Below are 46,984 nucleotides of genomic sequence, written 5' to 3'. Positions count from 1 at the left end.
TATATAGCGTCCTTTTTTGTTATTCGCTTAACTGATTACTTAACGGGTCAGCTCACCACGCAGGTTATCTTGCATTAAATGGCGAATTGTTTCGATTTCTAGGTTTTGACTAAACAAGTAATGCAGTTTAGTTAAGCATGCTTCTAAGGTCATATCGTAACCGCTGATCACGCCTATGTTTAACAGTGCATTACCCGTGGCATAACCGCCCATGTTCACTTGGCCTTTTAAACATTGGGTTAAATTAGTAATAATAACACCCCGCTTACTTGCTTCATCCAGAATATCTAAAAACTCAGGGTCTTGTGGCGCATTGCCTACGCCAAAGCTTAGCAGTACGAGGGCTTTAATATTGCCATTAACTAAGCTTTTTACTACTTCTTTGCTGATCCCTGGGTATAAATACAGCACGCCAATAGCTTGCGGTGTAATAGGGGTAACTTGGAGTTCATTTTCTACATACGGGCTTAATTGCCCTTTGATCAGCTGAATATTAATACCTGAAAGCGCAAGCGGCTCTAAGTTAGGTGAGGCGAATGCATCAAACCCATCTGCATGGGCTTTAGTTGCACGATTGCCTCTGAACAACTGATTATTAAAAAATAAGCTGACTTCTGCAATGGGGTAGTTAGCCGCTAAATACATGGCATTAAGGAGGTTAACTTGACCATCTGAGCGTAATTGAGACAGCGGAATTTGTGAGCCGGTTACAATAATAGGTTTAGTTAAGTTTTCAAACATAAAAGATAGAGCTGATGCAGTATAGGCCATAGTATCGGTGCCATGTAGTACCACAAAGCCATCGTAATCTTGGTATTTACTTTTTATGTCATCGGCGATGAGTTGCCAATGAGTCGGTGACATATCTGAAGAATCTATAAGTGGGCAGTATTCATGAATATCAAATAATGGCATTTCTTCACGATTAAACTCTGCGTTATTAACCACGGTTTCGGTTAAAAACCCTTCAGCAGGAATATAGCCACGAATTGATTTTTTCATTCCTATGGTACCGCCAGTGTAAGCGATATAAATGCGTTTACGTTTCATAAAAAAGCCCAGTAAAAAAACTGGGCTTAGTATAACGCTAACTGCTAATCAATACAGCCTGTTAAGGCACTATTGTGCAACTGTACACTCTAAACAGCGGGCATAAACACCTTGTGGATCGTTATAATCTTTTAGGTTTTCTAGTTCACTGCTTAATTGTTTAATAACACTTTGCAGATTAGCTTGGCTGGCTAATACTGCTGTTTTTTGTGTTTCAAGCCCAAGTACTGATTTAACGGCGGCACTGCTGAAGATATCTTGAAGCATTTTTTCTTGTGGGCTAAGCGATTGCTTAATTGTTTTAACGTCATAATAGTTAAGCTTAGCAAGCTCAGCCGCTGCTTTAATCGCATCTTGTTTATTACCAAGTTTATCAACTAAACCAAGCTCTCGAGCTTGAGAGGCAATCCATACCCGACCTTGGGCAATTTTATCAACTTGCTCTGGGGTCATGTTACGTGCCTCAGCAACCACATCTAAAAAGCGTCCATACGCTTCTTCAACACTCATTTGAATAACTTTAGCCATTTTCTCGTTAAGTGGGCGAGTGATTGAAAAACCTGCTAATTCGGTGGTCGCTACGCCATCTGAATACACGCCTATTTTAGCTAGAGTATCTTCAAATGTCATAAAGGTACCAAATACACCAATTGAACCGGTAATTGTACTCGGTGCTGCCCAAATTTCATTGGCCGCCGATGCAATCCAATAACCGCCTGATGCAGCCACTGAGCTCATTGATGCAATAACGGGTTTACCAGCAGCTTTAAGTGCAAGTACTTCAGCACGAATTACTTCTGAGGCAAACATGCTGCCACCGCCTGAATCTATACGTAAAACCACCGCTTTAACCTTGTCATCAAGTCGGGCTTTGCGAAGGAGGGCTGCAGTTGAATCACCACCAATTTCACCAGCACGGCGTTCACCATCAACAATAGTGCCTTTAGCAACCACAACAGCGACTTTTTCAGTCATAGGGTTATCAAACTCAATAGGCGGTTTTACTAAACTTAAGTATTCACCAAAAGAGACTTGTTTAAATGTTTTTCCATCTTCATTTTCTCCAACCAATTCAATTAATTGTTGGCGAATTTGCTGATTGGTTTTTAATGAATCAACCCATTGGTTATCCAGTGCATATTTACCGGCATCACCATTAGCGGCTTGCATTTTAGCTAAATAAACATCCATTGTTTCATCAAAGTTTGACTCATCAAAAGGACGTACAGCACTAACGTCTTGCTTATATTCATTCCATAAAGCACCTAGCCATACGCGGTTAGCTTCTTTAGCTGCCTCTGACATATCGTTTCTGATAAACGGTTCAACGGCCGATTTAAAGGTACCTACACGAAATATATGCTGAGTGACTTCTAATTTTTCTAATGCGTCTTTGAAGTAAAGCGGGTACATACCGTAGCCTTCAATAAGCACACTACCATAAGGATGCATCGCAATTTCGTCTGCATGTGCGGCAATGTAATATTGTGCTTGGGTGTAGTAATACCCTGAGGCAATCACTTTTTTACCGGTTGCTTTAAATGTTTCAAGTGCCTGTGTAATTTGTTTGAGCTTATTTAAATGTGCTTTTGGCATTTCTTGTAAATCAAGCAAAATAGCGCTTATACGCGAGTCTTGTGCTGCTTGATTAATTACTTCAACTACATCGTCGAGCAATATTTCACTGGGTGAGTCAGCACTGGCCGTTGCATCATTAATAGCGGCTTCAACAGGGTCTATATAGGTTTTTTCTTCGACAATAGGGCCATTAAGGTTAAGTCTAAGAACAGAGCCCTCTTCGACAATAATTTTATCACCGTCACTTGATACCGATACGATAAAAATAACGACCAAAAATAAAAACAATACGTTGAGTATTAAACGACGTGAGAAGTTGATCCCCGTCCATATACCTTTAAATACCTTTGCTATCAAAATAGCTCCTTAAATTGGTACAGCTAAAACGTTATTGCCATCTTAGCGTAGAATATAAATAAATTTAACTGCTAAATCGTAACGAAACATTTATAAATTCAATTACACTTGAAATTAAACACGTGTTTATTTAATAAATAATTACTGAAATTATGGCTCTAGTCACTACTTTTAACTCACGCTATTGGTCAAGATAAACGCAGTCAACAGGTTTTAAGTTAAAAAATTATTAAGTTTAATCTGCTCATATATTGCTTATTGTTGGTCATTAAAGCAGAATTGACTAAATGCACACAGGTTAGACCAGTTATTGGGGCACAGGATGTTAGAACAAAAATTAGAACTAAAACACACACAACTACGCAACCGTTTAGTAATGGGATCAATGCATACCGGCCTCGAAGAGGGGTGGCATAATCGTAAACGCCTACGTGCTTTTTATGAAGCACGTGCTAAAGGTGGCACAGCAATGCTCATTACGGGGGGATATAGCCCTAATCTTCGCGGCAAGTTAACGCCTATTTCATCATCATTTAATAGTTATTATGATGTTTTTAAACACCGTGCTTATACACAAGCTGTTCATCAACATGGTGGTAAAATTTGCCTGCAGTTATTGCATGCTGGGCGCTATGCCTATCATCCATTCAATCAAGCCCCAAGTGCTATAAAAGCACCGATCAATCCCTATAAACCTAAGGCTATGTCTTTAAGTTCAATCAAAAAAACCATTAAAGATTTTGCTCACTCTGCATATTTAGCAGAAAAAGCAGGTTACGATGGCGTTGAGGTGATGGGCTCTGAAGGTTACTTAATTAATGAATTTATGGCACCGCATACAAACAAACGAGACGATGAGTTTGGTGGTAGTCTTGAAAATAGAATGCGTTTAGCTGTTGAGATTGTAAAAGCAGTAAGAGCTAAAGTTTCAGATAAATTTTTAATTATTTTTAGACTGTCTGTAATCGATTTAATTCCTAATGGCTCAACTCCTGAGGAAGTAACACAACAAGCTATTGCACTTGAAAAAGCAGGTGTTGATATTTTTAATACTGGCATTGGTTGGCATGAAGCACGGGTACCGACAATTGCAAGCATGGTACCCCCAGGCGCATTTAAAGAAGCGTCAAAGCGTTTGAAAGATGTTATTAGCGTGCCTGTTATTGCCGTAAACCGCATTAATACACCAGAGATTGCTAATGATATTTTAACGGCGGGTGAGGCTGATTTAATCTCTATGGCGCGCCCTTTACTTGCAGATCCCGAGTTTTTTAATAAATATCAAGCCAAGCGCTCTGAACATATTAATATTTGTATAGGGTGTAATCAGGGCTGTTTAGACCATGTATTTAAAGGTAAACGTGCTACGTGCTTAGTGAACCCACAAGCGGGTTTTGAACTTGATTACTCTCTAGAAAAAGCCGCAACAGCTAAAAATGTATTAGTGGTTGGAGCGGGTCCTGCTGGGCTTTCTTCAAGTTGCTACTTAGCGCAAAAAGGTCACAATGTAACGCTTATTGACCAAAAGCAGCATATGGGTGGGCAGTTTAATTTAGCAATGCAGATACCAGGTAAAGAAGACTTTAACCATACATTGGCTTATTTTACCAATGAACTTAAGCGTTTAAACGTCACCGTTGAATTAGGCAAAGCATTTGATGACGGTATGCTAAGCCAGTTTGATGATGTGGTTTTTGCCACGGGTGTAAGGCCACGTGAAGCCTCTATAGAATGTAGTGATGACAAACGTGTTTTTGCCTACGATGAAGTCATTCGCGGTGAGGTTGAACTTGGTAATTCGATTGCGATTTTAGGCGCAGGCGGTATAGGTTTTGATATGGTGGCATTTTTAAGTGAACATAAATCACAAAGTATCAGCGACTTTAAAACCCAGTGGGGAATAGAGTGCGATGCTCAGCCTCATAAAGATGAGCGTCAACTTTATATGCTTAAACGCAGTGAAGGGCGCTTTGGTGGTGATTTAGGCAAAACAACCGGTTGGATACATCGTCAAGTTGCTAAACAACATGGCGTTAAGCAAATTGCCAATTGCCAGTACCATCGTTTTGATAAAAACGGCCTAACTATCAGTGTTGCTGGCGAAACGCAAGTATTGCCAGTTGATACTGTGATTGCTTGTATTGGGCAAGTGTCTAATAACGAACTATTTAAGGCGCAAGCAGAGAATGCCAAGGTTCATGTTATTGGTGGCGCTAAACTAGCAGCGGCTATTGATGCCAAGCGCGCTATATTCGAAGCCTTACAAGTTGCACGCAGTATCTAATATGCAATTTAAGTAAGTACACGGGTCTGATTATTTTTTAAAGGTAGTTAACTTATAATCAGACCCTTATATTGTTGTTTTTTACCTTACCCCATTCCTTGTATAGCTAATAAATACGCTATTACGATTTTCAATGGTGTCTCGGCTACAACGCTTAACTGGCAAAATTAAATCTATAAAGCCTCTCATTAGTTCGACCTAATTATTTATACCAATTCGCTTAATTAAGTGATCTATTTTGAGGCTGGAAAAACGTGTTGATAGCTAGGCAAAAAATTTGCTATTTAGTTGTTCTAAATGAGATTTTTTTAACACAGATAGCGACACGTTTAGCCCCGTAAAATGATTAAGTATTATTGCGGATTGGTATTACACGCAAAAGGCGAGCGCCACTTTGTAATGGCACAAATACACGGCTATTTGGGTTGCGATATTATTTGTGTGCTTTTTAACCTAGGTACTTTCTTGATAAGCAAATAATAACAGCGGGGTGCCCATTATATTTTAACCTAAGGGTTTCAATGGTATGCTGTTGTTTTGTCTTTTGAGTAATTATAATGGATGCTATTGAGCTTTTATTAACCCGCCAGTCAGATGCAAAACTGACAGAGCCAGGCCCTAATGAAGAACAACTAAACATTATTCAGCAGGCTGGGCTCAGAGTTCCCGATCATGGCTGTATTGCGCCTTGGCAATATATTATTGTTCAAGGGGATGCACGTCATAAGTTGGGTGAAATTTATTATCAAAGCGCTTTGGCCGAGCAGCAAGCTGAAAAAGTAATTAATCGTGCTAAAGAGTTACCCCTTAGAGCACCCATGATCATTATTGCCATTGCAAAATATCAACAACATCCAAAAGTACCAAGAATAGAACAAGTTCAAAGTGCAGGCTGTGGCGTGCTGGCTATGCAACAAGCCGCATTTGCACAAGGGCTTGGCGGTATTTGGCGCACAGGATACTTTGCACAAAGCCCCAGTGTTAAACAAGCGCTTAACTTAAACAATGATGATGAAATAGTGGGTTATTTGTATTTAGGGACGCCAGCAGTTGAGTGTAAAAAGTCACCGCGCCATAAACCAGAAAACTATTTTAGTTTTTTGTAGCAATAGGATGAACTTTTTATATTCAACATAGTCATAATTTATTAAGTTAATCGTGTTACACTACCGCGGTTAATATTGTAGCTGCGAGAAGCGCACGGAAGCACCATACGCAATAAATCTTCTTCAGTTTGTTTTTTAATCGGTTGTTTTTTGGTAATGTATGGAAAGTCTTACCAATAATAACGATAAAGAAGACGAAAATGATGGGAAATTTATTTTTACGTGAAAAAGAAAACTGGTTTGCTTGGTCAATCTGGGGTGTTGTTGGCGCGCTTGCGACATTTTATGTTGCAATGAATACACAAGCAGCTCATTTTATTGCTGCAACTGCGATGGGTGTCCTAGTACTGCTAACATGGTGGATGCAACAGTCTCGACGATTTGATTTTGGCAGAGCCTTTAAAATATGCTGCTATGTTCTATTATTCACCGTCCTACCTTCGTTTGTGTTAGTTGTGATCCCAAGTGATGATTTAAACCGCTTCGATTTAATATTTCAAAGTATTGCATTTTTAACTGCCAGCTTACTGGTGTGTTTAGTATGTTCTTGGATTGCCCGCAGACCTAAACAATATTACTAGGGTTTATGACTATCCTGATTAATATTTAACTATTTAACCGGTTTTAGTAAAATAGGGCTTTACAAGCTAAGCGTATGATCTTATTATGCGCGCCGTACGGAGAGATGGCAGAGTGGTCGAATGCACCGGTCTTGAAAACCGGCAGGGGTTTATAGCCCCTCTAGGGTTCAAATCCCTATCTCTCCACCATTATTTAAAAAACCGCCTTATTGGCGGTTTTTTGCTATCTGGAGCTTTATTATGTCACAGTCCCCGGAGTTATCCTTTTCTAAACGTTTACTTAAGCACATCCTGCTATGGACTGTGTTTGGTTATTGTTACCAAAGTGCCATATCGTTATTACAAAAAATGGCCATTGATGCATACCCAGATAATGCGCTGATGATGACTTTCTTATATGGCATCGGGTTTAATCTTTTATCCGGGCATTTAATCACAAAATACGATCATTTTTGGCCAGTGTGGGGCGCGTTTTACATTGGCATTATCGGTTTGGTGGCTGTGCCTCTTTTGTTGATCGGCGTGGCTGGATTGTTGCCGATGAGCTTACTTGTTGGAATTTTGCTCAGTTTACCTGTATGTACCTTTGCTATTGGTTTAATTAAAGAAAAACTCAATAAAAACTAGCCCCAAACGGCTTTTGTTTTGTGATAGCATATACGGGTCTTTTAACTAACAAAACGTGAATAACACATTATGTCAGATAATTTTACTACAGATGCTGAAAAAGCAAGTTACGGTATTGGCTTACAAATGGGTGAGCAACTTAAGGCTAACCCTTTTGAAGGTTTAAACTTAAATTCAGTATTTGAAGGCATGAAAGATGCGTATGCAGGCAGTGCTTTTCAAGTAGAGATCCCTGAGATCCAAGCTGCATTTGAGAAAATCAACGAAGAGATCCAAGCTCGTCGTGAAGAAGAAGCTAAAGTATTGGCTGCTGAAGGTATTGCATTTTTAGAAGAAAACGCAAAACGTCCTGAAATCACAGTCACTGAGTCAGGTCTTCAGTACGAAGTACTTGCTACAGGTGAAGGCGAAAAGCCAACTGCAGAGTCTACAGTACGTGTTGATTACCACGGTACTTTAGTAAACGGTACTGTTTTTGATAGCTCATACGAGCGCGGTCAACCTGCTGAATTCCCAGTAGGTGGCGTGATCAAAGGTTGGACTGAAGCATTACAAATGATGCCAGTAGGTACTAAATGGCGTTTATACGTTCCTCATGAGCTTGCTTATGGTGAACGTGGTGCCGGTGCTGCAATCGCACCTTACTCAACACTTGTATTTGACGTTGAGTTACACGCTATTCTTTAATTAGAATTTAGTTATAAAAAAACCGCATTCATTATTTTGAATGCGGTTTTTTATTGTCTGATTAAAAATGAACGCGCTTTAAAAGTAGCCTCTAACGCCAAATTGGAAGTTACGCCCAGGAAGAGGTGCCGTATCTTTAATAAATGAACTATGCACGAAACCAAGCTCATCCGTAATATTATCAACACTTAAGTAGAGCTGTGTATCCACTGCACCTAAATCAAGCTGATAATTGGCTTGTAAATCAATTAATGTATAGCCATCCGTTGCCGTTTCGTAAGCACTAATATCATTTTGCTCAAAGTAATGGGTTCCTGTTAAGGTAAATTGCGCATTACCTAGGGTATATTGTAGTTCTGAGCCCAATTTATTGGCAGGGATACGTGGTAAATTACCTTCATTATCTTTTAGTTTGGCACGAGTAGAGTCACCAAATACTTTTACCATGGCGCTGGGGTTTATTTGATAATGTGCATCAAATTCAAAACCATAAAGCTGCGCATCTTTACTGGTAAATTGATAAACATCAATTGCATCGCTGTGTCCATTGGCAGCAGACTCAAAGCCATCCATCTCATCAAACACTAATCCGGTGTTTTGTTGATAATAAAAGTTTTTAATATCGTTATAGAAAAAGTTGACGGTGTAGCCAAAGTCACCGCTAAAACGACGTAAACTAATATCAAAATTGGTAGAGGTTTCTTGTTTAATTTCTTCAGGTTCAAAATGCGCTTCGGCCCCTTCAATATGATAGCCCAAACCAAGCTCGTAAGTACCTGTGGCAACATGCAAACCATTAGAGAGTAATTCAGCTGAAAGTGGCGCACGCTCTGAATGTGATAAGCTAACGGCTAGGTTGTGACTTGGCATATACTCCCAAATCGCACCGGCTGAGGCACTTACATTAGTAAAGCTTTGGGTGTAGTTAATAGTCTCATCTGCCGATACAGGTTGTTCATCATGGCTGTGCTGATGTATATCTACATCACTTTTGATATCATAATCTTCTAGGCGGGCGCCAAGCTCTACGGTGACATCGCCAAATGTGCGTTCTTCAAGTAAATATAACGCATGAGTGGTAGTGACACTTGCAGGCGTAAACGCTTCTTCGCCAATTGCATCGTAATCAGATTCACTATAGTGATAGCCAATCATGCCATGCCATTGGCCTAACTGATGCTCTACATTTAAACGTGCTTCAGTGGTTTCGTTACTAAATGTGGTGCCAATCGCGCCATCTTCAATTTCACTGTGCGTATAGTCGGTGTAGCCAAGACGAAGGTTAATAGATTCAATCCAGTTATCATGAAATGCATAACTTACCAGTCCTTGCCAACGATCTTGCTCTAAATGAGCATAAACGGGAGTTTCTATATGTTCTTCATCCGCATGATCTTCATGATCGCCTTCTTCTTGATGGGCATGACCGTGATCATGTGAATGCCCAGGAATGCCATAATCTGTTTCAATATTGCCGTATGAAAAGCCAACAGTAAAATGCTCACCGACATAGCTGGTACCAAAGTTTACTGTTTCACTGTCGATAAAGGTATTTTCAACTGAAGTGGCTGTTTCTTCATCGCCCTCAATGTGTACTTCACCTGCTTCATGTTCATCCGGTAGGTTAAAGCGAGGCGTTTGATAATCATCACCACTGCGTTTGGTGCCATCAAAATGAAAATTAAAGTTATTGCTGCCTGTTTCTAATTTTGCAGCATAGGTGTTCGCATTTGAAACGGTATCGTGTGTGTATTGCGCCGCTCCCGAGAGTGTGTCAGTATTATTGGTTGGAATACGGTTATCAACCACATTTACCACACCACCAATCGCACCAGAGCCATAAAGTAGGGTGCTTGGGCCTCGTAGTACTTCAATTTGTTCAGCGGCTAAGCTATCACTTGATGTTGCGTGATCTGGACCAATACGTGATGCATCACTGCTATCTAAACCGTTTTGAGTAATTTTAACACGAGGACCACCTAGGCCACGAATAATCGGACTTGAAGAGACAGGGCCGAAATAACTCGCGTTTACTCCTGGTATTCCTTTAAGTGTTTCACCGAGGGTCGGTTTCGCTTTATTTTTTAGTTCATCCCCTGATAGTACGCTTACAGGTGAAATCATTTCTAAGCTATTTTTATGCAGTGCCGAGGCATACACAACTACAGTTTCAACCGAAGACGGCTTTAATGTAACAGTAATTGTATCGTCTACATTCTCAAGTGATATACGTGAATCGATGTAGTTATCTTTACTAATATGTAATTGGCTTTTAGCATCTATGTCGATGCTAAACTGACCTTGTTCATTGCTTTTCACGCTTTGTGACTTTCCATGAACATGAATTGTGGCATTGGCAATGGGTTGCATTTTTGTATCTGTTACTGTGCCGTTAATCGTTGCTGCTAGGGCAGAGTGAGAACATAAAACAGACAGTAGCGCTGAGGATATGAGTGTTAGCTTAGTCATAATTACTTCGAATCGTGGTTGTTATGTTGTGATATAATATAACACTACAAAATTAAGCTATCAACAATGTTATACTATAACTTTAAAATTTGCGTTTAATAACACAATAGAGCGATAAATTTAATCTAGCACGGTATTATTACAGTCAAATTTAAGAGCGACTGTCTATCATTAGTATGTCTAACTTTTTTTGTGCTTTAAAATGATTTTGTTTATCGACAGGTTCAAGCATTGCACAGTCATCGTTTATCATTTCTGAAATTAAACTTGGGTAGTGTCGGCAATCTTGAGGACGGTCATGATAAATACTGCAAGTATATTTATCTTTTTCTTCAGGAGATGCTCTATAGGCAAGCTCTAAAAATGGGCATTGCGTTAATTGCTCACCCGTTGTTGGGTCAAACCATAATTTATCGTTTTTAACGTATTGAAATATTTTAGGGTTGAATAACGCCCACATTTCAATTTCATCCTGATTTGTATCTAAATCTGCCGCACCATATTCAGTGCAGCATTTACCGCATTGATTGCAATTTTGCATAGGATAGGTATTTACTATTGCGACTTAAATTAAGTGTTAAGTGTAGCACTGTAATATCCAGGTTTTTAAATTAAACCTCTGTTTTTATCGCTTATAATACTTTTGTAACAACGCAGCGCTTAATAATAATGTACTATTAGGGAATAAATTTCGAATACGATGTCTTTAATAAGTCAAAAAAGGCGCGTCAATAAGGTAGCGAGTAATTATGAATACTAAAGTATACAAAGCGGTTCACGATTTGGCGGAAAAGCTGATGGCAGCGGCTAATAAAAATGATACTAAACAGTTTGAATCTTTATATGCTGAGCTAAAAGCTATTTGTATAGAAAACGAAAATACAGCGAAAGATCACCCTGTTCAGTGGGAAACATTAGCAGATTTTACCGAAGAGCTAGAAGAAGCTATCGAGACTTACGAAAAAGCGTTACAGAAGTCGATAGAAATTAATAACAAAGATCATATGTCGTCTGTTGCCTTTTCTATGGCTACTTTACAGCTTGAGCTGGGTGATAAAGAAGCGGCAATTAAAAATCTGCAAGATGCTAAAATCAGTGCGAATAAAATTGAAGACAAAGAATTAAAATCAGAGATCCATGAGTTATTAGAATCATTGGTTGAAGAAGAAGGTTAGACAACTTTATAGCCATTATTAATAATCAGCGTCAGTAATAATACCATTGGCGCTTTTTTTTGATAAAAGCAAATTCTGCGTCATTAAATGTTTATGCTTAAATTAAGTCACTAAGCAATTTTTTGGAGAAAACATGCTAGCGCAAATAGAACAATGGATTGATAAAACGAATAGCGAGTAGTTGATCAAAGAATATGTTGTGATACATTTGTTACCGAGTTTGATGGCTTTACCCGCATGAATTTTTGAAAACTGCATTTTATGTGGTTGTTGAACACATTCCTAAGCCTGACTTTGCTGGTTTACGTGAAATTGGTTTAAGCGATTTTATTGACATGGATGTAGCAGGGATCACCTATAAAGACACTTATTACATATTACCCATGTTGCGCGTAATTTAAGAGTGCATTTTCATGAGCTGGCTCATGTCGTTCAATGGCGCGAGCTCGGTGCTCACGCTTTTATTATGTGCTACATCAATGAAATCCAAACCTGTGGTTATGATGATACTCCGCTTGAAAAAATGGCCTATAAACTTGATGCGCACTTTACCAGCAATGGAAATAAATTTAATATTCCTGACTATATTACTCAACAGCTTTAGTTAATAAATATTATAAAAGGAATTTATATGTCGCGCTTTATTCTCTATCCGCTTGTTTTACTTGCCTTTGATGTAAAGGCAGCCGATTTTAATCATGATATTGTCAACGCATTGATCCATAGAACAACGCAACAAGTAACTTACGATGGCGCCTATCATAGGCTTGAATACCCTGGTGGCGATGTGCCCGCTAATATTGGTGTGTGTACTGATGTTATAATTAGATCGTATCGACAGCTTGGTATAGATTTACAAAAGTTAGTTCATGAAGACATGCAGAATAATTTTCGTGCATATCCTTCTAAGCGTATTTGGGGATTAACCAAGCCAGATAAAAACATTGATCATCGACGTGTACCTAACTTACAGGTTTATTTTGAGCGGCATGCACAAGTGTTAACTAAATCGCTTAATGCAGCAGAATATAAAACCGGTGACATAGTCACTTGGATGCTGCCAGGCAATTTACCGCACATAGGTATGGTTGTTAATCAAATATCGCAGGACAGTGGTCACCCGCTTATTGTGCACAATATTGGTCGCGGACCTGAAATGAGCGATATGCTTTTTGCTCATACAATTACGGGTCATTACCGATTTGTACCTACTGCCTATTCAGAGTAAATAACACGGCTATAATCGTGATTACTTGAGTAATAATTGCAGCAAACAGGTAAGTGAATAAAGTGAACTGTTAGGCATTACACTGTGTGGTTTGTTAACCTCAATGCTAGTTACTTTAAATTAATACTGATATCACCATTGGGCTTGCAGCAACACAACAGTATTTCACCATCACGCACAAAGGCTAATGGTTCTTCATTGTAATTTACTTCACCAGAGACAAGCGTAGCACGACACGCACCACAATATCCCTCACGGCACTGGTAAGCAGCATCAATTTTATTCGATTCTAAGCAGTGTAAAAGAGAAGGGCAGCCAGCGGTAAAATCTAAGCACTGGCTGTTATCTGCAAGCGTGACACTTGCAGTGGTTCTATCAGTCATTATAAATCAAAGTCACCAAATTCAGCTGCATCAACCTGTGAATCAATTTGACCTACAAGGTATGAGCTAATTTCCGCTTCTTGTGGAGCAACTTGCACGTTATCAGAAACAAGCCATGAGTTGATCCATGGAATAGGGTTACTGTTATTATCAAACTGTGCTGGTAAACCAATAGCAGTCATGCGTGCATTGGTAATGTATTCAACATACTGACATAAAATATGTTTATTTAAGCCAATCATTGAACCATCTTTAAACAGGTACTCTGCCCATTCTTTTTCTTGCTCTGCAGCGTCAACAAACATTTTGATTGCTTCTTCACGGCACTGTGCAGCAACAATTGCCATTTCAGGGTCGTCTTTGCCATCTTGCATAATATTTAAAATATGCTGAGTGCCTGAAAGGTGAAGCGCTTCATCACGGGCAATAAGCTTAATAATTTTAGCATTACCTTCCATTAGCTCACGCTCTGCAAACGCAAATGAACACGCAAAACTCACGTAAAAGCGAATGGCTTCTAATATGTTCACTGACATCATCGCCAGGTATAATTTCTTTTTCAGCTCGAATAGGTTAACTACAACGGTTTCACCATTAATGTCATGTTTGCCTTCACCGTAAAGGTTGTAAAGCGACACTGAGTTAATTAAATCGTCGTAATAAGTGGTTACGGCATCGGCACGTTCACTAATTTTGTCATTGCTAACAATGTCGTCAAAGATGAGTTCAGGCGCTTGGGTTACGTTACGAATAATATGTGTGTATGAGCGGCTGTGAATGGTTTCACTAAACGCCCATGTTTCAATCCATGTTTCAAGCTCAGGAATTGACACAATTGGCAATAGTGCAACGTTAGGCGAACGGCCTTGAACACTATCAAGCAACGTTTGGTATTTTAAGTTACTTAAAAAGATATGCTTTTCGTGATCAGGAAGCGCTTGAAAGTCTAAACGGTCTTTACTTACGTCAACTTCTTCAGGACGCCAAAAGAAAGACAATTGTTTTTCAATCAGCTTTTCAAAAATAGGGTATTTTTGTTGATCGTAACGTGACACGTTAACGGTTTGACCAAAAAACATTGGCTCTTGCATTTGGTTATTATGATTTCTGCTAAAAGTAGTATAAGACATGTTTATCACTCAAAAAACTATCACTAAAACTGTCAGGACAAAGCGGGCAAGGCGCCCGCTTTAAGTTTAACTATTAAATTTTACACGCGCCGCCTGCACAATCATCATCTTCCACTTCTGGAGCGTCTTCTTGTGCATCTGATGCGCCATCACGGGTGTTATGGTAGTACAGTGTTTTAACACCTAGCTTGTAGGCACCAAGTAAGTCTTTTAATAAGACTTTCATCGGTACTCTACCGCCTTCGTATTTATTTGGATCATAATTAGTATTCGCTGAAATCGTTTGGTCGATAAATTTCTGCATTATGCCTACTAATTGTAAGTAACCATCGTTAGATGGGATATCCCACAGTAACTCATAGCTATCTTTAAGGCGTTCGTACTCAGGAACAACTTGCTTTAAAATACCGTCTTTACTTGCTTTAACACTAATATGGCCACGTGGTGGCTCAATGCCATTGGTTGCATTAGATATTTGCGATGATGTTTCTGATGGCATTAATGCGCTCAGTGTTGAGTTACGCATACCGTGCTCTTTAATGCTGGCACGTAACGTATCCCAATCAAGGTGCAGTGGCTCATCACAAATTTTATCTAAATCACGCTTGTACGTATCCGTTGGCATAATACCTTGTGAGTACGTTGTTTCGTTAAATTTAGGACACGCTCCACGCTCTTTTGCCAGCTCATTAGAGGCTTTCATTAGGTAGTACTGAATCGCTTCAAATGTTTTGTGCGTAAGCGCATTTGCGCTGCCATCTGAATAACGCTTACCGTTTTTAGCTAGGTAGTATGCGTAGTTAATAACGCCTATGCCAAGCGTACGACGTCCCATAGTGGCATTTTTGGCTGCAGGTACTGGGTAGTCTTGAAAATCAAGTAGGTTATCAAGTGCGCGTACTGCAAGCTCAGCTAACTCTTCTAGTTCATCTAAAGACTCAATGGCACCTAAGTTAAACGCAGATAATGTACAAAGTGCAATTTCACCTTCTTCATCATTCACGTTGTTAAGAGGCTTAGTTGGTAACGCAATTTCTAAACATAAGTTAGATTGACGGATCGGAGCCACTTTTGAGATAAACGGACTGTGTGTATTACAGTGGTCAACGTTTTGTAAGTAAATACGACCCGTGCTAGCACGTTCTTGAGCAAACATAGAGAACAGCTCAATCGCTTTAATTCGTTTTTTACGAATTGACTCGTCTTGCTCATATTTTACATATAGCGCGTCAAACTCGTCTTGGTCTTCAAAAAATGCATCGTAAAGGCCAGGCACGTCAGAGGGGCTGAATAACGTAATGTAATCGTCTTTAATTAAACGTGAGTACATGAGTTTATTAAACTGTACGCCGTAATCTAAGTGACGTACGCGGTTATCATCAACACCACGGTTGTTTTTAAGCACTAATAAGTTTTCAACTTCTAAATGCCAAAGCGGGTAGAAAAGGGTTGCTGCGCCACCACGTACACCGCCTTGCGAACAGCTTTTAACCGCTGTTTGAAAGTGCTTATAAAACGGAATACAGCCAGTGTGATACGCTTCACCGTTACGAATAGGGCTACCTAGTGCACGAATACGACCTGCATTAATACCAATACCAGCACGTTGAGAAACGTATTTAACAATTGCTGATGATGTAGCATTAATTGAGTCTAAGCTATCGCCACATTCAATAAGTACACATGAGCTAAACTGACGCGTTGGCGTACGTACACCCGACATAATTGGCGTAGGTAAAGAAATTTTAAATAATGAAACCGCATCATAAAAACGTTTGATGTAATCAATACGTGTCTCACGAGGGTAATCAGCGAATAAGCTTGCAGCCACTAAGATATATAAAAACTGCGCGCTTTCGTAAATTTCACCCGTTACACGGTTTTGAACTAGGTATTTACCTTCAAGCTGTTTTACTGCTGCGTAGCTAAAGTTAAGATCGCGAGAATGATCTAAGTACGCATCTAGCTCATCTAATTCTTGCTCTGTGTAATCAACGAGTAAATGTGCATCGTAGCGTTTTTGTTCAACCATGTTAGTAACATGGTCAAAAAGACGCGGTGGCTCAAACTGGCCATAGGCTTTTTTACGTAAATGGAATACAGCTAAACGAGCAGCAAGATACTGATAATCAGGCGATTCTTTAGAAATCTGATCCGCAGCGGCTTTGATAATCGTTTCGTGGATGTCTTTAGTACGAATACCGTCATAAAATTGAATATGCGATTTAAGTTCAACTTGTGAAACCGAAACGTTATTTAAACCTTCGGCGGCCCATTCAATAACGCGATGGATCTTGTCTAGATCAAGCGGCTCTTTACGGCCGTCACGTTTGCTTACAGATAACTGTTGGTTCATAGTTTTGCCTGTATTCCTTGGGAATTAAATATTTTTGACCAATGAGTGCACTTAAAATGCCTAGTGCCTATTCTTTTATTGTTATTTATACCGCTTAGGTAAATTTAATTGAATAACATTTAGCCACAATATCTGGTGTTGTTCAAATTAGAGATCACAAGATAGTGTGGTCTGTGATCTTTTGCAAGGGACAGAAACCGCTCTCATTGTGGATAACGTTGGGATAACGTAATTGTGTTAGTAGGCATTAACCTTTGATCATTCGGTTAAGTTGAAATTTGTAAAAATCAACTAAGGAAAGATTAAATTTACGCTTTTTAAAAATAAATTTTGTCTGCTTTTTTTATCATCAAGCTTTGCGTAAAAACTAACACAATCACAATATGTAGTGTTTATTAATTAACATGGCACTATATGTGGTTAAAAGCATCTATAGGGCTATGCCAATTAAAATCTGCATTCCAAGCCAGTGCTTCGTCTACACTCGGTACATATCCCCACAGTGCGGTAGCGGTGTGCATATTCGCAGCTTTTCCTGCTTGTATGTCCCGCTGTGCATCACCTATATATAGGCAACGCGAAGGATCAACACTCATTTGCTCAGCACAATGTAATAAAGGAAGGGGTGAAGGCTTAGATTCTGCTAAGGTATCACCGCTTATCACAATTTGCGCACTCTTTAACGCAGGAATGGCCCTGACTAAAGGATCGGTTAAAAAACCAGGCTTATTTGTCATAATGCCCCAAGGTATTCCTTTATTATCAAGTGCAATGAGTAGTTGCTCTATACCAACAAAACATTGGGTATGGGTGGCAATATTGGCAGCGTAGTGTGCAACTAGCTCTGCTAAAAGTTGCTCTTGCGGTTGTTGCGCCCAGCCTTCTTTAAAACCAGCAGCAAGTAAGGCTGCTGCGCCATTTGAAGCTGCGGGGCGATATATATCACTGCCTACTTGGTGTTGTTTATGATTATGCAGCACACTATTAAGTGCAGCGCCTAAATCATCAGCGGTATCAAGTAAAGTGCCATCTAAGTCAAACAGCAGTGCTTGATATTCAATTGGGCTAGCAGGTGTTTGCGAGCTTGCCATTACACTAACTTCTCAAAATGCAGCATATAATTTACGCTTACATCATCATTCATTGTGTATTGCTTAGAAAGCGGGTTATAACTTAAACCAGCACTGGCACGTACTTTTAAGCCAGCTTGCTCTGCCCATGCAATTAATTGTGCAGGTTTAATAAACTTTTTATGGTCATGGGTACCTTCAGGGACCATTTTTAACAGTTTTTCAGCACCGACAATAGCGTATAAGTAAGCTTTTGGGGTTTTATTAAGAGTAGAGAAAAAAACATCGGCCCCAGGTTTTGCTAATTTAGCGACCGCATGAATAATAGAAGCGGGGTCGGGGACGTGCTCTAACATTTCCATGCAAGTGATCACATCAAAGCGCTCAGGGTGCTCATCAGCAAATTGTTCTGCAGGTACTTTTATATATTCAACGGGGACACTTGTTTCTAAGCTGTGTAACTTGGCGACAGTTAAAGGCTCCTGCCCCATATCGATACCTGTTACGTTTGCGCCCATTCGTGCCATGCTGTGACTTAAAATACCGCCACCACACCCAACATCGAGGGTTTCTTTATCAAATAATCCTTTGGTTTTGTCTGCGATAAAATCTAATCGCAATGGATTAATTTCGTGTAAGGGTTTAAATTCGCCTTCTAAATCCCACCAACGCTCTGCGATGGCTTCAAACTTTGCTATTTCTGCGTTATCTACATTTTGATGTTCGGTCATAAAATACTTCCTCGTCAATCTGAGGCCATTATATAGGCCTAAATTGATAAATCGCAAAGTTTTGCGCCTGTAAATTAAAATTAATTGTGATAGCATGGCTGCTTAGAAATAATAACAAACACTCTTAATACCTAATACTGGGTTGTTAAGAGCTGATACTGAAGGAATGTGATATCAAATGACTGATCTCGCCAATGAAATTCTGCCAGTCAATATTGAAGACGAGTTAAAAAACTCCTACTTAGATTACGCCATGAGTGTAATTGTAGGACGTGCATTACCAGACGTACGTGACGGTTTAAAACCTGTTCACCGCCGCGTCTTGTTTGCAATGAACGAGCTTAGTAATGACTGGAACAAGCCTTACAAAAAATCGGCCCGTGTGGTCGGTGACGTAATCGGTAAATACCACCCACACGGCGACAGTGCAGTTTATGACACCATCGTACGTATGGCTCAGCCATTCTCTCTTCGTTATATGTTAGTTGATGGTCAGGGTAACTTTGGTTCGGTTGATGGTGATTCAGCAGCGGCAATGCGTTATACAGAAGTACGTATGGCAAAAATGTCGCACGAATTATTAGCCGATCTTGAAAAAGAAACGGTTGATTTTGTGCCTAACTACGATGGCACAGAGCAAATTCCTGATGTATTACCGACTAAAATACCTAACCTGTTAGTTAATGGTTCGTCAGGTATTGCTGTTGGTATGGCGACAAATATTCCGCCACATAACTTAACAGAAGTAGTGAATGGCTGTTTAGCGCTTATTCAAAACCCTGAGTTAACCATTACCGAGTTAATGGATTATATTCCTGGGCCTGATTTCCCAACTGCGGCAATTATCAACGGTAAAAAAGGCATTGAACAAGCTTATCAAACCGGTCGCGGTAAAGTGTACATGCGTGCGCGTGCTGAGATTGAAACCGATGAGAAAACCGGCCGTGAAACAATTATTGTTCATGAAATCCCTTACCAAGTTAACAAAGCTCGTTTGATTGAAAAAATCGCAGAGCTAGTTAAAGATAAAAAAATTGAAGGGATCAGCGCATTACGTGATGAATCAGATAAAGACGGTATGCGTATCGTTATTGAGATCAAACGTGGTGACGTAGGTGAAGTTATTCTAAACAACCTTTATTCGCAAACTCAGTTACAAACTGTGTTTGGTATGAATATGGTTGCGTTAATTAATAACCAGCCCAAGTGTTTCAACTTAAAAGAAATGCTTGAAGAGTTTATTATTCACCGCCGTGAAGTTGTTACCCGTCGTACGGTATTTGATTTACGCAAAGCTCGCGACCGTGCACATACGCTAGAAGGTTTAGCGATTGCACTGGCAAACATTGACCCAATTATCGAACTTATTCGTAAGTCGCCTACGCCCGCTGAAGCAAAAGTTGCACTAACAGCGCGTCCTTGGGAATTAGGTAATGTTAAAGCCATGCTTGATAAAGCAGGTGAAGACAATGTTGCCCGCCCAGATTGGTTAGCAAGCGAACTGGGTATTCGTGATGGTCAGTATTATATTTCTGAGCAGCAAGCCCAAGCAATATTAGACTTACGTTTACACAAACTTACTGGTCTTGAGCACGAAAAAATTCTTACCGAATATCAATCGTTACTCGACCTAATTGCCGAACTATTATTAATTTTGGCAAGTCCGGAACGTTTAATGGAAGTTATTCGTGACGAGTTAGTTGAAATTAAAGAGCAATATGGTGATGATCGCCGCACTGAAATTAATGCCGCTGCACACGATATAAGCCTTGAAGATTTAATCAACGAAGAAAACGTAGTTGTTACGCTTTCACACGAAGGGTACGTTAAGTACCAAGCGTTAAGTGATTACGAAGCCCAGCGTCGTGGTGGTAAAGGCAAGTCAGCAACTAAGATGAAAGATGAAGATTTCATTGAACGTTTATTGGTTGCCAATACGCACGATACTATTCTTTGTTTCTCTACAGCGGGTCGTTTATATTGGCTTAAAGTATACCAGTTGCCACTTGCCAGTCGTGCAGCGCGCGGTAAGCCAATTGTTAACTTATTACCACTTGAAGCAGATGAACGTATTACTGCAATCCTGCCAGTACGCGATTATGAAGATGATAAATACATCTTTATGGCGACGGCGTTCGGTACGGTTAAGAAGACGCCATTAACGGCATACAGTCGTCAACGTGCAAGCGGAATCATTGCGGTTAACTTAAACGAAGGTGATAGCTTAATCGGTGTTGATATTACCGATGGCAGCAACGAAATTATGTTGTTCACTGATGCGGGTAAAGTTGTTCGCTTTAAAGAGGCTGAAGAAACGGCTGTCGTTGATGAAAATGGTAACCCAGTACTAGACGAAGAAGGCAAACCTGAAATCCGTTTCAAAGGTGTACGTCCTATGGGCCGAACTGCAACGGGTGTTCGTGGTATTAAGATGCCAGACGATCAGCGTGTTGTATCACTTATTGTACCAAAGAATGATGGCGCAATATTAACAGTGACAGAAAATGGTTACGGCAAGCGTACTCAACTTGAAGATTACCCATCGAAGAGTCGTGCAACACAAGGTGTTGTATCAATCAAAGTGAGTGAGCGTAACGGTGCTGTTGTTGGTGCTGTACAGGTTGATGACAACGACGAAATAATGATTATTTCGAATCGTGGTACCTTAGTACGTACTCGCGTTAATGAAGTTTCTACGGTTGGACGTAACACCCAAGGTGTTATTTTGATCAGAACTATTGACGAAGAGCAAGTAGTTGGTTTACAACGTATCGAAGAGATTGAAGTGACTGAAAGTGACTTAGTTGATATCGAAGACGTTGAAACAGTAGATACAGTTATTGATGAAGTGGCGGATGACAATCCTCCTTCAGAATAATTAGATTGAAAAAAGCGGCCTTGGCCGCTTTTTTTATATGGTTGAAAAAAACTAAAGACACTTGAATTAGTTTAATTCAAGTTAAACAGTAAATTACTGGAATGAGGAAAAGGTAATGAGTATATATAATTTTTGTGCAGGCCCTGCAATGTTACCACCGGCTGTAATGCAAAAAGCACAAAAAGAGTTTTTAGACTGGCAAGGGCTTGGCGTTTCAGTGATGGAAATGAGCCATCGCAGTAAAGAATTTTTAGCATTAACGGCTAAGTGTGAAGCTAGTCTGCGTCGTTTAATGAATATTAGTGATGAGTTTGAAGTGCTGTTTATGCACGGCGGCGGTCGAGGACAATTTAGTGCCGTGCCTTTAAACCTCCATGTTGATGGAAAAAAAGCGGTGTATTGTGAGAACGGCGTGTGGTCAAAAAGTGCAACCAGCGAAGCCGATAAGTTTACAAATACACACGCTGTTGATGTGCGCAATGATGATAACGGCCTGTTTTCTATTAAGCAGGTAGCCGATTGGGTTTTACCTGCAGATGCGTCTTACATTCACTATTGCCCGAATGAAACCGTAGACGGCCTTGAAATATTTGATGTACCCAGTCATCCAACGGCGCCGATTGTGGCCGATATGTCATCGACTATTTTATCGCGCGAAATCGACGTTAATAAATTTGATTTAATCTACGCGGGTGCACAAAAAAATATCGGTCCGTCGGGCATTGCTATTGTGATTGTTCGCAAAACGCTACTTGAGCGTGAAGGGCTCGCTAAGCCGGGTATTTTAGATTACGCCCTTGAGGCAAAACAAGGCAGCATGTTTAATACACCGCCTACTTTTGCGTGGTACCTAGCAGCCGAAGTATTTGAATGGCTAGAGCAAAATGGTGGCGTCAAAGCAATGGAAGCACAAAATATTGCTAAAGCTAAGCTGCTTTATGACTTTATTGATGAATCGCCTTTTTATACCAATAAAGTAGCGCCGCATTGTCGCTCTCGTATGAATGTACCATTTTGGTTAAATGATGAAAGCTTAAACGAAAAGTTTGTAACGCAATCTAAAGAAGCCGGTTTACTTGCCCTAGAGGGGCACAGAATAGTGGGTGGTATGCGTGCTAGCATTTATAATGCTATGCCACTTGAAGGTGTACAAGCATTGGTAGATTTTATGGCGGCCTTTGCTAAGGAGCACAGCTAATGGAACAACTACGCTTAGAGCCAATTTCTCGTGTTAATGGCAGTGTTACTCTACCTGGGTCTAAAAGCCTATCAAATCGTATTTTATTATTAGCTGCGCTGGCTCAAGGGACTACCGTTGTAGAGAACCTGCTTGATAGCGATGATATTCGCCATATGCTAGGTGCATTAAAATTATTAGGTGTTAATGTAGCCCTTAATGATGATCGTACTGTGGCAACTGTGGAAGGGGTCGGCGGTGTATTTAAAACGCCCAATGAGCCATTATTTTTAGGAAATGCAGGCACTGCGTATCGTCCTCTAACTGCGGTACTTGCTGCAGTATCTGGTGAATATGAATTAATAGGCGAGCCGCGCATGGAAGAGCGCCCTATAGGGCATTTAGTTGATGCTTTACAAGCGCTCGGGGGGGATGTTAGTTATTTAAAAAATAAAGATTACCCACCACTTAAAATTATCGGTGGGCAAATAGCCGGCGGTGAGGTCGAAATTGGCGGCAGTATTTCAAGTCAATTTTTAACGGCGCTGCTCATGGCTGCGCCGTTATTTAAAGGCGATACACACATTAAAATTAAAGGCACCTTAGTCTCTAAGCCTTATATTGATATTACTCTGGATGTGATGGCGCGCTTTGGTGTGGCTGTTGAGCATGATAATTACACCACGTTCTTCGTTAAAGGTGCTCAGCAATACCAAGCTGTTGAGCGCATAATGGTTGAAGGTGATGCTTCATCGGCTTCTTATTTTATTGCTGCTGCAGCAATTGCCGGTGGCGAAATAGAAATTAAAGGCGTCGGCGCTAAATCAGTTCAAGGTGATATTGGCTTTGCTAAAGTGATGGAGCAGGTCGGTGCCAAAATTGATTGGTATGACGAGCGTTTAGTTGTTCGTAAAGGTGAGCTTAACGGTATTGATATTGATGCTAATGCTATACCTGATGCTGCAATGACCCTGGCGACTGTTGCCTTGTTTGCAAAAGGGCCAACCGCTATTCGTAATATTTATAACTGGCGGGTAAAAGAAACTGACCGTTTACATGCGATGGCCACCGAGCTTAAAAAAGTAGGGGCTAACGTGGTTGAAGGGCACGACTTTATTGAGATCACACCGCCAAAACATTTTAATAATGTGGCTGTAGATACCTACGACGATCACCGTATAGCCATGTGCTTTGCAATGGTAGCGGTAGGGGGCAAGCCCATAACGATTAACGATCCGGCTTGTACTTATAAGACATTCCCAAAATTTTTCAAAGTGTTAGCATCTGTCAGTAAATAAGCTATTTATAAGTATTTATAAAAAGTTACATACTAAAAGCGGATAATCTTTATTAATTGGCGTATAATGTGGCGGTTTATTTTGGTGTGCATTGAAGGAGGTTTTAAATGCCGGCGTTATTAATGCCCGTAATCACCGTAGATGGCCCAAGTGGTTCTGGTAAAGGAACTGTTTGTCGCCTATTGGCTGAAAAATTAGGCTGGGATGTGTTAGATAGCGGAGCAATTTATCGCGTACTATCACTTGCAGCACTTCATCACCAAATTGCTTTAGATAACGAGGAAGCACTTGTCCCACTAGCTGCAAATCTTGATGTGCAGTTTTTGATAGACAATGACACTAATGCAGGAAAGATTATTTTAGAAGGCGAAGATGTCACAACCACTATTCGAAATGAAGAAGTAGGTGCTGCAGCGTCTAAAGTAGCCGCATTACCGCGTGTTCGAGAAGCGTTGCTTCGCCGCCAGCGTGCGTTTAGAACAGAAAACGGTTTAATTGCCGATGGCCGCGATATGGGCACTGTGGTATTTCCAGATGCGCCATTAAAGATATTTCTAACCGCAAGTGCAGAAGAACGTGCTCGCAGACGTTTTGTTGAGTTGAATGAGCGCGGGCTTGATGTTACACTAAGTGGTCTATTACAGGACATTCAAGCACGTGATGATCGCGATATGAATCGTGCCGTTGCGCCGCTTGTACCTGCAGAGGATGCGATTGAGCTTGATACTAGCGAGCTTAACGCTCAGCAAGTGTTTGATAAAGTTATAACTTTATTAGATGCGAGCATCTCAGAAGGTAAGCTTCCTAAACGAAGCTAAATACATTTTATGCACCAGCAGGATGCCAGTGCTATTTTAACAACCCCATGCAGCATGGTTGCTTATTGGTATTAATATATGAGACGTATATTCGTATGTCAGAAAATTTTGCGCAGTTATTTGAAGAAAGCTTAAAGGGTTTTGAAGCAGAGCAAGGCTCTATCGTTAAAGGTACAGTTATTTCTATCGAGAATAACATTGTACTTGTAGATGCTGGTCTTAAATCAGAAAGTGCTATCCCTGCAGAGCAGTTCAAAAATGCTGCTGGTGAACTAGAAGTTGCTGTAGGCGACGAAGTAGATGTTGCACTAGATGCAATCGAAGACGGTTTCGGTGAAACTATCCTTTCTCGCGAGAAAGCGAAGCGTCACGAAGCGTGGATCCGTCTTGAGAAAGCATGTGAAGAGCAAGAAACTGTTACTGGTGTTATCAACGGTAAAGTTAAAGGCGGTTTCACAGTTGAAGTTGATTCAATCCGTGCTTTCCTACCTGGTTCACTTGTTGATGTTCGTCCAGTACGTGACACAACTCACCTTGAAGGCAAAGAGCTTGAATTTAAAGTAATCAAGCTTGATCAAAAACGTAACAACGTTGTTGTTTCACGTCGTGCAGTTATCGAATCTGAAAACTCACAAGAGCGTGAAGAGCTTCTTGCTAACCTTGTTGAAGGTCAAGAAGTTAAAGGTATCGTTAAGAACCTTACTGACTACGGTGCATTCGTTGACCTTGGTGGTGTTGATGGTCTACTACACATCACTGACATGGCGTGGAAGCGTGTTAAGCACCCTTCAGAAATCGTTAATGTTGGCGACGAAATCGCAGTTAAAGTTCTTAAATTCGACAAAGATAAAACTCGTGTATCTCTAGGCCTTAAACAGCTTGGCGAAGATCCATGGGCAGCTATCGCTGGTCGTTACCCAGAAGGTTCTAAGCTTTCTGGTCGTGTAACTAACCTTACTGATTACGGTTGCTTCGTAGAAATCGAAGAAGGCGTTGAAGGTCTAGTACACGTTTCTGAAATGGATTGGACTAACAAGAACATCCACCCTTCAAAAGTTGTTTCACTAGGTGACACTGTTGAGGTTATGGTTCTTGAAATCGATGAAGAGCGTCGTCGTATTTCTCTTGGTCTTAAGCAATGTATTGCTAATCCTTGGCAGGAATTTGCTCGTCTACAAAACAAAGGCGACCAAGTTACTGGTAAGATCAAATCAATCACTGACTTCGGTATCTTTATCGGTCTTGACGGTGGTATTGATGGTCTTGTACACCTTTCAGACATTTCTTGGAATACACCTGGCGAAGAAGCTGTACGTGAATTCAAGAAAGGCGACGAAATCACTGCTATCGTATTGCAAGTTGACCCAGAGCGTGAACGTATCTCTCTAGGTGTTAAGCAAATCGAAGCTGACCCATTCAATAACTACCTTGATGCAAACAAAAAAGGTGCTATTGTTAAAGGTAAAGTGACTGAAGTTGATGCGAAAGGCGCAACTGTTGAACTTATCGAAGGCGTTGAAGGTTACATCCGTGTAGCTGATATCGCTCAAGAGCGCGTTGAAGATGCAACTACTGTTGTTTCTGTAGGCGACGAGATTGAAGTTAAATACGTTGGTGTTGATCGTAAGAACCGCACTTTAAGCTTATCTGTTAAAGCTCTTTTCGAAGCAGAAGAGAAAGAAGTACTAGAGAAGCTTAAGAAAGAAGAGCCAGTGTTTGAAAACGCAATGGCAGCTGCTTTCGCAAATGCACAAAAAGACTAATTAATTATAGTCTTTTAATTGGAAGGGCAGTTTATGCCCTTCCACTATTTCTTTTTAAGGAAACGCTATGACTAAGTCAGAACTGATAGAAACACTTGCTGAACAACATTCACATATTCCTGTGAAAGATGTTGAGAACGCTGTTAAAGAAATTCTTGAACAAATGGCCGGCTCATTATCTTCTTCAGATCGTATTGAGATCCGAGGTTTTGGAAGTTTCTCTTTGCATTACCGTGCGCCTCGTACAGGCCGTAACCCTAAAACAGGAGAAACTGTAGAGTTAGATGGTAAGCATGTACCTCATTTTAAGCCAGGCAAAGAACTACGTGACCGTGTAAACGAGAGCATTGCTTAGTAAAATTATTGGAGTAGTTACTTGTTCAAGGTATTAAAAATTATTCTGGCGGCACTTTTTTTAATTGGTGCGTTTGTATTGGGTTCGCAAAATCCACAATTAACACAAATTAACTACATAATAGCCAGTAATACATTACCTTTAGCCGTTATACTAAGTATCTGCTTTTTGCTAGGTGTTGTAGTGGGTTGTTTTGTGAGTTTTAAATTGTTCACGCAATTAAAGTGGCAAAATTACCGTTTAAAAAAGCAATTAACGCCTGAAAAAGATAATAATAAGCGTATTGCCAACAAAGACACCTAATTATGATTGAGCTGTTGTTTTTACTGCTTCCCGTTGCTGCCGGATATGGTTGGATCATGGGGAAAAACAGTGCAAAAAATCAGGCTCATCAGTTTAATCGTCAAATTACTTCTGAGTACAGTAAAGGCTTAAAGTTTTTACTGGATAGAGAAGAAGATCAGGGGCTTGAGCACTTAATTAATTTGCTCGAAGTAGCTGCTGACTCTGTTGAACATTATTCTACTTTAGCAACCATGTTTCGCCGTCGTGGCGAGCTTGACCGCGCAATAAAAATTCACGAACTGCTGCTAAAACACCCAAGCCTTAACGAAAAACAAGCCGCTAATAGCCGTTTAGAGCTAGCCGAAGATTATATTATGGCTGGCTTATTAGACAGCGCAGAAGAACATTTAATATGGCTGGTAAAAAATAGCCATGCAGATGCACTCGATCCTATTATTTCTTTATATTCACAAACCCGTGAATGGGAAAAAGGCATTAATATGTTTGAAGCGCATACTGAGCTTTTTTCAAAAGAACAACACTTTAAAGCCATCGCTAATTTTTACTGTGAGCATGCCATTGCCAGTAATAACCCACAACTTATGCGTAAAGCCATCAGCTTAAACTTTAAAACAATTAGGCCTTTATATGAGCTTGGACTGTCAGCTTACACCAAAGAAGATTACGTAAAAGCAATTTACTATTGGCGAGAACTCATCTGCCAATTTACTTTTTTTGCGCCATTGTTTATTGAAAAGTTAGCGCATAGTTATAAGCAACTAAAATTAACCCATCAGTTTCATGAACTCGTTGCGGAGTTATTAGAAAAAGGTGGAGTAATGATAAAAATACAGCACTGCCAAGCGTTGCTTGAGCAAGGCCATACAGAACAAGCCTTTGAGTTTTTAACTGATAGTTTAAAACGTCAGCCCACAATTCGTGGTTTTAGTTTTTTATTGCAGTTAATGAGCGCCGAAAATAAAAATACAAAAGATGTGCTTAATCAAATAGATAAACTTGTTACCTCATATATCGCTACTAAGCCCGACTTTCAATGTCAGCATTGTGGCTTTACTAGCTACACCATTTATTGGAATTGCCCTTCATGTAAACACTGGGAAACCATTGTGCCTAGCAGAGGCTTAGACGGATTTTAATCTTTATACTTTTCGCTCACTAGTAGGATAGTTATGTCTTTCGAAAAATCAAAAAAAATTCTTATCGCGCTTGATTATGATGATCAGCAAACTGCTTTAGCATTTGTAAAACAGTTATCACCAGATACCTGTCGATTAAAAGTGGGCAAAGAAATGTTTACTTATTTTGGTCCTGCATTTGTTAAAGAATTGGTCGATTTAGGTTTTGATGTATTTTTAGATTTAAAGTTTCACGATATTCCAAATACCGTTGCTAAAGCGGTGACTGCTGCGGCTAAAATGGGTGTATGGATGGTCAATGTACATGCATCGGGCGGTTATGAAATGATGCATAAAGCTAAACAAGCACTTGAGCAGTTTGGCGACAAAGCGCCATTACTTATTGCAGTAACTGTATTAACCAGCATGGACGAAGCTGAACTTGAGCGTTTAGGTATAACTAAATCTCCCCAAGAGCAAGTTATGCATTTAGCTAAATTAACAAAGCAAGCAGGGCTTGATGGTGTTGTTTGTTCCGCGCAAGAAGCGCAAAGTTTAAAGGCTGCTTTAGGGAAAGAGTTTAAATTAGTTACGCCAGGTATTCGCCCAGCGGGCAGTGATGCGGGCGATCAAAAACGTATTATGACACCTAAAGAAGCGATTGAAGCGGGTAGTGACTATTTAGTGATTGGGCGTCCGATCACCCAGGCACAAAACCCTGTAAAAGTACTAAATGATGTAAATGAATCAATAGCTTAAATTTAAAGTTAGCATAATTAAGAGCAGCTCCTTACAACTGTTTTTCTTTGTGCTACATTTAAATTACGGGTGTGCAGTGAGGGATTTGCTTTGCGTATAATAATATTTTTAGTTGTAATTATCATTAGTGGCCTTGCTGTTAATAAATATGTTTTTTCAACTAAAGTGTATGATGATGTTTCAAACGTTAATGACTTGGTATCTGGTTACCCCGTTGATTTATTCAAGTTTAAAAAAATTGCTCAAAATTATGCCCAGCATCTGTGTTACACCAATGAAGGTGTGTTAGCAGAAATAGATGTTAGCAGCAGAGACTGTGTTGCGACACATGATGAAATGCAAAATGAGTGTACAGAAAAAGTTTTTAGGCTAGCGCCATTAAATTTAGATTCTAAAAAAGAATTAATTGAATATTCAAATGAATATTCTCGCTGTACCTTACCTTATAAAAACATTAGGTTATAAATTTCAGATACTAAAAAGCCACTTAGGTTTAAAATTTAAGTGGCTTTTTATTTAATTATTTTAAACGAATAGACTTAGCTTCAATATCAATTAAGCCTTGTTTAAATAAACCGCCAATGGCTTTTTTGTAGTTTGCTTTGCTGGTCGAAAATACTTTTTTAATTAATTCAGGTTCAGACTTATCGCCTATGGCTAATATGCCACCTTCATCTTTTAGTTTTTCCATTATTTTTTCACCAAGCTCGTTTACTTTACCCATGCCAGGTTTTTCAAGTATGACGTCAATTTTTCCGTCTTCACGTACCTTTTGAATAAATCCTTTTAGCTTTTGACCAACAAACAGGTTCTTAAACACCATGTTGTAAAACACGACGCCAAAATGAGATTCTTCAATAAGCACCTTGTAACCAATATCAGTTTTGCCTGCAACAATTAAGTCAACTTCTTGTAAATGACTATACTGAGGCTCATCTTTTGATAAAAAACGATTAAAGTTAGTTGAGGCACAAATACGCTGACTGGCGTTATCAAGATATAAACGTACTAAATATGAGTAGCCTTCTTGCATACGTGGTTTTTGTTCATTAAACGGTGCGAGTACGTCTTTTTCTAAGCCCCAATCTAAAAACGCGCCTATGCTGTTTATTTCTTTTACACGCAGTAGGGCATATTCACCGACTTGAGCATGCGGCTTTTTAGTTGTGGCTGTCGGCAGGTTTGCATTATCTAAAAATGTGAATACGCTGATGCTATCGCCAGCTTCAAGCTCATGTTTTATTTCATGTTTAGGTAAAAAAACTTCACCTAAGTCATGCCCATCTAAATAGGCACCTTCGTTGCTGACTTCTTTAACAAAAAGGGTTTGGGTGGTTCCTAGGTAACTCATAATTATTCCTGCTCAGGCTTTTTTTTACGACGCATCGGGGTATCACCATCAATATTAAGAGGTGCTTTAATTGGGGTCGTTGGCTTTTTCGGTTTTGCTTTTCGTTTTGGCTGTGGCTTATCAGTAGTCACTGCTTTTTTAGTCGGTTTAATTGGCGCTACTTTTTTCTCTTTAATGCCTTTAAATTTCGCTTTTAAACCCTCAACAGCAGCAAACGACAACTCATCATTTAAAAATGATTTTATTGCCAAGTAACTTGCCCAATCTTTAGGGCCCACAAGTGATAATGCGTTACCTTTAAAACCAGCACGACCAGTACGACCAATACGATGAACGTATTCTTCTGCGTGTTTCGGTAAATCAAAGTTAATAACATGGGTAACACTGAGTAAATCTAAACCGCGCGAAGCAACATCTGTAGTAATTAATATTTTAAAGTTTTCACGGCTAAACGCATCCATAATATCAAGGCGCTTACCTTGAGTTAAATCCCCAGCTAATGCGACAGATTTAAAGCCTTTACTATTTAATGATTCACTTAAACGGCTGGTATCAGCTCGTGTGGCAGTAAATATAATGCACTGGCCAACGTTATCTTGGTTTAAAAAGTGCTCAAGCAGTGCTTCTTTATGATCAAGGTGGTCAGCTAAGTACAATGTTTGTTTAATATCACTGTGTTGTTCATTGGCTGCACTGAGCATAATTTGTTTTGGTTTTTTTAATAAATTACGCGATAACGCATCAACTTGAGCATGATCTAATGTCGCCGAAAACAATAAAGTTTGACGAAGACGATGATCGGCCAGTTCATTAATTAGTTTAAGTTGATCGGTAAAACCTAAATCTAAAATACGGTCAGCTTCATCGAATATAAGTAATTCTAGGCCACTTAATTGTAATGAACGTTGCTTTAAATGATCGGCTAAACGCCCAGGTGTGGCGACAACAAAATGAGGGTCGTTACGCAGTGCTTTAATTTGGTCGTTAAAATTTTCGCCACCGAGGATTTTAACGGCCTTTATGTTGGTACCGGCAATAAGTAATCGAAGTTGAGTAAAAACTTGGGTCGCAAGCTCACGAGTTGGAGCAACAATAAGTACACGAGGATCACGTTTACTGAGTGCTTTTTGTTTCATTACACGCTGCACAGCCGGTAATAAAAACGCTAAAGTTTTGCCTGACCCAGTTTTTGACTGAGCGAAAATGTCATGTCCCGCCAGTGCCGTTGGCACAGCATGAGCTTGAATATCGGTAGGCTGGGTGATCCCTTGGTGCGCTAATTGTGTTTCTAGGCGAGTATCAATCCCAAGATCAGTAAAGTGCAATGTATGTTTCTCCAATATGAGCAAGTCTGTATAAATTTATCCGCGCATTATAGCCCACTGAGCTACTGCGCTAACAGTAAAAAGCGCATTATCATCCATTTTTTTGCATTTAAATAAAAAAAGCGTAAAATACGCGCCCCATATGCGCCGGATTTACGATTCGGTAAACGCCACTTAAGGCTATCAAAGCAAAATAGGAAGCAAAATGACTGCTGTTCATAAAAATGATGTAACAAACGAGCACTTTGTAGTATGTGCTATGTATAAATTTGTAGCTTTACCAAACTTTGAAGCACTACGTAAACCACTCTTAGAAGTAATGGAAGCCAACGAAGTACGTGGTACTTTATTACTTGCTGCTGAAGGTATTAACGGTACTGTATCAGCTAAACGCCAAGGAATAGATAACTTACTAGCATGGTTAGATACACAAGAGAATCTAAATGACATCGTAACGAAAGAATCATACGATGACGAATGCCCGTTTTACCGTACAAAAGTTAAGCTGAAAAAAGAAATTGTGACTATGGGTGTTGAAGGCGTAGACCCATTAAAAGTAGTGGGCAGTTATGTTAAACCACATGAATGGAATGCTCTTATTTCTGATCCAGAGGTGATCCTTGTTGATACCCGTAATGATTACGAAATTGAAATTGGTACGTTTCAAAACGCAGTAGACCCAAACACTAAAACATTCCGTGAATTCCCTCAGTGGGCCGAAGAAAACCTAGACCCATCAAAACATAAAAAAGTAGCCATGTTTTGTACTGGTGGTATTCGCTGTGAAAAATCAACAGCCTATATGAAAGAGCAAGGTTTTGATGAGGTGTACCACCTTGAAGGCGGCATATTAAAATACCTAGAAGAAGTGCCAAAAGAAGAAACCATGTGGGAAGGCGAGTGTTTTGTATTTGATAACCGTGTAGCGGTAAATCATGACTTACAAAAAGGCTCATACGATCAGTGTCACGCATGTCGCATGCCTATCACAGAAGAAGAAAAGCTAAAGCCAGAATACATGGAAGGGGTGTCGTGTCACCACTGTATTGACAATGTAACCGATGAACAACGCGCTCGCTTTGCAGAGCGCCAAAAGCAAATAGAGCTTGCTCAAGCGCGCGGTGAAGGCCACATTGGTAACGAAGCACAAGCTGTTTTACAACAACGTAAAGAAGCTAAAAAGGCGCAAAAAGAAGCACAGCGAAATAAATAAGCGGTACTTTTTGTTTGTACGGTATTAATAATAAAACCTCAGTTTTAACTGAGGTTTTATTATTTTAAACTCTTTTCACAATTGCTTGTATCTGTAGTAGAGAGCGTGACCTTATTGGCAGCATTGACGAGCACACATTTTGTGTTTTTATCGAGCTTTTTCTTTTGAATAACGGTAAATTCACCTTCATTAGCAGCATATAAATTATACTGATACGCGCTATTACCCCCTTCAAATAAAGCAGTAAATAATCCACCGACTAGTCCACCAACAATCGCGCCGCCAATCATTTCTTCTTTGTTGCCATCTAAGCTATCTACAAAGCCAAACCCCGCACCAGCAGCTATTCCAGTCCCCACTTCTGAGGAGAGTGTTACTTTTTGTATTGATTCAACAGACGCATAATAACGTTTAACGACTTGATTTTGATCGGCCCGATCAACCCCTTGTGATGCACAGCCTGATAGCAAGATCACCATAATTAAACTCTTTTTCATAAATGTGCCTTTATTAAAAATATTGATGAGCTAAATCATAGTCATAAATGTAATTTAAATATGTGTGGATTTTGTATGCAGCTGTAAAAATATGTAGAGTGGCAAGCATGCTTAATTTCAGCTTATTGTTTTGCTAATTTATCGTACTTAGCTATTTATTGATCATAGAGCTGTTAAACTGCGTAACATAATGCAAATAATAATTAATTAGGGTGCTCCTTTGAAATCGCGAATTCTTTTTACCAGCGTGTTTTTTTCTTTAATGTCGTTAAGTTTATCTGTAAAGAGTGCCAATGTCGTGGTGGAGCAGGTAGCGATGGAACGTGCTAAAGAGCAAGTTCAGGCTGTCGGTAACGCCGAAGCAATTCATTCGGTTATTTTATATCCGGCTGTGGGCGATAAAGTAACGGCGGTGCATTTTAAACCGGGTGATAGCGTAAAGGCCGGTGATGTGTTACTCGAACTTGATTCACGCAGACAAAAAGCGGCACTTGAAGAGGCAAAAATAAAACTTGCTGACACCCAAAGAACCCTCGCACGTTTAAAGCAAAGCCAAGCAAAAGGGGCTGTGCCACAGAGTGATGTGGATGATGCAAAAACAGTTGTTGAATTAGCAAAAGTGACCCTTACCCAAGCAGAAACAGAATTTGAAGACCGCCAAGTTCGTGCGCCTTTTAACGGCACTATGGGACTTACCGACGTTGAAGTGGGTGACAGAATTACTCCCCAAACGGCGATTGCAAGTATTGATGATACGCGTGCTTTATATATAAACTTTAACGCCCCAGAATCGGCCGTTTATATGCTGCGCAATAAAGGCAATGTAAAAGTATTCCCTTGGCAGTCACAAAATGCTGTAAACGCAAAAATTGCTTATCTAGATTCACGAATAGACCCACAAACTCGCACCTTACGTGTAAAAGCGCAGCTTGAAAACCCGCAGCAAAAGTTTTTACCCGGCATGAGTTTTCGTGTTCATATTGAAGTAGAAGGACAACGTTTTGCTGCTGTACCTGAAGCGGCATTACTGTGGGGAGCAACAGGCCCTTACGTTTGGACAAGTGTTGGTAAAAAAGCCACTCGAATTGATGTGAAAATTGAACAGCGCCTTGCAGGTCGTTTATTAGTTTCGGGGGCTTTAAAAGAACAAGATAACTTAGTGGTAGAGGGCGTACAACGCTTACGAGCTAACCAAGAGCTAAGCTTCTCAGCGCCAATCGCTAATACGCAGGAGTAGCCATGAAACAGCAACCTATGATGCAAGACTTGCCATCAATGGCTATTCGCCGCCCAGTGCTTATTGTGGTACTGAATTTACTGATTATTATTGCCGGAATTGCCGCCATAGCAGGCGTAGAAGTTCGAGAGCTTCCAGATGTAGACAGACCCCGTATTACCGTATCAGCCTCGTTCCCTGGTGGTTCACCTGAAACCGTTGATACCGAAGTTACCAGTAAACTTGAAGGTGCCGTGGCCCGCGTGAGCGGTGTTAAATCGATTCGTGCACAAAGTGAAGAAGGTAATTCTCGCATTGTGGTTGAATTTAGACCGGGTGTTAATCTGGATGATGCCGCTAATGAAACGCGTGAGTCAGTTGCTCGAGTGCAAAGAGAGCTCCCTGAAGAGGTAGAGCGCGTTTCTATTATTAAGGCTGATAACGACGCTGAAGCAGTAGTTTCATTAACAGTATCAAGCGAAAGTTTATCGTTAGAGGCATTAACAGAGCGGGTTGATGTTGATTTAGCGCCGCAGTTTTTAACTATCCCTGGCGTTGCCGACGTACGATTAAACGGCGATAGAGAACGTGTGCTTAGGGTTCGCATTGATCCATTAAAGCTCAGCAGCTTTAACTTAACTATTCCAGATGTCGCCGATGTACTCAGGCAAGCCCCCTTTGATGTGCCTGCAGGGAGTTTAAAATCAAACGATCAGCAAATAATAGTGCGCGCTGATGCAACGTCTGTTACCCCCGCACAGGTGGGCGACATTATAATCCAGGGCGATACTCGCATTAGCGATATTGCTGCCGTGTACTTTGGTCCTGCCGATCCGCGCTCTATGGTAAGGCTCAATGGTAAACCTGTTATCGGCATGGAAATTATTCGCCAAGCACAGTCCAACACCATCGAAATTTCTGATGAAGTACTCAACCTTATAGAGGGAATGCGTGAGCGCTTTCCAGAGATGGAGTTTACGCTAACATCAGATGATGCGCAGTTTATTAGAAGCTCAGTAGATGAAGTGATTAACTCATTAGTACTGACGGTACTGCTAGTGATCATCACCTTGTGGGTGTTTATTGGTTCATGGCGTGCAACACTAGTCCCAGCATTTGCCATTCCTGTTGCGCTTATAGGTTCATTAGCACTGATATGGGCACTTGGGTTTTCAATTAATATTTTAACCTTATTAGCACTGGTATTAGCGACAGGATTAATTGTTGATGATGCAATTGTAGTGAGTGAAAATATTCAACGCCAGCGAGGGTTAGGGCTTGGAAGGCGTGCCGCAGCGGTTGTTGGTACCCGCGAAGTATTTTTTGCCGTTATTGCCACCACTGCAGTATTAGCGGCTGTGTTTGTACCCATCGCATTTTTACCCTCTACAGCAGGGCGTTTATTTAGGGAGTTTGGTGGGGTACTAGCTGGTGCGGTAATTATATCTAGCTTTGTTGCGTTATCGTTAGTGCCGGCGCTCACCTCAAAATTAAAACTCAAACAAGGTGGTTTTCACCCCTTTGCTAAATTTGGTAACGTGCTTGCCAATATTTATACCAAAACAATTCATAAAGTACTGGAGCATGCTTGGGTTACCTTTATTGTTAGTTTATTAGTTGCAGGCGGTTCGGGTGCGTTGTATATGAGTTTAGATAACGAACTGCTCCCTACTGAAGACCGCGGTAAAATTAGAATATTTGCCCGCGGACCTGATGGCGTAGGCTTAAATTTTATGGATAGACAAGCCATTAAAATGGAAGATACCTTACTGCCTTTCGTTGAAAGTGGTGAAATTGAGTCTATTTACACTGTGGTTGGGCAATGGGATCCCAATATTGTGTTTATTACTGTGCCATTAAAGCATTGGGATGAACGTAACTTTAGCCAACAAGAAATTATTAATAAAATTCGCCAGCCTTTAGGCAACATCCCTGGTGCACCTGCTTACCCAGGTGGGGCAAATAGCTTAAATTTACGTGGCCAAGGTGGCGGCATAGAAATCGCTTTACTGGGACAAGATTACCTTGAAATATTTAAGGCTGCACAGCAGTTCTCAGCTGATCTTGAAAAAGCCGTGCCAGAGGTTGCGCCGGTAAGAGTATCGTATCAGCCATCGCAGCCGCAATTGCGTGTGAATATCGACAGACGACGCGCAGAAGAACTTGGCGTGTCTTTAAGTGATATCGCAATTACTTTAAGAGCCGCTATTAATGGTGACGATATCGCTGATTTAAACATAGGCGATCAATCTATTCCTATTATGCTACAGGCACAAAATCAAACTATTAACGACCCAAGTGATTTAGCAAACTTGTTTATTAGAGCCCGTAATAATCAATTGGTGCCGCTAAGTAGTGTCGCTAACATTTCAGAGGAAGGGGTTGCCGCAGAGCTTGAGCGTCATGCTCAGCGCCGTGCCATAGAGCTCAGTATGGAGCTGCCTGAGGGCTTAACAATTGCCACCTTAGTGGAACAAATAAAGCAAGTGTCTGAGCAATCATTACCAGCAGGTATTACTCTTGCATTTAAAGGGGAAGCACTGACATTTGAAGAAACCTCCAACGAAGTATTAATGACCTACGTATTGGCATTTTTAATTGTGTTTTTAGTACTTGCGGCGCAATTTGAAAATGTTAACAGCGCAATTGTAGTAATGATCACTGTACCATTTGGGATTACATCGGCCATTCTAGCGCTATATTTAACCGGCACCTCACTAAATATTTACTCGCAAATAGGCCTAGTGATGTTAATTGGGTTAATCGCTAAAAATGCAATTTTATTGGTCGAGTTTGCTGATCAATTAAGAGATCAGGGGCTGAGTGTTCGAAAAGCGGTTGAACAAGCTGCATTGGTACGTTTAAGACCAATCACCATGACCTTAATATCGACCTTACTCGGTGCGTTACCCCTAATTATGTCAACAGGTGCAGGAGCAGAAGCACGTAACGCCATTGGCTGGGTGGTATTTGGTGGACTCGCGTTAGCGGTATTGTTTACGCTTTACTTAACACCGGTGATTTATTTAGGGTTAGCCCGCTTTACCAGTCCTCGTGGCGATGAATCAAAGCAATTAGCCCAAGAGCTGGAGCAGCTAGACTAACTAATTACGCTAATTGGCTATTTTTCTTTGAAAAAATAGCCAATTAAGCCCACAATTCAACTAGATTAAAGCCACAAGGACCACCCATGCAGGCCGAGCAAGTTGAAATAGCCCAATTTTTAGTTGAACACCCCCCCTTTGATACGCTTGAGAGCGAGGCACTAAACGAACTAGCAATGCAAATTGAAGTTGCCTATTTTCGTGCACAAACTGATATTTTACATTTAGGCCAAGATATTAGTGACTTATATATTATTCGTAGTGGCTCGGTTGAAATTTCACGTCGTAATGGCGAGCTCTATAATCGTTTAGCCACAGGCGGCATTTTTGGCCAAATGGGCCTATTGATGAACCGCAAAGTACGCTTTCCGGCTCGTGCGCTTGAAGACACCTTAACCTATTGTATTAATGTTAATACCTTCAATGAATACTGTGATAAATACGAAACCTTTGCCGATTTTTTCGAAGTTGATGGTAACGTACGTTTGCACCAAGCCATTGTAGAGCAAGCCGACAGCAATGATTTAACCACCGCGAAAGTTAAGTCATTATTGCACCGTGATGTGGTTACGGTAACTACGTTAACACCCATTAAAGACGTCGCGTTTTTAATGACCCAAGAATCAGTGTCTTCAGTGTTAGTTACTGATATAGAAAAACAAATAAGCGACGACCCAGAAGAAGACGACGGTCAAGTCGTTGGAATTATAACCGACAGAGACATTCGCACTAAGGTAGTTGCCCAAGGGTTAACATATGATACACCCGCCAAAGAAGTAATGACATCAAGCTTAGTACTACTTGATAGCAACGCCTATGTGTTTGAAGCCGTATTAGCCATGCTAAGAGATAACTTACATCATTTACCTGTGGTACATAAAAAACGGCCAATTGGGGTAATATCACTGTCTGACATTTTACGTTATGAATCACAAAGTAGCTTACTGTTAGTACGCGGTATTTTAGCGCAGCAATCAGTTGATGACTTAGTTCATTACGCACGCCAATTACCTAATGTATTTGTACGTATGGTTAATGAAGATGCAAATTCGCATATGATCGGAACCGCTATGGCGGTCATAGGGCGTACCTTTAAACAGCGTTTATTAGCATTGGCCGAAGAAAAATTTGGCGAGCCGCCTATTCCTTATTGTTTTATAGCCTTAGGCTCAATGGCCCGCGACGAGCAGCTAATTGTGACCGATCAAGATAATGCTCTCATTTTGGATAATAGTTTTGATGAAGCACTGCACGATGAGTATTTTCAAAACCTATCAGATTTTGTGTGTGATGGTTTAGCTAAATGTGGCTATACCTATTGTGACGGTGAAATTATGGCGTCGTTTAAAAAATGGCGTATGACCCGTACACAATGGAAAGAAAAATTTGCTAGCTGGATGGCCGAACCGAAACCGCAAGCACTGCTTAATAGCTCGATATTTTTTGACTTAGATGGTGTGTGGGGCAAGCTAAAATGGGCCGATGAGCTTAAAACGCTGGTGGCCAAAGAAAGCAAAGTAAATAAGCGCTTTTTAGCGAACCTTGCTGCCAATGCTCGCAACAGAACGCCACCATTAGGATTCTTTAACGGCTTTGTACTTGAGCATAATGGCCAGCATAAGCGGTCAATGAACTTAAAACGCCGTGGTACGGCGCCGCTATCTGATGTGGTGCGCGTGCACGCGTTAGCGGTTGGCTCACGTAAACAAAACTCCTTTGAGCGCTTAGAAGATATTATAGAGGCAAATTTACTGCCTAAAGGTAAAGCACAAGATTTGCGTGATGCGTTTGAGTATATTGCAACAGTGCGTATTCGTCATCAGGCATGGCAAATAGAGCAGGGTGAAGCCCCAGATAACGATTTAGACCCCCATTTACTTTCACCCTTTGAGCAAAGTAATTTAAAAGAAGCTTTTGCTATTTTAGAGAAAGCCCAGAGCTTTTTAAAATTTAGTTATTCTGCGCATTCGGGTGTGAAATAAATTATGAGTAAATCAACGTTAAGGTGGCCACAGCGCTACGAGCAGTTATTGCAAACTGCGCAAAACCCGCTGCTTAAAGACTTTTATCAACAAGCGTTTACCAATCAGGCTGCTCCACTTAAAGATGTCCCTTTTGTGGCGCTCGACTTTGAAACAACCGGCCTTGATGCGAATAGCGATGATATTGTTAGTGTGGGGCTGGTGCCTTTTAATGTAAATCGTATTTATTGTAAAGAGAGCCGCCACTGGGTTGTGCAACCTCGACGAGATTTAAGTGAAGAGTCAATAGTTATTCATGGAATTACTCATTCAGAAGTGGATGAAGCCCCTGATCTTAATCGAATTTTAGCGCCACTGCTTGATGCCCTTAAAGGCAAAGTGGTGGTGGTACATTATGCTGCAATAGAACGTCATTTTTTTTATAACGCGCTACTTATGCGTATAAAAGAGGGCATTGAGTTTGCACTAGTTGATACGATGGAAATAGAAAGGCGGGCGCTTAAAGCACGGCAGGGGCTATTAGGCAGGCTGTTTAATTCAAAGCTAGGATCACTTAGGTTAAGTGATACACGGGAGCGTTATTCATTGCCATTGTATCAAAACCATAACGCGCTTACTGATGCACTAGCCACTGCCGAGCTGCTGCAAGCGCAGCTGAGTTACCACTATAGATCAGACACGCCACTGAGTGAAATTTGGCTTTAGCTATTGAAGCATTACTGTTAAAAATAAAGCACAAAAAAAAGCCGCAATTTGCGGCTTTTTATTATGAAATGTGTGTTATTTAACTGGGCGAGGCTCAGTTCGTAAACCTAAAATTAAGCTTACACACATCAATAACAATACAATGGTAAATGGCAGACCGGTTGATATAGCCCCCGCTTGCAGTGCTTCAATCGCCTGAGTGCCACCAATCCAAAGTAATGCAGCAGCGATAGCACCCTCAACAGACGCCCAAAAAATACGCTGTGGTACCGGCGCATCAATCTTACCACCTGCTGTGATTGAATCGATTACAAGTGACCCTGAATCAGAAGAGGTAATAAAGAATACCAGTACTAAAACAATAGCAATGAAAGATAAAACGTTCGCCATTGGCATTTCATCAAGCATTTGGAACATCGCCATAGGCACACTTGTTAAACCGTCAGTTCCTAGGGCACCAATTCCATTAACTACTTGGTCAATTGCGATGCCGCCATAAATAGACATCCACAGGATAGTGACTGCTGTAGGAATAAGTAGTACAGCGGTTAAAAACTCACGAATTGTACGGCCACGTGAAACACGGGCAATAAACATACCTACAAACGGTGACCACGAAATCCACCAAGCCCAATAAAATACTGTCCATCCATGCATCCATGTTTCATCTTCACGACCATGTGGGTTACTTAACGGAATAATGTTTTCTACATAGCCCATTACCGTGTTTGGTATATTACCCATAGATACAGCAAAACCAACTAAACATACAAATACCAGTAGCACTAAAGCAATAAGCATATTGACGTTACTAAGTAATTTAACGCCACCATCAATGCCTCGAATAACAGAGACGACGGCTAGTAAAGTAACACCTGTAATAACCAGAATTTGCGAACCTACGCCACCTTCTAAACCAAATACGTGGTTAATACCGGCAGAAGCTTGTTGTGCACCTAACCCAAGCGACGTAGCTAAACCAAATAAGGTTGCTAATACAGCTAAAATATCAATTATATGACCAGGCCATCCCCACGCTTTATCACCTAAAATTGGGTAAAAAATCGAACGAATAGAAAGTGGTAAGCCTTTATTGTAAGTAAAAAACGCTAACGAAAGCGCGACAACCGCATAAATGGCCCATGGATGAAGACCCCAATGGAACATAGTAGCACCCATTGCCATTTTTGCGGCTTCTGGTGTGTTAGCTGTTACATTGAGTGGTGTTTCATACCAACCAGTGTAGTATGCAACTGGTTCAGCAACCGCCCAAAACATTAAGCCAATACCCATACCTGCTGCAAATAACATTGCCAGCCAAGAAATACGAGAGTGAGATGGTTTAGCATCGTCGCCGCCTAAACGGATATTGCCGTAAGGCGAAAAAATTAAAACTAAACAAAAAATAACAAAGAAGTTAGCAGCCCACATAAACAGGCCGTCAAAATTATTAATAATATCGGTTTTAATACCATCTAGCGTCGTTTTAGCAACTTCGGCATCAGATACTAATACGGCAATTAAAAACAGCGCTATTAACCCTGCACTTATTCCGAATACAGGGTTATGTATATCAAACCCCCATTTTTGCACGTTGTCTTGACCTACGGTGTAGTCCGTATTGTCAATACTGTACTTGTCATGATTCTCGCTCATGCAATACCTCATTGGTTAATGAAACAGGCTGGCTTAATGCCAGTTTTTTATAGTTCACTGTATTCGTGTTATTAGATTTTTTGCCAAAGCTAACAACACGAATAATTAGAAGACTAACTAATTCAATTGCCCATCATACCTTTACTGCTAGGGGAGTTAAATATTAAATACGAAAGAATTAACACTTTGCTAAAATTTTGAGCTGACTTTGTCTTTTTTTGTACATGTCTGGTCGCTGAGAAAATGAAAACTAACGCGCTAGCACTTTATTTTATAGTCGTAAATAGCAATGAATGCAAAGCTAAGTAAGTGAATATTCGGCCTAATCAGGCAAGAAAATAACTAAAAGCGCTATTGTATACGTAAAAACCCAAGCCAGGGTTTTAAATTACTATTAATTGTTAAAATGATTTTTTAGTTACATTTTAATAATATTTTTATTTTTTAGGGTTATGAGCCAGTTAAACATTTTTTAATGAGGCTAATGAAAAGTTGGATTGAAATAGTTTTTGTAAAAAGCGACTAAATTATTCTGCTATTAAAACTAATTTGGTTGAAGGCTTATCTTACCTGTGAAATTTAATTCACAAAAATGGCAAAAAGACGCTTCGCTTTTAGAGAAGGGACAAACAACAGAAACTAAAAAGAGATGGAATGGCTTTTGTATTCTTATTTACTTCTCTCAGTACTATAAAATTTTTAAGAAAATTATGTACAAAAAATAGCGAAGTAAAGCTGCAGTATTTAACCTGCAGCGTAGGTAGTGTGTGAACTATTTTATATATGCTTCATTGTGAACGCCCGCGGCGCGCCCTGATGGATCGGCATTATTTTGAAATGATGCATCCCATGCAAGTGCTTCTGGGGTTGAACACGCAACTGATTTACCATGTGGTACACACTTAGCCGAGGCATCGCCTGGGAAGTGCGACTCAAAAATACTGCGGTAAAAATACGCTTCTTTAGAGTCTGGGGTATTAATTGGGTATTTAAATTTGGCATTCGCCAATTCCTGATCCGTTACTTGCTCATTAACAAACTCTTTTAAGGTATCTATCCAGCTGTAGCCAACGCCATCAGAGAATTGCTCTTTTTGACGCCATAACACTTCATCTGGGAGGTAGCCGTCAAAGCCTGCACGTAAAATGTGTTTTTCAATTTTTCCGCCTTTACACATTTTAGCTTCAGGGTTAATGCGCATTGCCACATCAACAAACTCTTTATCTAAAAATGGTACGCGTGCTTCAACACCCCAAGCTGCCATTGATTTATTAGCACGTAAACAATCAAACATATGCAGTTTTGAAACTTTACGGTTCAGCTCTTCATGAAACTCTTGTGCATTAGGCGCTTTATGAAAATATAAATAACCGCCAAATAATTCATCTGCACCTTCACCTGAGAGCACCATTTTTATACCCATGGCTTTAATTTGACGGGCCATTAAGTACATTGGGGTTGATGCACGAATGGTGGTTACATCGTAAGTTTCAATGTGGTAAATCACTTCTTTAAGTGCATCAATACCTTGTTGAATAGTAAAGATAATGGGGTGGTGAATAGTCCCTATCATATCAGCTACCTTTTGCGCTGCGGCTAAATCGGGGGAGCCTTCTAAACCCACCGAAAAGGAATGCAGTTTAGGCCACCAAGCATCACTTTCATCGTTATCTTCAATACGTTTTGCAGCAAAGCGTTGGGTAATAGCGGAAATAACCGATGAATCTAAGCCACCCGATAGCAATACGCCATAAGGTACATCACACATAAGCTGGCGCTTAACCGCCGCTTCCAATGCATCTTTTACATCTTCTGCTTTAGCATCGTTGTTTTTAACAGCGTCAAAGCGTTGCCAATCACGTTGATAGTAAGGGGTTAATTTGCCGTCTTTGCTGTAAAGGTAATGCCCCGGCGGAAACTCTTCAATGTGCTTACAAATAGGTGAGAGTGCTTTGAGCTCTGACGCTACATAAAAGTTACCGTGCTCATCGTGACCTGTGTACAGTGGAATAATACCAATGTGATCGCGACCAATTAAGTACGCGTCTTGCTCTTCGTCATATAAACAAAAAGCAAAAATACCATTTAAGTCATCTAAAAATGCCGGCCCTTTTTGTTTATACAGGGCTAAAATCACTTCACAATCTGACTGGGTTTGAAAATCAAAGTCAACCTCTAAATTAGCGGCCAGCTCTTTGTGGTTATAAATTTCGCCATTAACCGCTAAAATATGGGTTTTTTCTGGGTTGTAAAGGGGTTGAGCACCGCTTGATACGCCAACAATGGCTAAGCGCTCATGCACTAAAATTGCTTTATCAGATGAATACACACCAGACCAATCAGGCCCACGATGACGTAACAGTTTAGACATTTCGATTGCCTGAGTGCGTAACTGGCTGGGATCCGATTTAATATCGAGTACACCAAAAATTGAACACATAATTTTTCCTCATTCCTATTAAGTGCCTACGATAGCGAGTTTGCTAAAGACTAACCTTGTTTTATCAGAAATAAATAACTAAGTCACACGGCTTTTTTAAATTAATAAGAATAATTTATGCACCAAATAAGTTGCTGGTGCACCAACATGGTGAGGTTGATAGTGTGATAGCAACTGATTGTACAATTTTTAATTTAAAACAGGCAGGGATAAGCATTTAATGCTCATGAAAATTTATATTTGCACCAAGTGGGTGCAAATATAATCGTTAAGAAAATAGCTTTAAGTTAATTAGCCCAATAGCGATTTAAACTCAGTTTAAGCTGAGATAGATGTGCATCGAGTTTGTTTTTTGCCGCGTTTGCTTGTTCAAGCGTTACAAACTCAAAAGTAATTGAATCGGCGGTTCTAAACTGAGCAAACTGATGTAAATCCGCCTCTATTACATGGCCTATCAATGGGTAGCCCCCCGTTGTTTGTGCATCATTTAATAGCACAATTGGGTTGCCATCGGGTGGGAGTTGCACGCTTCCCGGTGCTACCGCGAGTGAGTGTAGCGAAAGCGAGTGTTGCATTATTTGGCTATTATTATGATCTAGGCGTACTCCCATTCGATTGCTATTCGGGTTAATAGTAAATGAGGTGGTACAGAAAGCGTTTATACACTCAGGTGTAAGTAGTTCATGATGTGGGCCTTGATGTAGCCGAATAACTTTTCGTTTAGGCGGTGTTAATGCGCCTTTATTGCATAGCCAAGGCTGAGTATAGGGGGTTATTTTTATAATATCGTCGCTTTGTAATGCTCGGCCATTATAACCACCAATGGCTGCCCCTAAGTCAGTTGATTTAGAACCCATAACTTCAGGGCATTCAATTCCACCTTTTACGGCAATGTAAGCTCTGGAGCCACCGCGTCCTGTATCAAATTTAAGTGTTTGTTTTGCTTTTACCGGATAACTCCACCCGGGGTAAACGGCTTGAGCGTCAAGTTTAGCATTTAAGTCGGCTCCATGCAGAGCAATGACGGTATCGCACTCAAATTGTAATTCACATAACCCAACGGTGAGTTCAAGTACGGCATCGTTATCGTGATTATTTACTAAGCGATTGGCAATAATGTGCGCATAGGTGTCTAGACTACCCGAGCAGCTAACCCCTAAATGACGAAAACCCACACGGCCTAAATCTTGGATTGTAAGCTGTATACCGGGTTTGATTACTTTAATCATTGTTTACTCCTTTTAACAGGCACAAATTGAAGGGTGTCACCGGGTTTAAATAAACAAGGGTTTGAGGCGGTTGCATCAAATAAACAGGCATCAGTATGAGCAATAATATGCCAGCCACCGGGTGAGTCTTCAGGGTAAATGCCTGTTTGGTCTGCCCCAATCGCAATTGCGCCTTTAGGAACACTGACTCGTGGGTTATCACGTCTTGGGGTAAACAGTTGAGCGTTGAGCCCATGTAAATAAGGGAAACCGGGCACAAAACCTAAAAACAACACATGGTAAATTTCTTTACTGTGTAGATTAATTACCTCATCTATTGTTAGCTGGTGATAATTAGCCACATAGTTTAAATCTTCACCTTGATAATAGGTGTCTATTTTATGATGCTGACTTTCAAAGGCGTAATCATCAACTTCATCCCATAGTTTGGTTAAGGTGTTTTGCCATTGATGTAAATTACTGGCAGATTTTAAATACAAGGTTAATGAGTTCATCCCGGGGACTAAATCTATAAACTCATTGGTGTTTTTACAATACTGTGACAGCGCCCAGAGTTTTTTTTGCGTCGCAAGTATATGTTGTTCACTGTAGTGAGAAACATCAAAAAGCAGACTAGAATTTGTTAATATTTTTATACTTGGCAAAGTGCTCATACAGATAACTTATTAATATTGTTTGTATTTAAGCTATCACAGTCGTTGTGCTATTACGATATTAATAGACAAACTCGGATCGATTAAATTCCCGTCTTCGTAAAGTTTTATTGTGTGTGAAATTTATTCTTGCGTTTAAAGGTCTGCTTTAGGGTCTGTTGACCTTTGCGGATTAAAATCGCTCCTAGGCAGAACCCGAAGGGCAGCGCCTGTTTGGCATTGATGCTTCGTTATCGCCTATTTTATGGGGAATAACCACACCACATAGGCTCTGCCTTGTCTAAACACCAAACAAACTGCTGCAAATTTAACCATGCAAGGTCAACAGTCCC

The 46,984-nt window shown here is 40.4% G+C and carries 38 protein-coding genes, 1 tRNA gene and 1 pseudogene; 24 read left to right on the top strand and 16 right to left on the bottom strand.

Features of this window, described 5'->3' with window-relative positions; translation table 11 throughout:
• Nucleotides 1-39: 39 nt before the first annotated feature.
• Both ansA and sppA read right to left on the bottom strand, forming a co-directional pair.
• Nucleotides 40-1,050 carry an asparaginase gene (gene ansA, locus CWC30_RS12980; protein WP_036982799.1) on the bottom strand — a complete coding sequence of 337 codons (1,011 nt, stop codon included), beginning with the start codon at nt 1,048-1,050 and terminating at the stop codon, nt 40-42.
• A gap of 69 nt (nt 1,051-1,119) precedes the next feature.
• On the bottom strand, nt 1,120-2,985 hold the full coding sequence (sppA, locus tag CWC30_RS12975) for a signal peptide peptidase SppA (RefSeq protein WP_138627295.1): 1,866 nt from the start codon (nt 2,983-2,985) through the stop codon (nt 1,120-1,122).
• A gap of 322 nt (nt 2,986-3,307) precedes the next feature.
• Here sppA and CWC30_RS12970 point away from each other — a divergent pair, with 322 nt between their 5' ends.
• From CWC30_RS12970 to bamJ, 6 genes are all read left to right on the top strand, one after another.
• Nucleotides 3,308-5,269 (top strand): oxidoreductase, encoded by a 1,962-nt coding sequence (locus CWC30_RS12970; RefSeq protein WP_138627294.1) that lies wholly within the window; start codon nt 3,308-3,310, stop codon nt 5,267-5,269.
• A 557-nt stretch (nt 5,270-5,826) separates the two neighbouring features.
• The gene (locus tag CWC30_RS12965; protein ID WP_036982794.1) at nt 5,827-6,375 is read left to right on the top strand and encodes an NAD(P)H nitroreductase; all 549 of its coding nucleotides are present in this window, start codon (nt 5,827-5,829) and stop codon (nt 6,373-6,375) included.
• Between the two features lie 203 nt (nt 6,376-6,578).
• Nucleotides 6,579-6,956: a hypothetical protein gene (locus tag CWC30_RS12960; protein WP_024601029.1), complete on the top strand. Its 378-nt coding sequence runs from the start codon at nt 6,579-6,581 to the stop codon at nt 6,954-6,956.
• A gap of 98 nt (nt 6,957-7,054) precedes the next feature.
• Nucleotides 7,055-7,145: transfer RNA gene (locus CWC30_RS12955), tRNA-Ser, on the top strand.
• A 114-nt stretch (nt 7,146-7,259) separates the two neighbouring features.
• Nucleotides 7,260-7,583, top strand: a complete 324-nt coding sequence (locus CWC30_RS12950; protein ID WP_138627297.1) for a hypothetical protein — start codon at nt 7,260-7,262, stop codon at nt 7,581-7,583.
• 69 nt (nt 7,584-7,652) lie between these two features.
• A complete protein-coding gene (gene bamJ, locus CWC30_RS12945; RefSeq protein ID WP_008112467.1) occupies nt 7,653-8,270 on the top strand; it encodes a BamJ family beta-barrel-assembly machinery protein in 618 nt (205 codons plus the stop codon).
• A gap of 78 nt (nt 8,271-8,348) precedes the next feature.
• Here bamJ and CWC30_RS12940 read toward each other — a convergent pair whose 3' ends face one another.
• Together CWC30_RS12940 and CWC30_RS12935 are read right to left on the bottom strand one after the other, a co-directional pair.
• Nucleotides 8,349-10,739, bottom strand: coding sequence for a TonB-dependent receptor (locus CWC30_RS12940; protein WP_138627293.1), 2,391 nt, complete (start codon nt 10,737-10,739; stop codon nt 8,349-8,351).
• 151 nt (nt 10,740-10,890) lie between these two features.
• Nucleotides 10,891-11,280: a YkgJ family cysteine cluster protein gene (locus tag CWC30_RS12935; protein ID WP_138627292.1), complete on the bottom strand. Its 390-nt coding sequence runs from the start codon at nt 11,278-11,280 to the stop codon at nt 10,891-10,893.
• A 208-nt stretch (nt 11,281-11,488) separates the two neighbouring features.
• On the opposite strand from CWC30_RS12935, the gene CWC30_RS12930 reads away from it, so the two are divergent.
• The 3 genes and pseudogenes from CWC30_RS12930 to CWC30_RS12920 all read left to right on the top strand — a co-directional run bounded on the left by CWC30_RS12930 (nt 11,489) and on the right by CWC30_RS12920 (nt 13,142).
• Nucleotides 11,489-11,914, top strand: coding sequence for a tetratricopeptide repeat protein (locus tag CWC30_RS12930; RefSeq protein WP_008112472.1), 426 nt, complete (start codon nt 11,489-11,491; stop codon nt 11,912-11,914).
• A gap of 133 nt (nt 11,915-12,047) precedes the next feature.
• Nucleotides 12,048-12,518 (top strand): annotated as a pseudogene (locus CWC30_RS12925) (hypothetical protein).
• Between the two features lie 27 nt (nt 12,519-12,545).
• Complete coding sequence (locus CWC30_RS12920) at nt 12,546-13,142, top strand: DUF1287 domain-containing protein (RefSeq protein ID WP_138627291.1); 597 nt, start codon at nt 12,546-12,548, stop codon at nt 13,140-13,142.
• Between the two features lie 110 nt (nt 13,143-13,252).
• Here CWC30_RS12920 and yfaE read toward each other — a convergent pair whose 3' ends face one another.
• The 5 genes from yfaE to ubiG all read right to left on the bottom strand — a co-directional run bounded on the left by yfaE (nt 13,253) and on the right by ubiG (nt 18,812).
• Nucleotides 13,253-13,525 carry a class I ribonucleotide reductase maintenance protein YfaE gene (gene yfaE, locus CWC30_RS12915; RefSeq protein WP_013464872.1) on the bottom strand — a complete coding sequence of 91 codons (273 nt, stop codon included), beginning with the start codon at nt 13,523-13,525 and terminating at the stop codon, nt 13,253-13,255.
• On the bottom strand, nt 13,525-14,655 hold the full coding sequence (gene nrdB, locus CWC30_RS12910; protein WP_013464873.1) for a class Ia ribonucleoside-diphosphate reductase subunit beta: 1,131 nt from the start codon (nt 14,653-14,655) through the stop codon (nt 13,525-13,527). The genes yfaE and nrdB overlap by 1 nt, the downstream gene beginning before the upstream one ends.
• Nucleotides 14,656-14,728: 73 nt before the next feature.
• Nucleotides 14,729-17,011, bottom strand: a complete 2,283-nt coding sequence (gene nrdA, locus CWC30_RS12905; RefSeq protein ID WP_036982784.1) for a class 1a ribonucleoside-diphosphate reductase subunit alpha — start codon at nt 17,009-17,011, stop codon at nt 14,729-14,731.
• Between the two features lie 410 nt (nt 17,012-17,421).
• Complete coding sequence (locus CWC30_RS12900; protein ID WP_138627290.1) at nt 17,422-18,102, bottom strand: HAD family hydrolase; 681 nt, start codon at nt 18,100-18,102, stop codon at nt 17,422-17,424.
• Nucleotides 18,102-18,812 (bottom strand): bifunctional 2-polyprenyl-6-hydroxyphenol methylase/3-demethylubiquinol 3-O-methyltransferase UbiG, encoded by a 711-nt coding sequence (gene ubiG, locus CWC30_RS12895; RefSeq protein ID WP_033103487.1) that lies wholly within the window; start codon nt 18,810-18,812, stop codon nt 18,102-18,104. The genes CWC30_RS12900 and ubiG overlap by 1 nt, the downstream gene beginning before the upstream one ends.
• A gap of 178 nt (nt 18,813-18,990) precedes the next feature.
• On the opposite strand from ubiG, the gene gyrA reads away from it, so the two are divergent.
• The 10 genes from gyrA (at nt 18,991) to CWC30_RS12845 (ending at nt 29,746) form a co-directional block, all read left to right on the top strand.
• Entirely contained in the window at nt 18,991-21,690 is a 2,700-nt protein-coding gene (gene gyrA / locus CWC30_RS12890; RefSeq protein ID WP_138627289.1) for a DNA topoisomerase (ATP-hydrolyzing) subunit A, read from the top strand.
• Between the two features lie 115 nt (nt 21,691-21,805).
• Nucleotides 21,806-22,888: a 3-phosphoserine/phosphohydroxythreonine transaminase gene (gene serC, locus CWC30_RS12885; protein WP_069439426.1), complete on the top strand. Its 1,083-nt coding sequence runs from the start codon at nt 21,806-21,808 to the stop codon at nt 22,886-22,888.
• Nucleotides 22,888-24,165 (top strand): 3-phosphoshikimate 1-carboxyvinyltransferase, encoded by a 1,278-nt coding sequence (gene aroA / locus CWC30_RS12880; RefSeq protein ID WP_138627288.1) that lies wholly within the window; start codon nt 22,888-22,890, stop codon nt 24,163-24,165. The genes serC and aroA overlap by 1 nt, the downstream gene beginning before the upstream one ends.
• Before the next feature lie 107 nt (nt 24,166-24,272).
• Complete coding sequence (gene cmk, locus CWC30_RS12875) at nt 24,273-24,983, top strand: (d)CMP kinase (RefSeq protein ID WP_069439428.1); 711 nt, start codon at nt 24,273-24,275, stop codon at nt 24,981-24,983.
• 95 nt (nt 24,984-25,078) lie between these two features.
• Entirely contained in the window at nt 25,079-26,746 is a 1,668-nt protein-coding gene (gene rpsA / locus CWC30_RS12870) for a 30S ribosomal protein S1 (protein WP_002961176.1), read from the top strand.
• Between the two features lie 67 nt (nt 26,747-26,813).
• Complete coding sequence (gene ihfB, locus CWC30_RS12865) at nt 26,814-27,101, top strand: integration host factor subunit beta (RefSeq protein WP_008114744.1); 288 nt, start codon at nt 26,814-26,816, stop codon at nt 27,099-27,101.
• Between the two features lie 21 nt (nt 27,102-27,122).
• The gene (locus CWC30_RS12860) at nt 27,123-27,404 is read left to right on the top strand and encodes a lipopolysaccharide assembly protein LapA domain-containing protein (protein WP_036982773.1); all 282 of its coding nucleotides are present in this window, start codon (nt 27,123-27,125) and stop codon (nt 27,402-27,404) included.
• 2 nt (nt 27,405-27,406) lie between these two features.
• Nucleotides 27,407-28,543, top strand: coding sequence for a lipopolysaccharide assembly protein LapB (gene lapB / locus CWC30_RS12855; protein WP_069439429.1), 1,137 nt, complete (start codon nt 27,407-27,409; stop codon nt 28,541-28,543).
• 33 nt (nt 28,544-28,576) lie between these two features.
• The gene (pyrF, locus tag CWC30_RS12850) at nt 28,577-29,281 is read left to right on the top strand and encodes an orotidine-5'-phosphate decarboxylase (RefSeq protein WP_016899932.1); all 705 of its coding nucleotides are present in this window, start codon (nt 28,577-28,579) and stop codon (nt 29,279-29,281) included.
• 90 nt (nt 29,282-29,371) lie between these two features.
• Nucleotides 29,372-29,746, top strand: a complete 375-nt coding sequence (locus CWC30_RS12845; RefSeq protein ID WP_171034720.1) for a hypothetical protein — start codon at nt 29,372-29,374, stop codon at nt 29,744-29,746.
• A 55-nt stretch (nt 29,747-29,801) separates the two neighbouring features.
• On the opposite strand, the gene CWC30_RS12840 is transcribed toward CWC30_RS12845, so the two are convergent.
• Together CWC30_RS12840 and CWC30_RS12835 are read right to left on the bottom strand one after the other, a co-directional pair.
• Nucleotides 29,802-30,632, bottom strand: coding sequence for a CvfB family protein (locus tag CWC30_RS12840; RefSeq protein ID WP_138627287.1), 831 nt, complete (start codon nt 30,630-30,632; stop codon nt 29,802-29,804).
• 2 nt (nt 30,633-30,634) lie between these two features.
• On the bottom strand, nt 30,635-31,957 hold the full coding sequence (locus CWC30_RS12835) for a DEAD/DEAH box helicase (protein WP_138627286.1): 1,323 nt from the start codon (nt 31,955-31,957) through the stop codon (nt 30,635-30,637).
• Nucleotides 31,958-32,162: 205 nt separating this feature from the next.
• Between CWC30_RS12835 and trhO the strand changes: the two genes are divergently transcribed.
• The gene (gene trhO / locus CWC30_RS12830; protein ID WP_138627285.1) at nt 32,163-33,170 is read left to right on the top strand and encodes an oxygen-dependent tRNA uridine(34) hydroxylase TrhO; all 1,008 of its coding nucleotides are present in this window, start codon (nt 32,163-32,165) and stop codon (nt 33,168-33,170) included.
• A gap of 59 nt (nt 33,171-33,229) precedes the next feature.
• Here the strand turns inward: trhO and CWC30_RS12825 are convergent, their stop codons facing one another.
• Nucleotides 33,230-33,667 (bottom strand): hypothetical protein, encoded by a 438-nt coding sequence (locus CWC30_RS12825; RefSeq protein WP_138627284.1) that lies wholly within the window; start codon nt 33,665-33,667, stop codon nt 33,230-33,232.
• Nucleotides 33,668-33,887: 220 nt separating this feature from the next.
• On the opposite strand from CWC30_RS12825, the gene CWC30_RS12820 reads away from it, so the two are divergent.
• The 4 genes from CWC30_RS12820 (at nt 33,888) to CWC30_RS12805 (ending at nt 40,674) form a co-directional block, all read left to right on the top strand.
• Nucleotides 33,888-34,904, top strand: coding sequence for an efflux RND transporter periplasmic adaptor subunit (locus tag CWC30_RS12820; RefSeq protein ID WP_138627283.1), 1,017 nt, complete (start codon nt 33,888-33,890; stop codon nt 34,902-34,904).
• A 2-nt stretch (nt 34,905-34,906) separates the two neighbouring features.
• The gene (locus CWC30_RS12815) at nt 34,907-37,987 is read left to right on the top strand and encodes an efflux RND transporter permease subunit (protein ID WP_138627282.1); all 3,081 of its coding nucleotides are present in this window, start codon (nt 34,907-34,909) and stop codon (nt 37,985-37,987) included.
• An 86-nt stretch (nt 37,988-38,073) separates the two neighbouring features.
• Nucleotides 38,074-39,969 carry a putative nucleotidyltransferase substrate binding domain-containing protein gene (locus tag CWC30_RS12810; protein ID WP_138627281.1) on the top strand — a complete coding sequence of 632 codons (1,896 nt, stop codon included), beginning with the start codon at nt 38,074-38,076 and terminating at the stop codon, nt 39,967-39,969.
• A gap of 3 nt (nt 39,970-39,972) precedes the next feature.
• Nucleotides 39,973-40,674, top strand: a complete 702-nt coding sequence (locus CWC30_RS12805) for a 3'-5' exonuclease (protein ID WP_036982761.1) — start codon at nt 39,973-39,975, stop codon at nt 40,672-40,674.
• A 75-nt stretch (nt 40,675-40,749) separates the two neighbouring features.
• Here the strand turns inward: CWC30_RS12805 and CWC30_RS12800 are convergent, their stop codons facing one another.
• The 4 genes from CWC30_RS12800 to pxpB form a co-directional block, all read right to left on the bottom strand.
• Nucleotides 40,750-42,330: a BCCT family transporter gene (locus CWC30_RS12800; protein ID WP_036982759.1), complete on the bottom strand. Its 1,581-nt coding sequence runs from the start codon at nt 42,328-42,330 to the stop codon at nt 40,750-40,752.
• Nucleotides 42,331-43,102: 772 nt separating this feature from the next.
• On the bottom strand, nt 43,103-44,770 hold the full coding sequence (asnB, locus tag CWC30_RS12795) for an asparagine synthase B (RefSeq protein WP_138627280.1): 1,668 nt from the start codon (nt 44,768-44,770) through the stop codon (nt 43,103-43,105).
• Between the two features lie 287 nt (nt 44,771-45,057).
• Nucleotides 45,058-45,999, bottom strand: coding sequence for a 5-oxoprolinase subunit C family protein (locus tag CWC30_RS12790; protein ID WP_138627279.1), 942 nt, complete (start codon nt 45,997-45,999; stop codon nt 45,058-45,060).
• A complete protein-coding gene (gene pxpB / locus CWC30_RS12785) occupies nt 45,996-46,652 on the bottom strand; it encodes a 5-oxoprolinase subunit PxpB (protein WP_138627278.1) in 657 nt (218 codons plus the stop codon). The genes CWC30_RS12790 and pxpB overlap by 4 nt, the downstream gene beginning before the upstream one ends.
• Nucleotides 46,653-46,984: the final 332 nt, after the last annotated feature.

This window comes from Pseudoalteromonas sp. S4741 (genome assembly GCF_005886135.1).
Classification (GTDB): Bacteria; Pseudomonadota; Gammaproteobacteria; order Enterobacterales; family Alteromonadaceae; genus Pseudoalteromonas; species Pseudoalteromonas tetraodonis.
This window is presented reverse-complemented; position numbering and strand designations above follow the sequence as displayed.

Excerpts from the sequence above, each read along its gene's own strand:
- CWC30_RS12810 (WP_138627281.1), top strand. The coding sequence starts at position 38,074 with ATGCAGGCCGAGCAAGTTGAAATAGCCCAATTTTTAGTTGAACACCCC.
- bamJ (WP_008112467.1), top strand. The coding sequence starts at position 7,653 with ATGTCAGATAATTTTACTACAGATGCTGAAAAAGCAAGTTACGGTATT.
- CWC30_RS12840 (WP_138627287.1), bottom strand. The coding sequence starts at position 30,632 with ATGAGTTACCTAGGAACCACCCAAACCCTTTTTGTTAAAGAAGTCAGC.
- CWC30_RS12970 (WP_138627294.1), top strand. The coding sequence starts at position 3,308 with ATGTTAGAACAAAAATTAGAACTAAAACACACACAACTACGCAACCGT.
- ubiG (WP_033103487.1), bottom strand. The coding sequence starts at position 18,812 with ATGACCGAACATCAAAATGTAGATAACGCAGAAATAGCAAAGTTTGAA.
- pxpB (WP_138627278.1), bottom strand. The coding sequence starts at position 46,652 with ATGAGCACTTTGCCAAGTATAAAAATATTAACAAATTCTAGTCTGCTT.
- serC (WP_069439426.1), top strand. The coding sequence starts at position 21,806 with ATGAGTATATATAATTTTTGTGCAGGCCCTGCAATGTTACCACCGGCT.
- CWC30_RS12940 (WP_138627293.1), bottom strand. The coding sequence starts at position 10,739 with ATGACTAAGCTAACACTCATATCCTCAGCGCTACTGTCTGTTTTATGT.
- lapB (WP_069439429.1), top strand. The coding sequence starts at position 27,407 with ATGATTGAGCTGTTGTTTTTACTGCTTCCCGTTGCTGCCGGATATGGT.
- pyrF (WP_016899932.1), top strand. The coding sequence starts at position 28,577 with ATGTCTTTCGAAAAATCAAAAAAAATTCTTATCGCGCTTGATTATGAT.
- cmk (WP_069439428.1), top strand. The coding sequence starts at position 24,273 with ATGCCGGCGTTATTAATGCCCGTAATCACCGTAGATGGCCCAAGTGGT.
- CWC30_RS12930 (WP_008112472.1), top strand. The coding sequence starts at position 11,489 with ATGAATACTAAAGTATACAAAGCGGTTCACGATTTGGCGGAAAAGCTG.
- CWC30_RS12935 (WP_138627292.1), bottom strand. The coding sequence starts at position 11,280 with ATGCAAAATTGCAATCAATGCGGTAAATGCTGCACTGAATATGGTGCG.
- CWC30_RS12900 (WP_138627290.1), bottom strand. The coding sequence starts at position 18,102 with ATGGCAAGCTCGCAAACACCTGCTAGCCCAATTGAATATCAAGCACTG.
- CWC30_RS12800 (WP_036982759.1), bottom strand. The coding sequence starts at position 42,330 with ATGAGCGAGAATCATGACAAGTACAGTATTGACAATACGGACTACACC.
- gyrA (WP_138627289.1), top strand. The coding sequence starts at position 18,991 with ATGACTGATCTCGCCAATGAAATTCTGCCAGTCAATATTGAAGACGAG.
- asnB (WP_138627280.1), bottom strand. The coding sequence starts at position 44,770 with ATGTGTTCAATTTTTGGTGTACTCGATATTAAATCGGATCCCAGCCAG.
- nrdB (WP_013464873.1), bottom strand. The coding sequence starts at position 14,655 with ATGTCTTATACTACTTTTAGCAGAAATCATAATAACCAAATGCAAGAG.
- ansA (WP_036982799.1), bottom strand. The coding sequence starts at position 1,050 with ATGAAACGTAAACGCATTTATATCGCTTACACTGGCGGTACCATAGGA.
- ihfB (WP_008114744.1), top strand. The coding sequence starts at position 26,814 with ATGACTAAGTCAGAACTGATAGAAACACTTGCTGAACAACATTCACAT.
- CWC30_RS12920 (WP_138627291.1), top strand. The coding sequence starts at position 12,546 with ATGTCGCGCTTTATTCTCTATCCGCTTGTTTTACTTGCCTTTGATGTA.
- CWC30_RS12815 (WP_138627282.1), top strand. The coding sequence starts at position 34,907 with ATGAAACAGCAACCTATGATGCAAGACTTGCCATCAATGGCTATTCGC.
- CWC30_RS12825 (WP_138627284.1), bottom strand. The coding sequence starts at position 33,667 with ATGAAAAAGAGTTTAATTATGGTGATCTTGCTATCAGGCTGTGCATCA.
- trhO (WP_138627285.1), top strand. The coding sequence starts at position 32,163 with ATGACTGCTGTTCATAAAAATGATGTAACAAACGAGCACTTTGTAGTA.
- yfaE (WP_013464872.1), bottom strand. The coding sequence starts at position 13,525 with ATGACTGATAGAACCACTGCAAGTGTCACGCTTGCAGATAACAGCCAG.
- nrdA (WP_036982784.1), bottom strand. The coding sequence starts at position 17,011 with ATGAACCAACAGTTATCTGTAAGCAAACGTGACGGCCGTAAAGAGCCG.
- CWC30_RS12965 (WP_036982794.1), top strand. The coding sequence starts at position 5,827 with ATGGATGCTATTGAGCTTTTATTAACCCGCCAGTCAGATGCAAAACTG.
- rpsA (WP_002961176.1), top strand. The coding sequence starts at position 25,079 with ATGTCAGAAAATTTTGCGCAGTTATTTGAAGAAAGCTTAAAGGGTTTT.
- aroA (WP_138627288.1), top strand. The coding sequence starts at position 22,888 with ATGGAACAACTACGCTTAGAGCCAATTTCTCGTGTTAATGGCAGTGTT.
- CWC30_RS12805 (WP_036982761.1), top strand. The coding sequence starts at position 39,973 with ATGAGTAAATCAACGTTAAGGTGGCCACAGCGCTACGAGCAGTTATTG.
- CWC30_RS12960 (WP_024601029.1), top strand. The coding sequence starts at position 6,579 with ATGGGAAATTTATTTTTACGTGAAAAAGAAAACTGGTTTGCTTGGTCA.
- CWC30_RS12790 (WP_138627279.1), bottom strand. The coding sequence starts at position 45,999 with ATGATTAAAGTAATCAAACCCGGTATACAGCTTACAATCCAAGATTTA.